Origin of the sequence: Alkalihalobacterium alkalinitrilicum, assembly GCF_002019605.1 — a bacterium.
Lineage (GTDB): Bacteria > Bacillota > Bacilli > Bacillales > Bacillaceae_F > Alkalihalobacterium > Alkalihalobacterium alkalinitrilicum.
Window position 1 is genome coordinate 2,082,857 of the sequence record NZ_KV917368.1, and the last position, 57,671, is coordinate 2,140,527.

General features: G+C 36.6%; 59 protein-coding genes (2 of these 59 running past the window's edge). 7 read left to right on the forward strand and 52 right to left on the reverse strand.

Features of this window, described 5'->3' with window-relative positions; genetic code table 11:
• A protein-coding gene (gene ilvA, locus BK574_RS09650; protein ID WP_075384719.1) for a threonine ammonia-lyase IlvA crosses the window boundary here: on the reverse strand, positions 1-677 show its 5' portion. Its footprint begins 571 nt before the window's first position; 677 of the gene's 1,248 nt are visible here — the first part of the coding sequence; its start codon is at positions 675-677; its stop codon lies beyond the left edge, outside the window.
• Positions 678-953: 276 nt separating this feature from the next.
• On the opposite strand from ilvA, the gene BK574_RS09655 reads away from it, so the two are divergent.
• Entirely contained in the window at positions 954-1,154 is a 201-nt protein-coding gene (locus BK574_RS09655) for a hypothetical protein (protein WP_075384720.1), read from the forward strand.
• A gap of 172 nt (positions 1,155-1,326) precedes the next feature.
• Entirely contained in the window at positions 1,327-1,929 is a 603-nt protein-coding gene (locus BK574_RS09660) for a trimeric intracellular cation channel family protein (RefSeq protein ID WP_075384721.1), read from the forward strand.
• A gap of 52 nt (positions 1,930-1,981) precedes the next feature.
• Here the strand turns inward: BK574_RS09660 and BK574_RS09665 are convergent, their stop codons facing one another.
• The 3 genes from BK574_RS09665 to racA are packed head-to-tail and all read right to left on the reverse strand — an operon-like array spanning position 1,982 to position 3,808.
• Positions 1,982-2,818 carry a sulfurtransferase gene (locus BK574_RS09665; protein ID WP_078428461.1) on the reverse strand — a complete coding sequence of 279 codons (837 nt, stop codon included), beginning with the start codon at positions 2,816-2,818 and terminating at the stop codon, positions 1,982-1,984.
• A 55-nt stretch (positions 2,819-2,873) separates the two neighbouring features.
• Positions 2,874-3,254: a YppE family protein gene (locus tag BK574_RS09670; RefSeq protein WP_158211611.1), complete on the reverse strand. Its 381-nt coding sequence runs from the start codon at positions 3,252-3,254 to the stop codon at positions 2,874-2,876.
• A 38-nt stretch (positions 3,255-3,292) separates the two neighbouring features.
• Positions 3,293-3,808 carry a chromosome-anchoring protein RacA gene (gene racA, locus BK574_RS09675; protein WP_078428463.1) on the reverse strand — a complete coding sequence of 172 codons (516 nt, stop codon included), beginning with the start codon at positions 3,806-3,808 and terminating at the stop codon, positions 3,293-3,295.
• A 198-nt stretch (positions 3,809-4,006) separates the two neighbouring features.
• Here racA and BK574_RS28795 point away from each other — a divergent pair, with 198 nt between their 5' ends.
• A complete protein-coding gene (locus tag BK574_RS28795) occupies positions 4,007-4,132 on the forward strand; it encodes a hypothetical protein (protein ID WP_274379143.1) in 126 nt (41 codons plus the stop codon).
• Positions 4,133-4,242: 110 nt separating this feature from the next.
• Here BK574_RS28795 and BK574_RS09680 read toward each other — a convergent pair whose 3' ends face one another.
• On the reverse strand, positions 4,243-5,208 hold the full coding sequence (locus BK574_RS09680) for a DUF2515 family protein (protein ID WP_078428464.1): 966 nt from the start codon (positions 5,206-5,208) through the stop codon (positions 4,243-4,245).
• A 139-nt stretch (positions 5,209-5,347) separates the two neighbouring features.
• On the opposite strand from BK574_RS09680, the gene recU reads away from it, so the two are divergent.
• Positions 5,348-5,947 (forward strand): Holliday junction resolvase RecU, encoded by a 600-nt coding sequence (recU, locus tag BK574_RS09685; RefSeq protein ID WP_075384726.1) that lies wholly within the window; start codon positions 5,348-5,350, stop codon positions 5,945-5,947.
• Between the two features lie 94 nt (positions 5,948-6,041).
• Positions 6,042-8,612, forward strand: coding sequence for a PBP1A family penicillin-binding protein (locus BK574_RS09690; RefSeq protein WP_078428465.1), 2,571 nt, complete (start codon positions 6,042-6,044; stop codon positions 8,610-8,612).
• A 150-nt stretch (positions 8,613-8,762) separates the two neighbouring features.
• Here the strand turns inward: BK574_RS09690 and tnpC are convergent, their stop codons facing one another.
• The 11 genes from tnpC to BK574_RS09745 all read right to left on the reverse strand — a co-directional run bounded on the left by tnpC (position 8,763) and on the right by BK574_RS09745 (position 20,477).
• Positions 8,763-10,361 carry an IS66 family transposase gene (tnpC, locus tag BK574_RS09695; RefSeq protein WP_078428466.1) on the reverse strand — a complete coding sequence of 533 codons (1,599 nt, stop codon included), beginning with the start codon at positions 10,359-10,361 and terminating at the stop codon, positions 8,763-8,765.
• 90 nt (positions 10,362-10,451) lie between these two features.
• Positions 10,452-10,784, reverse strand: coding sequence for an IS66 family insertion sequence element accessory protein TnpB (gene tnpB, locus BK574_RS09700; protein ID WP_218970568.1), 333 nt, complete (start codon positions 10,782-10,784; stop codon positions 10,452-10,454).
• Between the two features lie 87 nt (positions 10,785-10,871).
• Positions 10,872-11,141 (reverse strand): hypothetical protein, encoded by a 270-nt coding sequence (locus BK574_RS29040; protein WP_338020588.1) that lies wholly within the window; start codon positions 11,139-11,141, stop codon positions 10,872-10,874.
• Entirely contained in the window at positions 11,131-14,712 is a 3,582-nt protein-coding gene (locus BK574_RS09710; protein WP_078428468.1) for a dynamin family protein, read from the reverse strand. Before BK574_RS09710 ends, BK574_RS29040 begins: the two co-directional genes overlap by 11 nt.
• 154 nt (positions 14,713-14,866) lie before the next feature.
• Positions 14,867-15,367 (reverse strand): YpoC family protein, encoded by a 501-nt coding sequence (locus BK574_RS09715; RefSeq protein WP_075384729.1) that lies wholly within the window; start codon positions 15,365-15,367, stop codon positions 14,867-14,869.
• Between the two features lies 1 nt (position 15,368).
• The gene (gene nth / locus BK574_RS09720) at positions 15,369-16,028 is read right to left on the reverse strand and encodes an endonuclease III (RefSeq protein WP_075384730.1); all 660 of its coding nucleotides are present in this window, start codon (positions 16,026-16,028) and stop codon (positions 15,369-15,371) included.
• A gap of 20 nt (positions 16,029-16,048) precedes the next feature.
• On the reverse strand, positions 16,049-16,747 hold the full coding sequence (locus BK574_RS09725) for a DnaD domain-containing protein (protein WP_075384731.1): 699 nt from the start codon (positions 16,745-16,747) through the stop codon (positions 16,049-16,051).
• A 215-nt stretch (positions 16,748-16,962) separates the two neighbouring features.
• Entirely contained in the window at positions 16,963-18,258 is a 1,296-nt protein-coding gene (gene asnS, locus BK574_RS09730; protein WP_078428469.1) for an asparagine--tRNA ligase, read from the reverse strand.
• Between the two features lie 259 nt (positions 18,259-18,517).
• On the reverse strand, positions 18,518-19,702 hold the full coding sequence (locus tag BK574_RS09735) for a pyridoxal phosphate-dependent aminotransferase (protein ID WP_078428470.1): 1,185 nt from the start codon (positions 19,700-19,702) through the stop codon (positions 18,518-18,520).
• 102 nt (positions 19,703-19,804) lie between these two features.
• The gene (locus tag BK574_RS09740) at positions 19,805-20,290 is read right to left on the reverse strand and encodes a cell wall elongation regulator TseB-like domain-containing protein (protein WP_078428471.1); all 486 of its coding nucleotides are present in this window, start codon (positions 20,288-20,290) and stop codon (positions 19,805-19,807) included.
• Between the two features lie 16 nt (positions 20,291-20,306).
• Positions 20,307-20,477 carry a YpmA family protein gene (locus BK574_RS09745; protein WP_075384735.1) on the reverse strand — a complete coding sequence of 57 codons (171 nt, stop codon included), beginning with the start codon at positions 20,475-20,477 and terminating at the stop codon, positions 20,307-20,309.
• 116 nt (positions 20,478-20,593) lie between these two features.
• On the opposite strand from BK574_RS09745, the gene BK574_RS27455 reads away from it, so the two are divergent.
• Complete coding sequence (locus BK574_RS27455; protein WP_158211612.1) at positions 20,594-20,764, forward strand: hypothetical protein; 171 nt, start codon at positions 20,594-20,596, stop codon at positions 20,762-20,764.
• Between the two features lie 78 nt (positions 20,765-20,842).
• Here BK574_RS27455 and BK574_RS09750 read toward each other — a convergent pair whose 3' ends face one another.
• From BK574_RS09750 to BK574_RS09810, 13 genes are all read right to left on the reverse strand, one after another.
• On the reverse strand, positions 20,843-22,150 hold the full coding sequence (locus BK574_RS09750; protein WP_078428472.1) for an amidohydrolase: 1,308 nt from the start codon (positions 22,148-22,150) through the stop codon (positions 20,843-20,845).
• Between the two features lie 44 nt (positions 22,151-22,194).
• Positions 22,195-23,034 (reverse strand): ComEC/Rec2 family competence protein, encoded by an 840-nt coding sequence (locus tag BK574_RS09755; protein ID WP_218970569.1) that lies wholly within the window; start codon positions 23,032-23,034, stop codon positions 22,195-22,197.
• A gap of 162 nt (positions 23,035-23,196) precedes the next feature.
• Complete coding sequence (dinG, locus tag BK574_RS09760; RefSeq protein WP_078428474.1) at positions 23,197-26,022, reverse strand: ATP-dependent DNA helicase DinG; 2,826 nt, start codon at positions 26,020-26,022, stop codon at positions 23,197-23,199.
• A gap of 81 nt (positions 26,023-26,103) precedes the next feature.
• Positions 26,104-27,141: a tetratricopeptide repeat protein gene (locus BK574_RS09765; protein ID WP_078428475.1), complete on the reverse strand. Its 1,038-nt coding sequence runs from the start codon at positions 27,139-27,141 to the stop codon at positions 26,104-26,106.
• Between the two features lie 78 nt (positions 27,142-27,219).
• Complete coding sequence (gene panD, locus BK574_RS09770) at positions 27,220-27,603, reverse strand: aspartate 1-decarboxylase (protein WP_075384740.1); 384 nt, start codon at positions 27,601-27,603, stop codon at positions 27,220-27,222.
• Between the two features lie 42 nt (positions 27,604-27,645).
• Positions 27,646-28,494, reverse strand: coding sequence for a pantoate--beta-alanine ligase (gene panC / locus BK574_RS09775; RefSeq protein WP_078428476.1), 849 nt, complete (start codon positions 28,492-28,494; stop codon positions 27,646-27,648).
• Between the two features lie 4 nt (positions 28,495-28,498).
• A complete protein-coding gene (gene panB / locus BK574_RS09780; RefSeq protein ID WP_078428477.1) occupies positions 28,499-29,335 on the reverse strand; it encodes a 3-methyl-2-oxobutanoate hydroxymethyltransferase in 837 nt (278 codons plus the stop codon).
• Positions 29,336-29,644: 309 nt separating this feature from the next.
• A complete protein-coding gene (locus BK574_RS09785) occupies positions 29,645-30,613 on the reverse strand; it encodes a biotin--[acetyl-CoA-carboxylase] ligase (RefSeq protein ID WP_078430825.1) in 969 nt (322 codons plus the stop codon).
• Positions 30,576-31,778, reverse strand: a complete 1,203-nt coding sequence (locus BK574_RS09790) for a CCA tRNA nucleotidyltransferase (RefSeq protein ID WP_078428478.1) — start codon at positions 31,776-31,778, stop codon at positions 30,576-30,578. The genes BK574_RS09785 and BK574_RS09790 overlap by 38 nt, the downstream gene beginning before the upstream one ends.
• 17 nt (positions 31,779-31,795) lie before the next feature.
• Positions 31,796-32,920 carry an N-acetyl-alpha-D-glucosaminyl L-malate synthase BshA gene (gene bshA, locus BK574_RS09795; RefSeq protein ID WP_078428479.1) on the reverse strand — a complete coding sequence of 375 codons (1,125 nt, stop codon included), beginning with the start codon at positions 32,918-32,920 and terminating at the stop codon, positions 31,796-31,798.
• A gap of 16 nt (positions 32,921-32,936) precedes the next feature.
• Positions 32,937-33,344, reverse strand: a complete 408-nt coding sequence (gene mgsA, locus BK574_RS09800; protein WP_078428480.1) for a methylglyoxal synthase — start codon at positions 33,342-33,344, stop codon at positions 32,937-32,939.
• Between the two features lie 10 nt (positions 33,345-33,354).
• Complete coding sequence (gene dapB / locus BK574_RS09805) at positions 33,355-34,161, reverse strand: 4-hydroxy-tetrahydrodipicolinate reductase (RefSeq protein ID WP_078428481.1); 807 nt, start codon at positions 34,159-34,161, stop codon at positions 33,355-33,357.
• Positions 34,161-34,496 carry a nucleotide pyrophosphohydrolase gene (locus BK574_RS09810; protein WP_078428482.1) on the reverse strand — a complete coding sequence of 112 codons (336 nt, stop codon included), beginning with the start codon at positions 34,494-34,496 and terminating at the stop codon, positions 34,161-34,163. Before BK574_RS09810 ends, dapB begins: the two co-directional genes overlap by 1 nt.
• Positions 34,497-34,813: 317 nt before the next feature.
• Here BK574_RS09810 and BK574_RS09815 point away from each other — a divergent pair, with 317 nt between their 5' ends.
• Positions 34,814-35,686, forward strand: coding sequence for a YitT family protein (locus BK574_RS09815; RefSeq protein WP_075384748.1), 873 nt, complete (start codon positions 34,814-34,816; stop codon positions 35,684-35,686).
• 73 nt (positions 35,687-35,759) lie between these two features.
• Here the strand turns inward: BK574_RS09815 and BK574_RS09820 are convergent, their stop codons facing one another.
• From BK574_RS09820 to BK574_RS09930, 23 genes are all read right to left on the reverse strand, one after another.
• Positions 35,760-36,446 (reverse strand): zinc metallopeptidase, encoded by a 687-nt coding sequence (locus BK574_RS09820; RefSeq protein WP_078428483.1) that lies wholly within the window; start codon positions 36,444-36,446, stop codon positions 35,760-35,762.
• Positions 36,447-36,578: 132 nt separating this feature from the next.
• Complete coding sequence (gene ypjB / locus BK574_RS09825; RefSeq protein WP_238457459.1) at positions 36,579-37,337, reverse strand: sporulation protein YpjB; 759 nt, start codon at positions 37,335-37,337, stop codon at positions 36,579-36,581.
• Between the two features lie 131 nt (positions 37,338-37,468).
• The gene (locus tag BK574_RS09830; protein ID WP_078430826.1) at positions 37,469-38,032 is read right to left on the reverse strand and encodes a DUF1405 domain-containing protein; all 564 of its coding nucleotides are present in this window, start codon (positions 38,030-38,032) and stop codon (positions 37,469-37,471) included.
• Between the two features lie 395 nt (positions 38,033-38,427).
• Complete coding sequence (locus tag BK574_RS09835; protein WP_078428484.1) at positions 38,428-39,204, reverse strand: menaquinol-cytochrome c reductase cytochrome b/c subunit; 777 nt, start codon at positions 39,202-39,204, stop codon at positions 38,428-38,430.
• A 32-nt stretch (positions 39,205-39,236) separates the two neighbouring features.
• Positions 39,237-39,908, reverse strand: a complete 672-nt coding sequence (qcrB, locus tag BK574_RS09840; RefSeq protein ID WP_075384751.1) for a menaquinol-cytochrome c reductase cytochrome b subunit — start codon at positions 39,906-39,908, stop codon at positions 39,237-39,239.
• 14 nt (positions 39,909-39,922) lie between these two features.
• Positions 39,923-40,423 carry a QcrA and Rieske domain-containing protein gene (locus tag BK574_RS09845; protein ID WP_075384752.1) on the reverse strand — a complete coding sequence of 167 codons (501 nt, stop codon included), beginning with the start codon at positions 40,421-40,423 and terminating at the stop codon, positions 39,923-39,925.
• A gap of 140 nt (positions 40,424-40,563) precedes the next feature.
• Positions 40,564-41,022 carry a YpiF family protein gene (locus BK574_RS09850; RefSeq protein ID WP_078428485.1) on the reverse strand — a complete coding sequence of 153 codons (459 nt, stop codon included), beginning with the start codon at positions 41,020-41,022 and terminating at the stop codon, positions 40,564-40,566.
• 141 nt (positions 41,023-41,163) lie between these two features.
• On the reverse strand, positions 41,164-41,691 hold the full coding sequence (locus tag BK574_RS09855; protein WP_078428486.1) for a ReoY family proteolytic degradation factor: 528 nt from the start codon (positions 41,689-41,691) through the stop codon (positions 41,164-41,166).
• 118 nt (positions 41,692-41,809) lie between these two features.
• Positions 41,810-43,072: a tetratricopeptide repeat protein gene (locus BK574_RS09860; protein WP_078428487.1), complete on the reverse strand. Its 1,263-nt coding sequence runs from the start codon at positions 43,070-43,072 to the stop codon at positions 41,810-41,812.
• Positions 43,073-43,195: 123 nt separating this feature from the next.
• A complete protein-coding gene (locus tag BK574_RS09865) occupies positions 43,196-44,110 on the reverse strand; it encodes a hypothetical protein (protein ID WP_078428488.1) in 915 nt (304 codons plus the stop codon).
• 319 nt (positions 44,111-44,429) lie between these two features.
• Positions 44,430-45,710 carry a 3-phosphoshikimate 1-carboxyvinyltransferase gene (aroA, locus tag BK574_RS09870; protein WP_078428489.1) on the reverse strand — a complete coding sequence of 427 codons (1,281 nt, stop codon included), beginning with the start codon at positions 45,708-45,710 and terminating at the stop codon, positions 44,430-44,432.
• Between the two features lie 5 nt (positions 45,711-45,715).
• On the reverse strand, positions 45,716-46,819 hold the full coding sequence (locus BK574_RS09875; protein WP_078428490.1) for a prephenate dehydrogenase: 1,104 nt from the start codon (positions 46,817-46,819) through the stop codon (positions 45,716-45,718).
• A 14-nt stretch (positions 46,820-46,833) separates the two neighbouring features.
• On the reverse strand, positions 46,834-47,940 hold the full coding sequence (gene hisC, locus BK574_RS09880; protein WP_078428491.1) for a histidinol-phosphate transaminase: 1,107 nt from the start codon (positions 47,938-47,940) through the stop codon (positions 46,834-46,836).
• A 190-nt stretch (positions 47,941-48,130) separates the two neighbouring features.
• Positions 48,131-48,934: a tryptophan synthase subunit alpha gene (gene trpA / locus BK574_RS09885; RefSeq protein WP_075384760.1), complete on the reverse strand. Its 804-nt coding sequence runs from the start codon at positions 48,932-48,934 to the stop codon at positions 48,131-48,133.
• Positions 48,931-50,127: a tryptophan synthase subunit beta gene (gene trpB / locus BK574_RS09890; RefSeq protein WP_078428492.1), complete on the reverse strand. Its 1,197-nt coding sequence runs from the start codon at positions 50,125-50,127 to the stop codon at positions 48,931-48,933. Before trpB ends, trpA begins: the two co-directional genes overlap by 4 nt.
• Complete coding sequence (locus tag BK574_RS09895; protein ID WP_238457460.1) at positions 50,105-50,764, reverse strand: phosphoribosylanthranilate isomerase; 660 nt, start codon at positions 50,762-50,764, stop codon at positions 50,105-50,107. Before BK574_RS09895 ends, trpB begins: the two co-directional genes overlap by 23 nt.
• Positions 50,748-51,521, reverse strand: coding sequence for an indole-3-glycerol phosphate synthase TrpC (gene trpC, locus BK574_RS09900; RefSeq protein ID WP_075384763.1), 774 nt, complete (start codon positions 51,519-51,521; stop codon positions 50,748-50,750). The genes BK574_RS09895 and trpC overlap by 17 nt, the downstream gene beginning before the upstream one ends.
• Positions 51,514-52,539: an anthranilate phosphoribosyltransferase gene (trpD, locus tag BK574_RS09905; RefSeq protein WP_078428493.1), complete on the reverse strand. Its 1,026-nt coding sequence runs from the start codon at positions 52,537-52,539 to the stop codon at positions 51,514-51,516. Before trpD ends, trpC begins: the two co-directional genes overlap by 8 nt.
• Entirely contained in the window at positions 52,532-54,046 is a 1,515-nt protein-coding gene (trpE, locus tag BK574_RS09910) for an anthranilate synthase component I (RefSeq protein WP_078428494.1), read from the reverse strand. The genes trpD and trpE overlap by 8 nt, the downstream gene beginning before the upstream one ends.
• A gap of 362 nt (positions 54,047-54,408) precedes the next feature.
• Entirely contained in the window at positions 54,409-54,792 is a 384-nt protein-coding gene (aroH, locus tag BK574_RS09915; protein WP_078428495.1) for a chorismate mutase, read from the reverse strand.
• A gap of 3 nt (positions 54,793-54,795) precedes the next feature.
• Positions 54,796-55,887 (reverse strand): 3-dehydroquinate synthase, encoded by a 1,092-nt coding sequence (gene aroB, locus BK574_RS09920; protein ID WP_078428496.1) that lies wholly within the window; start codon positions 55,885-55,887, stop codon positions 54,796-54,798.
• A complete protein-coding gene (gene aroC, locus BK574_RS09925; RefSeq protein WP_078428497.1) occupies positions 55,887-57,059 on the reverse strand; it encodes a chorismate synthase in 1,173 nt (390 codons plus the stop codon). Before aroC ends, aroB begins: the two co-directional genes overlap by 1 nt.
• Positions 57,060-57,244: 185 nt before the next feature.
• A protein-coding gene (locus BK574_RS09930; RefSeq protein WP_078428498.1) for a CheR family methyltransferase crosses the window boundary here: on the reverse strand, positions 57,245-57,671 show its 3' portion. The gene runs 347 nt beyond the window's last position; the window shows 427 of its 774 coding nt (coding positions 348-774); its start codon lies beyond the right edge, outside the window — the gene reads right to left on this strand; it ends in the stop codon at positions 57,245-57,247.

Consider the following 57,671-nt stretch of genomic DNA (forward strand, 5'->3'; position numbering starts at 1 on the left):
TCTACTACTTTTCCTTCATCGATTGATTTTTTCATTCCTGGTGCGCCCGCAGGCTCGGCTCCGATGATTTTCGTCATTGGACTAATACTCTTGATGTACGTTCCGACCCCAGATATTAGACCTCCCCCACCAATAGAGCTAAATAAATAATCAATCTTTTCTTCGATATCATTCATAATTTCCATACCGACAGTTCCTTGACCAGCTATAATTTTTTCTTGATCAAAAGGATGAATAAACGCCATTTGATGTTCAGTACTATACTTCATAGCTTCATTGAATGAGTCGTCAAAAGTGTCTCCTGTCAACATAACTTCAACAAAGTCTTTTCCGAAGAATTTAACTTGATCAACCTTTTGACGTGGTGTTGTAGAAGGCATAAAAATTTTCCCTTGGATACGTAAAGTACGACAAGAGTATGCGACACCTTGTGCATGATTGCCCGCACTTGCACAAACGACCCCATTTTGAAGTTCTTCTTTTGAGTGGCTTTGAATTTGATAATAAGCTCCTCTTATTTTAAATGAACGAACCACTTGTAAGTCTTCTCTCTTTAAGTAAACATTACATTGATACCGCTCTGAAAGTACTTGATCTTTCTGTAAAGGTGTATGGACAACGACATCCTTTAATGTTTGATTGGCAATAATAATATCTTCTATGTTAATTTTTCCCATTGTGTATTCCCTTTCTGACGACAAAATAATGAAAACTATATATAACAAGACTCAGGAATCTCAACCATTGCGAACTACATTTAAGTTTTTAGATGCGATCTAAGCCGAACGTAAATATCCTTAAACATCTTATCACAAGTTCATCACTTTGAAAAATCTTTTCAGGTCGATTTATATTGCGAAACACTAAGTTGAAAACTATAATGTAAATGTTGGATCATTTGTATTGATAGAAGTTTTCTGTCATAATTAAGTGTAAAAAGGGGTGGATCGAAAATGATGAAAAAGTTAACGATGCTTACAGCGTTCTTATTTACTTTATTTCTAGTACCTGTTTCTACAGTGTTAGCTGCAGGAGGTGGAGAAGCTGCTGAAGGAGCTGCTGAACCGTCTGGTCTGATCATGATTTCTTTAACTGTTCTTTCTTTTGTTACATTGATTTACATGGTTTATTTAAACTTTTCAGACCACAATTAAAAATCTCCTTACATAAAAGGAAAAGGAAATTAGGACGAGCGCGAATTTCGCGTTCGTTTTTTAGCGTATTAGAAAAATTAGATCCAACAATAAGAAAATGCGTCAGCATCGCCATTGTGGCGATACTTTGTGTTTTTCAAAGCATAAATGTGCCACATGATCGGAGGGAATCATGGCTTGGGATATATTAAACATCATAGGGACGATTGCGTTTGCTCTAAGTGGTGTTATTGTCGCTATGGAAGAAGATTATGATTTAATGGGCGTTTATATTTTAGGTTTAGTAACTGCTTTTGGTGGAGGTGCAATTCGAAACTTATTAATAGGAGTTCCTGTTTCGGCATTATGGGATCAAGGTTCCCTGTTTACGATTGCAATTATCGTTATGACAATCGCCTTTTTCATTCCTGCTCTATGGGTCAACCATTGGATTAAGTGGGGGATTTTCTTTGATGCCTTAGGATTGGCTGCGTTTGCGATCCAAGGAGCGATGTATGCAGCGAGTATGGGTCACCCTTTAAGTGCGGTCATTGTCGCTGCTGCATTAACAGGTACTGGTGGAGGAATGATTCGCGATGTTTTAGCTGGACGTAAACCTCTATTTCTTCAAAAAGAAATTTACATTGCATGGACGATGTTAGCTGGATTCGGCATTGGTCTCAACCTTGTTTCGGGGACCGCTGGAATGATATTGTTATTTATTCTCATCGTTACTTTAAGGATGCTATCGGTTTCCTTTCGTTGGCAACTTCCGCACCGTAAATTACAAAATTAATTAGTATCAGGCACCTCCTCACTAGTTCAATGTGAAGGTGCCTGATACTACTTTATCCTTTTTTGATTGTATAATCTTCGTATGTAATCCAATCACTCCAGCTTCCTAAATAAAGCCTTACATTTTCAAAACCTGCTGCTTTTAATGCTAGGACATTAGGACACGCAGTTACCCCTGATCCGCAATAGACGATCATTTCATTCCCTTTATCCATCCCTGTTAAACGGTCTAGTTGGTCATCAACTGTTTTCCACTTTTGATCCGATGTCAATGAATCCTTCCAAAAAAAATGACGAGCAGTTGGAATGTGACCAGCAACTTTATCTATAGGTTCTTCTTCACCAAGATATCTTTTCTCTTCTCGCGAATCTAGTAATAGGATTTTATCACTTTCGGCTGTTAATTTGTCCATTAGTTCCTCTCGATCGATCAATAAAGAGGATTGGATATTTGATTGAAACTCACGAGAAGCCACTTCAGGGATAGAATCGGTTACAGCATACCCTTTTTGTTTCCAGCCACTATAAGTTCCATTTAATACGTACACCTTTTTATGACCAAGGTAGGCTAATAACCACCACAGTCTCGATGCGAATGGTCCTCCTTGATCATCATAAGCTACAACCGTAACATTTTCATCAATACCTGCAGCAGACAACTTGCTAACTAATTCTTCTACATCTGGGAGTGGATGTCTTCCTCCATGCTCCTTTACTTCACTAGATAGGTCCTTTTCTAAATCGAAATATAATGCTCCTCGTATGTGATCTTCTACATAAGCATTAAACCCTGCCTGTGGTGAACCTAGTTGAAATCGACAATCGATAATACGCACATTAGGATCATCTAAATGAGTTGTGAGCCAATCCATTTCTATTATATATTTCATTCAACCACTCCATTCAAAACAAAATGTTAGAATTTTCTTTCATACTAACATACATTTATTCAACTGGGTATTCTATTTGAATGAGAATTGTATCTAATATATAATCAATCGATTTAATCGTATCTATAAAACGTTTAGATTTTGTATCCTTTTGAAAAGCCGCAATAGATGTTTCTAGTAACTGATCATAAGCATTTGTCAGTTGCATAAAATAGACATACTTAGGACTATATTCTTTCACCCATGTTTCTGCTAACGGTTTCCACTTATTCGCTAAAACATAGACACGATCAGCAAAAGGCTTTACGTCTGTATAAAAATCAGCAGTAAAGCCTTCATTGACCGTATAATTTATATATTGATGTTTAGCCTCATTGTTCAACTCTCGTAGTTGCGTAGTAAGCTCTTTTAATACCGATAATTCTTCCTGTGTCATAAACATTCACCTCATGACACATCATACCAAATAGCGAGTTAAAATGAAAAAAATTGCATAAGCGAACGTCTTTTTTGTGGCATTTCCTCTAGAGGCATTGTCATATTTTGTTTCATTACTTCATCTATTTCATCTAATCTTTGTTCGATTGATAGAAGGCTTTTGCTCATGGCTTCAATTTCTTTTCTATGATTGAGAAGTTGATATGTTACAACGTCGTCCGCTTTTGTATCCAACTTTTGTTCAAGTTCCTCAATTCGCATCATCATTTCTTCTAATTTTTGTTCATATTTAAACGTTGGAATCATCTCGCCAGGTTGCTCACTAGATTGTATAATAGTTGTATTTGAAACCATGACATCTTTCATTTTTTTACCTTCATTTAACTGACCTTGAATTTCCTTCAATGTTTCAACATGTGGTGTCTGGAATAAATAATGTCCATGTTCATTCATTTGACAATGAATATTAAAATACTTAACCCATCTTTGTACCGTCGTTGGATTTACCCCCAATAGATCAGAAACTTCCTTTGTTTTCAATACACTTTCCATTAGAAATCCCTCCATCACACTTTTGTTAAATTAACTATTCGAAGGTCTTTCCTTTCTTCCCTTCTCTCTTGACAAAACTAGTTTTTATTCGTCAAAGAAAGTCGTGATATCCCAAAAAAATCTTTCAATTGAAATCGAGTGTATGGTTTTGTCACTTCAGCGAATACTACTAGAGAATAACAACATGGAGGGTTAGAGATGGCTAAAAATAATAAACGAGAAATGAAAAAACAACAAGCGGCACAACCTGATAGTCAACAAAATCAAAATGCACCTGGTTATGGAGATAAAAAGTTAACAGGACCTAATCGACCTGCTGAATAAGACTGACGAATTCGTCAGTCTTTTTATTTGTAACACATAACCAGGGACTTCCGCTTTTTTTTTGTCTAACTTCAGCCCCAAGTTTTTTGAGGTTCATACCTAAATAACTACTACCCAAACGTTTTCATAAATATCTTCTCCACCTTCATGGCGAGATATAACTCCGCTAATTTTTGTTGATACCACTCTGTCAATATGTAATCCCTGTTTGGATGTTCCCATTTCTGAAAAAAGCGCTCCACATCTTGTGTAGATTGAAACCAATCTTGATCAATATGTTTGTGGTGGACAAGCGGTGAATAAACCATACGTAAAATCGGATTACGTTTCGCTGTTCCCCATCTTAAAAATTTTTCATAATCCCGTCTTGAACCAGTTGGCTCAACTTGAGTTGCGAAAGGATGAATTTGTGAACTTTCTTCTGACTTAAAAAGCAACCATGCCAGTTTTTTTCCTAGTTCAATTCGTTGATCCACTTTCTTGAACTGTTGTACACTAAATCCAAATAATTGACCTTCATACGTTGGGTATATCACCGTATTAAAGTGTAGATGTTCAACAATAAAGTAAGGTAACGACCGAAATACATGTTTTGAGAAAAAAGGATGTTCTATTACTGGTTTTTGAATATAATGCTGTTCATTAATAATGAGTGCTGTACAAAGGCGTTCTAAATTTCTAAACTCCCAAAAAAAATGCCATTCGTTAACCATGAATTGACTAACACCAAAATAATTTAACAAATGGAACAGTGAAACATTTTCTTTTTTGGACGTTTCATATATGAGTAATTGTGGAAAAGCATCTGAGAAAATAAGCCAATTGGCACGTTCAAATGTTAGAAATAATGTGTAACTATATGTTTGAGTCATCATGTTTTTGTACCAGTTACTTTTTAAATCCGTCATATTCCAACCTGCGTTCCGTGAAACCATACTAGCTAGGAGTGCCCACCACACTTCCTCGTTTTTTTTATAATAGTTTAGATAAGCTTTTGTACGACTTATATTATCTCGGTTTTCTCTTAACGTTTTTTTTCGAATTCGTTGAACGATACGAATTTCATCATGAAGCATGTTTGACCACCTTTTTCTTCTCTGTTTATAAAATTTATGTTATGATTAAATGATGAAATTTTTTAAGTCTCATTTTATCCAGTTAGTCTAACTTGCTGACAAGAGACATACCCTTTGAACGAAAGGTTGCTGATCCGCATTGGCTATTCGATATCCAAATGGAAAAAAATATTCCGCACCCGTAAACCGTTCAACCCTTACTAAAAGTAATACTTTCAGTAATCGCGGAATGACGCTTGAACAAGATATAGATGATACAAATGCTTTTTATTTAAGTCGTGGAATTGCAGTTATTCACAAAAAACCGACACCTGTGCAAATCGTAAAAGTAGATTATCCGAAAAGAAGTGCTGCTGTTATTAAAGAAGCATACTTTAAACAGCCTTCGACGACCGATTATAATGGAGTTTATCGTGGTCACCATATCGATTTTGAAGCAAAAGAAACCAAGAATAAAACATCGTTTCCATTGCAAAATATTCATTTACATCAAATTGAACATATGAAGCAAGTGATTGCACAAAATGGAATTTGTTTTACCATCTTACGGTTCACTTCGCTAAATGAAGTTTATTTTTTACTGGCCGACCATTTGGTTTCCTTTTATGAGCAACAAGCGTCTGGAAGGAAGTCAATTCCGAAAACGGAAATTGTTAAACATGGCCACTTAATCGAACAAGAATATCACCCGAGAATTAATTATTTAAAAGTTGTCGATCAATTCTATTTTCCGTCATAATGTAACCAAACATTCACAAAAAACGTTAATAGATAAGAGTACAATAAAAGTTAGTTTATTATTCTTTCGTATGAGTTAGAAAGGAAGAACAACAATGAGTGATAATATGAATACACGAACAGGGCGTCGTCGTGCAAAAGAACAAACGAAGGCGACACCTAAGAAAAAAAGAAAAGGTTTATTGAAGAAATTATTCATTGCAGCTGTCGTATTTTTTACTGTACTCGTTTTAGCTGGAGGAATTACAGTATTCGCAATGATCGCTTCTGCACCTCCATTAGACCAAGAACGTCTAATGCTTGCGCAACCTGCTGAATTTTTAGATCAAAGTGACGAATCGTTTACAAGACTTGAAGGAGTAGAAAACCGAATTCGCGTAAGTATTAATGATATTCCAGAACTAGTAGAAAATGCGTTTATCTCCGTTGAAGACATTCGCTTCCGTGAACATTTCGGCGTTGATGTCCGGCGATTATTTGGGGCAGTTGCTGCCAATATTACAGGTGGCTTTGGTGCTGAAGGTGCAAGTACCATTACCCAACAGGTTGTAAAAAATTTATTTTTATCACCTGAAAAAACCATGTCTCGTAAATTACAAGAACAATACTTGGCGGTTAAATTAGAGCAACAATATTCAAAAGATCAAATTTTAGAAATGTATTTAAATGCTATTTATTTTGGCAGTGGTGCATATGGGGTTCAACAAGCTTCAATTACGTATTTCGATAAAGCAAATTTAGAGGACTTAACGATTGAAGATGCAGCCCTTCTGGCTGGTATTCCACAACGTCCTAATCACTTTAATCCTCTAAAAAACCCTGAAGCTGCTGAACAACGAAGAAATACAGTCATCTCATTAATGGAAAGGCACGGTAAGATTACAAGTGATGAAGCTGATCAAGCAAGAGCTGTTTCCGTCATTGAGCAACTAAATCCTGCGGAGCAAGAAGAAAATCCTTATCAAGCGTTTATTGATCAAGTGCTATCAGAAGTTGAGGCCATTGAAGGAATTACAACAAGTGATTTATATACAGCTGGTTTAAAAATATATACGACACTTGATCGCGATGCTCAAACACATGTAGAAAAAGTGCTTCAAACGGATGAATTCATCCAAGGATATCCTGATAATCCAGACTTTCAAGCTGGGGTCACTCTCATCGATACAGCTACGGGGCAAATAAAAGCAATCGGTAGCGGACGACACCCTCATGAAGTCAAACGAGGCTTTAATTTCGCTACAGATATAAAGAAACAACCTGGTTCAACGATCAAACCCGTATTAGATTACGGTCCAGTAATCGAACATTTAAAATGGTCTACAGGTAAAATCATTGTCGATGAACCACATAACTATTCAAACGGTACACCAATTCGTAACCACAATCGAAGTTTTGCTGGACCTGTTACGATGAGAAAAGCATTAGCTGACTCATTAAATATTCCCGCAATTAAAGCGCTCCAAGAAGTAGGCTTAGACAATGCTAAAGAATTTGCACAAACACTTGGTATTCCATTTGAAAATGATCAAATTTACGAACCTTATGGAATCGGTGGATTTACAACAGGGATTTCCACTTTAGATTTAGCTGGTTCCTTTGCTGCGTTTGGGAATGAAGGAGTATTTATTGAGCCCCACACGGTTCGAAAAATTGAGTTTCCAGATGGACGCGTCATTAAAATGAGTCCAGATCCGGTTGTTGCAATGAGTGACTATACTGCATTTATGGTAAGTGACATGCTAAAGTCCGTCGTTACCGCTGGGACAGGTGCTAACGCAAACATACCTAACTTACCACTGGCTGGTAAAACAGGTACGACGAATTTTGATGAAGATGATAGAAAGCGACTCAATATCCCTGATGGCGGTGTTCCAGACGTTTGGTTTGCTGGTTATACGACACGGTATACGGCAGCGGTTTGGACAGGTTATGATCGCAAAGGAGAACAAAATTACATTCATGGAACGACTGAACGAAGACTAGCTCAACATATTTTTAAAGCTATAATGGAAGAAGTATCAAAAAATATTGAAACTCCTGATTTTAATCAACCAGATTCTGTCGTTAGAGTCGGGGTTGAACGAAAAACAGGATTACTTCCTAGCCCTTTTACACCACAAAGTGAAATCGTCTACGAATATTTTGTGAAAGGTACAGAGCCAACAAAAATGTCTGAAGCCTTTCAAAGTATCCCTAATCCTACTGGCTTAAAAGTTGGGTACAATGAAGATACAGATCAAATCTTGATTACTTGGGGTTATCCTAATAATCAAAAAAATTCGGTTACTTTTAATATTCTCCAAAGTGTCGACAATGGTGGATTTGAACCAATTATGACGACGAAAGATATGCAACATATCGTAACAAGTCCAACGCCAGGGTCAACGTATCGCTTCCAAGTCATTGCTGTTGCTGATGAAAACCCTAATTTAAAAAGTGACCCTGTTCAAGGAGAAGTTAGAATACCCGAAATTGAAATCGAAGAGCCAATTGAAGAAGAACCCGAACAACCAGAAGAACCACCTGTAGATGAAGATGAAGAATTGCCAATTGAGTTAATTCCAGAACCTGACCCAGTTCCTGATGATGAGGATGTTGAAGAGGATGATACTGCAGCTAGCGCATCTACAGATGTAAGAGAAGAAGATGAGGAAGACAACTAAAACGAAGCAACTTAGGTCGCAAGAAAAAGAGGCTGAACTACTTTCAGCCTCTTTTTCAGTAAGCCCGAAATATAAAAAAATAGCGCACCTTTCCGGTACGCATGACGAATAGCCGTATATCACGACTTTTTTATCGAATATACGGCATATTTATTTTTTCATACATGATACCTGGATCATTTTGGACCAGGGCATGTACTGATTTAAAATTTCAGGGTTTTGATGGATGCCGATATTCGGTAGATCCGTCAAAAGTTTCTTTATGTATTCGTAGAAATCGACACCGTTACTTTTGGCGGTTTCCGCGATGCTTAAACAGATGGCGTTTGCTTTGGCACCAGCTTCACTAACTGAAAAGAGCCAGTTTTTTCTCCCCAGAACATTGGGGCGGATGGCGTTTTCGGCTGGATTATTATCGATTTCAATGCGACCATCGTTCAAGAAAGCTTTGAGCCCATTCGCTCGGTTTAAAGTATATTCAGCTGCCTTGGCGAGTGCATTTTTTCCGAAGAATGGTGATGTTTCAGCCCAGTTTAGGAATTTCTCCACAATTGGCTTTGAGTATTTTTGGCGTTTTTTTCTACGCTTACTCGGAGACAAATGTTTAAATTTCCTTTCTAATTGATACAACTCATCGCAATACTTCACACCAATTTGGCCATTTTTGCTGTCTGCTTTCATCCAATAACGACGAACATGAGCCCAACAATTTGCGAAAGTAATATCATTAATTTTATCATAGGCTGAGTAACCATCGCAGATGATTGTTCCATTAAAACTTTCTATGAAACTTTCAAGGACAGATCTCGCTCGTGACAAGGAACTTTGAAATAAAGTAATCGTAGGCCCTTGGCTTGGCACACTTCGATATACCCAGTTATAGGCATTTGTTTGGCCAGATTTACCGTCAGAACGATGAATAATTTTCGAATAGGTTTCATCGACATGTAAGACAGATTTAGACATCATCATGGCTTTCATTCGGTCGTAAATGGGCAATAACCAATCGTGTGCAGCACGAATGACCCAGTTAGAAAGGTTTTTATCATTTGTATTTAGTCCGTAACGTTCCCATTCATTAACCTGACGGTAAAGTGGTAAGTATAGCGCAAATTTATCATGGATGACTTCGGCCAATACGCTAGGACTTGCAATACTTCGTTGAATAGCTGGCTTTGGAGCTTTCCCACGTTTAATCTGCGCAGAATGAGATGAATCGCTTTTGCAGTTGCTTATACATTCATAGGCATGTTCAATATGCTTTACTTTTTTCATCCTTGCAGGGATATATACCGCTTCTTCACGAACGATACTACTACCGATTTCAACCATTTGGCTTTGGCAACAATCACAGACAGTGTTTTCTGGGTGATGGTGAATTTCTTTAATTTCCACATCATCACGCAAAGAGTCATTTCTTTTTTTCTTTTGTATTTTTCGAACAACAGTATAAGAAATCATCTGTTGGCTTTGTTCTTCTGTGTGCTCAGAATCGCTAAAAGACGGATCGTCTTCAAACAATGACATTTGCCCATCGGGCATATTATATTTCGATTTTTCTGTTTTAGATCCAAATAAGAGCTTTGTTAAGTGTTGAAGTTGTTGTGATAACGCTTCGTTCTGTTTCAACGATTGATCCAACTTTTTTGATAACTCTTGGTTTTGTTGATTGGAATGAGCCAATTGCTCTTCAAGCAATCGAATTAATTTCTCGGACTGAATTTCATTTCTAGAAGAACCGTTAGCCACATGATTCACCACATTTCGTTCAAATTCGCTCTTTTTATTATAACTAGTTTGAACGGTGGAATAAAGATAAAATTCACTGCTTTACAGCTTTTAGAATACTCCTTTTGATGATGGAAGAATCGCCTTTGGTTGCTCAATAGATAACCCTTCAAGGAGCCAGCGGAGCTCTTTTTGGGAAAGATTTCGTACTTCGTTTTCATTTTTAGGCCATTGAAGCTTTCCGTTATCTAACCGTTTATAAAGCATGGCAAAGCCATCACCGTCAAAATATAAACATTTATAGCGATCTTTACTCCAACCAGAGAATAAGAAAATCGAATCGCTATATGGATCAAGTTCGAAAGAATCTTGAACAAGTGTGGCCAACCCATCGATGCCCTTCCGCATATCGGTTTTTCCACAAATGATATAGATATTTTTCACACTTGTATAATCCTGTTTCATAGATGTTTCAACTCCCTCATCACGGTTTGGATAGTGCGCTCATCTACGCCGTGGAAGAAGGAGATTTCAGCGTCTGCCGTTTTGATCATGCAAATGCTGTTTTGAAAGTGTTGCCGGAGGCATCGGTGTATCAAGATATTTACTTTCTGAGTGAAGTGTAACGGGGACAATTGTTAACTTTTTTTGTGGCATAAGAAAAGCACCTCCTTTATTTGATACTTGTATCGTACCAGGAGGCGCTGCGTCTTTATATGCGTTGTTTGAAGTAGGGCTTACCTTTTTCAATATGATTTCTGTTATTTCATTAGTTATAATATATTTGTTCTTAATAAACAAAACGTTTCAATTCATCTAATTCTTTCATCAAGGATGATTTAACTTCTGCCTCAAACAATGCCTCAAAGCGGCTCAGCTCATTTTCTATTGATTCAACCAATCGAAACTTCAACTCTTTCTCGATGACTTGTAATTTCTGTTCGAATTCTTGTGACATCAATTTCGAAATGTCTGTAATAACTTCTCTTGAACTTTCTACCCCATCTGCAACGATCATTTCTTTAAATTCTTTTACAACACCATTTTCAAAAAAGTCTTTCTTTGACTTTAATAGTGGTAAATACTTTTTAGTATCTAAAGAAATTGCCATATCTCGTAATTCAACTGAAATCGCTTCTAACTCAATTTCGTGTTCACAATAAATGTAAGGTAATTCTTTTTTCAACAAAGTGATTTGTTCACTCAACCACTTTTTTGCTCGTTCTTTCATTTTCTCTTCCATCCGAATGGCTGTTGCTTCAAGCTCTTGTTTCAAGAAATATTCCCCTAAACCTCGCCACTCTTTGATCGCTCCAAATAATTGTTCATGTAGTTCTTTTTTGCTATTACCTGTCAGAACAGCAACATTAATTGCACTTGCAAAGTAATCATTTAAGACGAAGCGCATACGATCACGTAAATAAAGAACAAGCTGATCAAACTCCAATAAAATATCTCTTAACGCAAAGGCAAACGTTGAGTTCTGTACATATTCCATTTGAGTTTCTACCGTTTGTTTTAGCTTTTCATGCTTTTTCTTTTGCTCATTTGCCTCTTCATTCATAAATGAAATACTGTCTTTAAGTTTACTTGTAAACTGCCCGAGTTGATCTGTTATCATTTTAACACTAAGCTGTTTCAACTCTAGGATCGTGTATTCATAAAAAGAACGTTCAAATTTTGCAAAAGTTGTTTCATGATCCAGGTTTTGTTTTTTCGCCTGAAGTCCTTCTTTACTCGATAAATGATATAGTCTCGGACGTTCAATGCCATTACGTCTCAACTGATCATATACGTGTTTCCTTACACCATTTAATTCTCCTTCACTACTCGCTAAGTCAGCAGCATTAATGACAAAGTAAAGCTTATCATGAGCAAAACTTTCATTTACTTTCCCCATCTGTTGAAGGAAATATTGATCAGCTTTTGAGAACGCATGGTTGTAATAGGTTAAATAGAAAATAGCATCAGATTGGCGCATCTGTTGAAATGCAACATTTGTATGACGACCATGAATAGAATTAACACCAGGTGTATCAACAAGCACAATTCCTTTTTTCGTAATAGGGCTGTCAAAGTAAATATTTACTTTTTCAATTAAACATGCTTTACTCTCTTCAGCGACCAATGACTGCATTTCTTCGTGAGTCACTTTAAATTCACTTCCAAGTTTCCATTCTGTTGCAGCCACACTTTTCTGAATGGTTACTAAATACTCGGCATATGTTTTTTGCCAACTCGAAACATATTCTTTCATATTCGGCTTCCAGTTAGCTAATTGATCTATATCAAGTGATACATCTAGTTGCTCACTTACAGCCTTTACTTCGTGGTTTAATGCATCTATCGATTTGACCTTTACTTTAGCCGTTCCATGCGGATAGTCCTTAGTTGATTGTTCAACGGTATTTACAGTTGCTGTTGTTGGATTCGGTGAAACAGGTAATATATCTTCACCTAATAAAGCGTTTGCGAAACTAGACTTACCAGCACTAAATGCACCAAACAACGAAATAATAAATGTTTGATTTTCATAGCGATCCATTCGCTCAATTAAATGGTTACGCTCATGTGATACGATCATTTGATTTTGATAATTACGTAATACGTTCTTAATAGAATGTAGCCAAGTTAATGTCTCTTCTTCAGAAAAATCAAGTTCTGACGTTTCTTCTTCCACTTCCCAGCTCGTATCAATAACACCTTCTTCAGGTAAAATAACATTTGCAAAACCATTTTCCTGATTATCTGGGAACGACTTTTTTGACGCTTTCTGAAGATCTTCATTGTATTCTCGATCTGCTGGGTAGGTTGCTAAATGCTGTTGAACCCTTTTGATTTGGGCATCAAAATTCGCTTTTTCTTTATTTAATTTCTCAATGTATGCCTCAATATCTTTAAACGTCGCTAAACGATTTTCTAGCATTTTTGCTTCGTCTCGATAGGCTTCCTGTAATCCTGCAATTTGTAAATCGATAATTTGTCTAGCCTTTTTACGAATTTCTCTAACAATAATTGAAGTCATTTCGTTGGTAAAAGCAAAAACATAATCACGACTCGCATGGTCCGACTTCACATTCTTGTTTAATAATTCAGCTGTGACTTCAAAAGTGAGTCCATTGATAGCCGATTCTATTTCTTCAACATTTGTTAATTTCGTTCGATCAATCTTTTGGAAATACGCTTGTACATGAAATAATAACTGGGTTTTTACTTTATCTTGCAAATCACGAACAAGTAACGCTAATCGTTCGTCTTGTTCCTCTTGTGTTTTTTTCTTTGAAAATAAAAAACCTACTTTAAATCCTGGTTGGATACTTTCAATCCAGTTACGGGCTAAATCCGTTGTCGTATACGGAAATAAAATAACATTTTTAAACAATGCACCAAGGTCATCTTCAAAAGCTTTAAAAATGGCTTTGTCATATTGACGTACTTCAGTTAGCTTTTTCTTCAAATGCTGTTGTTCATCTAACTGTGATGTTTCATAGCCTTTTTCTTTCATTTCTGTTAGGAGTTGTTCCACCGCTTCTAGTTTACCTTCTTGCAAACGATTTTGTACCGCTTGATATAAACCTTGTTCTAAGCGTAATTGAGAACCATTTAACAACGTATCACTATGAAATAGTAAGGACTTAATTGTTTTTTCAAATTGTTTAAACTGATTTAATGGATGGTCCGGCTTTTTCATCGTTGTAAAAAATAATCCTAAATGACGGATTTCCCAACGGTTGAATACATCCTGAACTGAACCACGAAAAACAGACAATGGTATTTCTTGTTCATTATGCTTATCGACTTGATTAATAATGATATAAATCGGTTTCTTTTCCAGAGATAATTGCTTTAAAAAATAGAGATTCGTTTCAGATTGTACGTGATTATAATCCATCACATAAACAATTGCATCCGTCGTATAAAGCTGATCAACCGTTACTGCTTCATGCGAATCGTCTGTAGAATCAACTCCTGGAGTATCAAGAATACAGCTATGGTCACCTAAAAATGGTAAAGGTGCAGTAATCACCATATTGGAAATTTCATTTCCATTCATTCCCCATTCACGTACCTGCGTCCAAGGAATTTCACCTTTCCACTCTTTTTGTTCACCATCTTTCGTATGTAATGTTAAACCTAACTCACCATTTTTAATCCCAATAATATTAGCACTTGTTGGAATTGGGCTAGTTGGCAAAACTTCTGCTCCCAGTAAAGTATTTAATATCGTCGATTTCCCCGCAGAAAAATGACCACAAAAAGCAACTTCAAACGTTTTCTTATCTTGCTTTTCTGCTAATTTACCAAGACGATATTGTTCTTCCTGCGAGAAAGGGATTATTTCTGTTTTTATCTTCTCTTTTACGACTGTCATTTGTCTCTACACCATCCTTATCCCTTTTACTATAACGAATTTTCTAAAAAATGAGAAGAAGGTTTTTTAATTACAAGATGTCTTACCAAAAACATATACAGATTTACCTACTTATCATGTATATGTTAGGTAAGACCTCTCGTGAGAATTCTTTTTATAATTTCTTACGGTTAACTAACGATTTATAATATAATTTCTCTGTTTCTTCAAATAATGCTTTTAATTGATTGTAAGAATGAAAGTGATCAGGTTCTTTTAAAATAAACGAAAGTCGTTCACAAACGTTTACAGGCTTAAATTTTAGCTCTTTTATATTTTCTTGTAATTCATTTAAATGTGGGACAGGTACTTGGTTGGACCAAAAAATCACTTGAATTAACAATGAAATTTCTTTTATCATTAAAGGTTTTACAGCTATTCGATCTCTTTTCGCATAAAGCTCATTTAGTCGTTCTTTTGTTCGTTTCCATTGATGAAAGATTTCAGCTGTATAAACTTCTGACTGCTGCCATGGTTTACGATTGGGAAGATTTAAAGCTTCTAACATATCATCATAAAACAATAATTCGGTACCATTGTTTTCTACAAAAATAGTTTCCTCTTCATAAAACGGAAATACACGAAAAAATTCAGGAACAGAATAACTTTTTTTCATGTTATCCTTTCGCTCCTTTTGCTTTCATTCGTTTCTTTCCTTCACGACAGATCTCTAATAACGAACAAACTTCACATTGAGGTGACTGAGCTTTACAATGATAACGACCAAAAAAAATGAGTCGATGATGGGTAACCGACCATTGTTCTTCTGGTATTTTTTTCATTAATGTTTCTTCGACTTCTCGAACATTATCTTTCCAGCGACAAATTCCTAGTCGTTTAGACACTCGCTCTACATGGGTATCTACCGCAATGGCTGGTGTATCAAATGCAACTGAAACGACGACATTAGCCGTCTTACGTCCGACCCCAGCTAATTTCATCAGTTCATCACGTTCGGTTGGAATTTCACCATTATATTGTTCTATTAAAGATTGAGACAATTTTTTTATATTTTTCGCTTTACTGCGGAATAAACCAATTCGACGTATATCATTTTCTAATTCTTCTAAAGGAACCGCAACATAATCTTCTGGTGTCTTGTATTTTGCAAAAAGACTTGGGGTAACCTTGTTAATAAGAGCATCTGTTGCTTGTGCCGATAGTACAACGGCAATTAATAATTCAAAAGGATTCGAATGGGTTAATTCACATTCAGCATCAGGGAACATGTCTCCCATCGTTTCAAGTACGTATTGAATATCTTTCTTCGTTAGCATCGTTCATTGACCTCCTAAAACTATTTCTCTAACCAGTTATAGGTAGGGAAAGGTTCGACTTTACGCTTTTCTTGAGCTGGTTGTTTCGGTTGCTGATATTTGCGAAACTTTTCACCGTAAGCTCTTGCTTGTTGTAGCGTTTGAACTCCATTTTTCTTCCATTCAAATAAAATACGATCAATATAACGGAAATTTAATTTTCCAGATACAACCGATTCACGTAGAGCTGCTCGGATTATTTCAGGTGAATGCTGATCTTGATCTAACCACATCGCTAAAGTTTCACATTCAATTGGCGAAAGTGGTCGGCTAAACTCTCTTTCAAATACCGTATATATATTAAATTCTTCTTGCTTTTTCATATCATTTTCTTTTTCTAATTCTTCTTGATTCAAATACTGTAATAGCTTTTCCCACAATGGTTCAATACTATATGATTCAAATAAAACTCCATCTTCGTCTATATGTTCTTCTAGAGAAAGATACCCTTTTTTCAACAACTGGCGAAGGATTCTCGCACATTCTAGTGAAGATGGTCCTCGCTCTGATAAATCTTCTGGTGTCGGAAATGGATGATGTTCTGTTAAGTAATCATATACTTGAAGGAGTAAGACAAACTCTTCTTCGTTTAATCCGATCTTCCGATAATTTTTTAGTAGTAGCTTAGGCACGGATAACTGACCTTCTGTTATCCATTGCATGACAAATCGTTTATTCATAGAAACACCTCATTACCATTATAACACGGAAGCTACTCAACATCATTTGGCATTACTCGACAGTTTTCCCTATCGTGGGAAATTACTACTCATTTATGTACTCACGATATAAAAAGGCCAGACCCCATCGCTATCAAGATAGACTTGGGGGCTGACCTTTTTGCAATCCACTTCCCACAGTTTCCTCTGGGTAATAATTTCCCTTTCGTTTTTCCTTATGGATATAAACGATTTAATAGTCGTGGGAATGGAATTGTCTCACGAACATGCTCTACTCCACAAATCCAAGCGACAGTACGCTCAAGACCTAACCCGAACCCTGAATGCGGAACTGATCCATATTTACGTAACTCAGCATACCACTTATATGACACTGGATCTAAATCATGCTCCTTCATTCTTTCAGCAAGTAGTTCATAATCATGGATACGCTCTGAGCCGCCTATAATTTCTCCATAACCTTCTGGTGCAATCAAATCAGCACAAAGGACGACTTTATCATTCGTTGGATCTGGTTGCATATAGAAAGGCTTTAAGCTTGTTGGGTAATGAGTAATAAATACAGGCTTATCATATGTTTCGGCAATCGCTGTTTCATGCGGTGCTCCGAAATCATCGCCCCACTCAATATCATTAAATCCTTTTTCATGTAAAAGCGTAATCGCATTATCATAAGAAATACGTGGAAACGGTGCTACAATGTTTTCCAATTTACTCGTATCTCTTCCTAACGCTTTTAGTTCAATTGGGCAATTTTTCAACACTGATTGAACAACATATGAAACATACTCTTCTTGGACTTTCAAATTATCTTTAAACTCAAAAAATGCCATTTCTGGCTCAATCATCCAAAACTCAATAAGATGACGACGGGTTTTTGATTTTTCAGCACGGAAGGTTGGCCCAAACGAAAATACTTTACCAAGTGCCATTGCCGCTGCTTCCATGTAAAGCTGTCCACTTTGTGATAGGTAGGCATCTTCTTCAAAATATTTTGTCGCAAATAGTTCCGTTGTTCCTTCAGGAGCACTTCCTGTTAAAATTGGTGGGTCTACCTTAACAAATCCTTCTTTATTGAAAAATTCATAGGTTGATCGAATGATTTCATTTCTAACTTTCATATTTGCATGTTGTTTTTTCGAACGTAACCAGAGATGGCGATGATCCATTAAAAATTCCGTTCCATGTTCTTTTGGAGTAATAGGGTAATCGACAGCTTCATGAATGACATCTACATTTGTTACCGTTAATTCATAGCCTGATGGTGCTCGTTCATCTTCACGAACAATACCATTTACATAAAGAGATGATTCTTGCGTTATATTTTTCGCCTTTGCGAAGATTTCTTCTCCAACTTCTGCTTTCACTACAACACCTTGAATAAACCCTGTTCCATCTCGTAATTGCAAGAACGCAATTTTTCCACTTGAACGTTTATTAGCAAGCCAAGCACCTAATTTGACCTCTTGTCCAACAAATTGGCCAACTTGTGAAATCGTCGTCTTATTCACTATTTTCCCTCCAAGAATATAGGTATCTTTTCTATGTATAAATTAATATATACCACAAACCATTATACAAGCTTTTACCAATCGTTATCAAGTTTTCCTACAATAATACCCGCAGAGTAGTGTTTGTTTAGTTTATTAGTAGAAGTAAGTAAACTATCTTGCATCAAAGATGAAGGTATACTGTCAAAAATTCACGATCAAATTCTCCAAAACAAAAGGTTGACTCCGCATGAAAGCGAGTCAACCTTTTCATTAATCGTTATTTACTTTTCTTTTCGATAAAACGAGCAATTCTTTCAAGAGCTTCTTGAATGGCTTCAAGAGATGTCGCGTACGATAAACGAACATTTTCTGGAGCACCAAAGCCTGATCCTGGAACAAGCGCTACTTTTTCTTTGTCTAATAAAGCTGTTACCCAATCATCAACGTTATCGAAACCGCAAATGCTTGCTGCTTCTTTCGCGTTAGGAAATAAATAAAAAGCACCTTTTGGCTTTACGCAAGAAAGACCTGGAATTGCAATTAATTGATCATACACTTTATGAAGACGCTCTTCAAAAGCTTGACGCATCTTTTCAACTGAACCATCATCTTCTGTATATGCTGCAATCGTACCGTATTGTGCGTTAGCTGTAGGATTAGATGTACTATGACTTGCAAGGTTTGTCATCGCTTTAATTACTTCAGAATTACCAGCTGCATAACCAATTCTCCAACCTGTCATCGAATGTGATTTAGAAACACCATTGATGATCACAGTTTGTTCTTTTAACTCATTAGAAAGCTGAGCAATTGATATATGTACAGCACCATCATACACAAGCTTTTCATAAATCTCATCAGAGACGATCAAAATATCATGCTTTAAACAAACATCACCAAGAGCTTTCATTTCGTCTTCACTATACATTGAACCTGTTGGATTACTTGGTGAGTTTAAGATAAACGCTTTTGTTTTATCATTAATTGCCGCTTCTAATTGATCGACCGTTACTTTAAATTCATTACTTTCTTTTCCTTCAATATAAACAGGGTTTCCACCAGCAAGTTTCACTTGCTCAGGGTAACTAACCCAATAAGGCGTTGGGATAATAACCTCATCTCCCTCATCAAGAATTGCCTGAAAAAGTGTATAAAGAGCATGTTTTGCTCCAGAACATACAATAATCTCATTTGCTGAATATGTAATGTTTTGATCATCTTTAAATTTGCCGATAATGGCATCTTTTAATTTCGAAAGTCCACCAGACGGCGTATATTTTGTATGTCCTTCTTCCATTGACTTTACAGCCGCATCTATAATATATTGTGGCGTGTTAAAGTCGGGTTCACCTGCTCCTAAGCCAATCACATCATGTCCTTGTTCTCGCAGTGCCTTTGCTTTTGCTGTAATCGCCAAAGTTGATGATGGTGTTAATGTAGATACTCTTTTAGCTAACCTCATTTTGTCCTCCTCTTTCCTCTTCTACTTTAGAATGCACACTATAACTATAATCATTGTGAAAACATGAATCAACCGTTATCTGAAAAATTCAATGATTTCGATTTAAACATCCTTCTTTAAACTATATCGTTTGACAAATGTACCGTCTTCAAACGTAATGTAATAAAAAGAATACCGATCATTTTCATCAATATAGGTTATCTCATAAATCGGTAATCTGTTTTCCATTCCCAGACGCGTGGAAATAAGCTTTTTAGGTGCTAATTCCCTTATAGCAAACTGCATAACTTCTTCTTTACTTAATCCATCATCAGCATTTTTTACAATAATACGCTCATCTTCATTACCAACCCATGCAATTACAGGCTTGTCCTCTGTATTTAGACCTTGTATAACAATATACGACTCCGTCCCATGATAAAATGAAACACCTTCAACCGTTTCAACATCTGTATCATTTAACACACGTTGAACAGCAAGTTGTTCATGCTCATCGATCGGCGAGCGCATCATTTTATAAAAGTAAACTGATAAGCCAGTGGTGGTAAGTAAAAGTAAGCATACAATTGTTATTACCCACTTTTTCATAAACTAATCACCAATCTTAAGTTCGATAAATGGTAAACACCATTTTATTTGTTTCTTCCTTATCTAGTGCTAATCCAAACATCAGATCATCTTCTTTTAATATTCGATTTAAAGCATCAACGATTTTATATACATCAGGTGACTTTTCAATTTTCACTGTAGATAAAACTACTGTCTTTTGTTCCATATTCTATTCCTCCAAAAAATAATTAACTTCTTCCTATTCGAGCAACGATTACTAACATACACATTGTAAGAAGAGGTCATACTATCATTAAGCTCCCAACAAAGGAGGAGTGGCAAGTGAAAAACAATCAAATACAATGGCCTAACGTTAACCTTTCAACTTCCGAAAGGTTTCAGCTTGAGAAAGATTGGATCTCTCTTTCATCTTCTATACGTCCAAGCAAAGTAAAAACGATCGGTTGCAGTTTAAGACAAACACAATTTCCATTACGGTTTAATCGCAGTTAATCTATGTTCAGTTTAACAAAAAATAACTCCTACTCACACCTCATTAATCCTGTATCTTTAAAAGATACAGGATTTATTTCACGATATTGTCATCATTTGATAATGCTTGTTACATTCATAGAAGATTTTCTCCTCATCCAAAAACAAGCATTGTCGGTCTTTCACAAGTTGTTTCCCTTTTACGTAAACATCTAATACATCTGCCCCACTAGCAGAATAAACAACATGCGAAAGTGCATTCAATTTGGGTTGCAAATGTGCAGCACTCGAATCGAGTATGACGAAATCAGCATCTAATCCTTTTTTTATTGAACCAATTTTTTGATCTAATCCTAACGCTTTAGCACCATTTGCCGTAATGAGTTTTATTCCTTCATCTACTGTTACTGCCGTTGGATCTTCATTTACTCCTTTTTGCAATAACACAGCCATCCTCATTTCTTGAATGAGATCCAAATTATTATTCGATGCAACGCTATCTGTTCCTACAGATACTGTTATTCCTTTTTGCAGCATCTTTTGTATCGGTGCGACTCCTGAGCCGAGCTTTAAATTACTCATCGGGTTATGCGATATAGCGACTTGATTTTGGGATAGAATATCTAATTCTTCGTCATTTATATGTACAGCATGCGCAACCAATGCCTCACCATTAAAGAATCCAGTGTTTAATAAATGTTCTACAGGGCGTTTCCCATACTTTAGAACATTTTCCTCAACTTCTTGTGATGTCTCAGACATATGGGTATGAACAGGGATATTTAACTCCCTGGCAGCACTAGCGATTTCAGCAATAAAATTAGGCGGACATAAGTAAGGGGAATGTGGCGATAACATCGCAGTTAGCCTACCATCCCCTTTGCCATGCCAAGTTTGTGCGATTGAAATCGCTTCATCGAGCTTAGCTTTTTGTTCTTCTCTACTGCATAAGCCGATAATACCTCGTGTAATTACGGCCCTCATTCCCGCGTTATCTACAGCGTTTGCAATATCATCAAGGAATAAATGATACATATCTAGAAACGTCGTTGTGCCCGACTTTAGCATCTCAACCATAGCGAGCTTAGAACTAGCGATAACCGCTTCTCGCGTTAATTTCTGTTCCATCGGCCACATTTTTTCTTGTAACCACCGTTTCAATGGTAAATCATCTGAATGCCCTCTCAATAATGTCATTGGCGTATGACCATGTGTATTAATCAGTCCTGGTATAACCCATTTTCCATTTAAATTATGAAATTGAATTCCTTCAGATGTAATATGATGAGGAGATCCTTCACCAATTTCATTAATGATTTCGTCCTTCACATGTATATAGCCTGGGGAATAAACATCATTTTCCTCATTTGCGGTAATAATGACTCCGTTATAAAGAACTTTGTCCATACTTCTGAAAATCCCTTCTGTTGAAAATAGTTCATTGTAAAATTTTATCTATTCGATACTGCGATATGAAAATCCTGCCCACTTGCCTGAACTGTCCAGATTTCATAATTTTCTGGTGTACATTTAATAGAAACTGTTCCTATTTTATTCGTTTGATAAACATCAATCCACGTCTCTTGGAGTCGTTCTAGCACATATTCACTCGGACGTTTCCCTTCAAGTGAAAAGAGAATGGCAACTTGCGGGTCCACTTTTTCAAGAAACTGTTGTGACGTTCCATATGCGCTTCCAAAATCACCGACTTTTAATATCGTTGATTTCAACTCATACTTTGACATAAGAAGTTCTTCAACTTCAGAGTTGGCTATTCCCATATACAATGTACGGTGGTCTCCATATGAAAACAAAAGAACTAAACCTTCATCTATTTCTTCGCTCCCACCCGCAAATAAAACTTCTGCCTCTAGATTAGAGAGGATTTCATGTTTTTCTCCTTCGCCCCACCCTTTTAATTTTTCTGTACCACGAACCAAACTTTCTTTAATGTTTTCCTTAACATTGGCTGGAACAATGATGGTTGAAATTTGATAATGGTCGGCAAGCCACTCGATATTGCCGCTATACTCTTCCTTATAATTAGTAACGATCAAAGAATCGATTTCTTCCACGTGGTACATATGTAACTTTCTCGCTAATTCAATTTGGGAAGAGGGGGCACCTGTATTAATTAGTACCGTTCCACCTTGTCCAGATTGAATGAGTGTAGCTTCACCACTAGGAAGATTAAAATATGTAAAAGCAATCTCATCTTTGTCTAGTGAAAATTCCACCTCCAATTGTTCTGTCATATTCACTACTGAAACCGTTGTGCAACCTCCTAACAAAAACATGCAAAAAAAGAAGCATGCCAGCCTTCCCACAAGAATCTGCATACGCCAAACCCTCCGTATATAATCCAATCAACTCTTTTAGTTTGTAACAATCAGTATAAACTTATGTTACTAAAACTAATTGTATGCTTGGCGTACGCGTAAAATGAATTTTGCTTATTGGTCATACCATTCTTTTAGTTCTAACAATAATTCTTCTGTATTTGCTTTTATTACTGGGATATCAGGTATAGAATGAATGAACATTTTTCCATATCGAGCTGAATATATTCTTTGATCCATAACAACAACCACGCCACGGTCTTTTTCCGAGCGAATTAGTCTACCTACCCCTTGCTTAAACCTTAATATCGCTTGCGGTAATGCTAAACTCATAAAAGGATTTTTTCCTTCTTCTTTCATTTGTTCAGACCGAGCTTGTAAAACGGGATCATCAGGTGGTGAAAAAGGCAGACGAACGATCACCAAACAACTTAAATCTTCACCAGGAATATCAATCCCCTCCCAAAAACTGCTCGTTCCAAACAAAATTGCTTGTTCGCTTTGTTTGAATGTTTTAATTAATTTAGTTCTACTCCCACTATTTATCCCTTGTCCAATTAAATAAAATTCTTCTTCATCCATTTTTTCTTTTATTATTTGATACGTTTGTTTTAGCATAACAAATGACGTAAACAATATAAGCATACGACCATTTGTAACATGCGCCAACTGGATTACTTTGTCAGCTATATCCTGTACAAATTGTTCTGGTTGTTCGCTAATACTAAATGTATCTGTTGGGATAAATAATCTGGACTGGTTAGTATAGTCAAAAGGTGATGGAATAATATGTGTTTCTGGACCAAAATCAGCTAAACCTAACCGTTCGATAAAGTAAGCAAAAGACCCTTTTACCGATAAAGTCGCTGAAGTTAAAACCACTGAATCTTTTTTTGCAAAAAATTCATCAGCTAAAGTTTCACTTAATTGAACTTGTTTTTTGAATAAGTAAGTTGCATTCTTAGCTCCCTTCTCTTCAATTTCAATCCAATAAACTGCATATGGATCATATTCTAGAAGAAGTTGTTCTAGGTAATGCCTTACTTCGTGAAACTGGTTAATCAATCGTTGAAAATCAGTTACCGTCCCTTTGTCATCGAAAGAAAGGTCATTATTAACTTCATTAAGTGGTTGAACAAAAACTTCTAATTGTTCCGTTAGCTCTTTAAAAAATGTATAAACACGCAGTGAGCATTCTAATATACTTTGCCAAAAGGATCCTTGTTCATTGGGAGCACGATACCGATATGATAAACGGCCGATTTCATTAGATGAAGCCTGTTTCTTTTTCAAAACGTAACTATGTAACATCCTTAATAATTCATCAATTTCCACTTTACTCGAATCAATTTTTCCTTCAAGTGATTTTTTATCAACTATTGGTTTTTGTCCATATTTTTCAAGTAATTTAAAAATTTGCTGAAGAAAACCTCTATTATTAGCATTTCCTAGACGACTAAATAAAAATGCCAGTTTGTGAAAATCAATAGAAACACCTAAATGGTTAGTGGCAACTTCTTCAAAATGATGAGCTTCGTCAACCACAACATGAGAAAAACTAGGAATAATGGAATGTTCCTGAACAATATCTGTAAAAAGAAGTGCATGATTCGTAATAACGATATCAGCTTTTTGTGCTGATCTTTTCGCATGTTGGTAAAAGCATCTAGAAAACCAGGGACATAAAGGTCCTGTACTTGAATTCGAGTCACTTTGAACCTCAAACCAGAAGGCGCGACCACCTGAAGGCAAGTTTAATTCTTCCAAATCACCTGTTCGTGTTTCTGTTAACCAAATTAGTATTTGCCCTTTAGATAATAAAGTATCATAATTATCATCGTCATGATGTTGAAGACGTTGTTCAAACTTCCTTAAACATAAATAATGATTTCTCCCTTTCAAAATGGATGCTTTAAAAGTAAATGGTAATAGTTTTTTTAATGTTGGGATATCACGATCTAACAATTGCTGTTGTAAAGGTATTGTATGGGTACTAACGACAATTCTTTTTTTATGTAACTTAGCAAAGTATAACGATGGAATTAAATAACCTAATGATTTTCCTGTACCTGTTCCCGCCTCTATAAGTAAATGGCTTCTACTCTCATAGGCTTTAGTTACGGTGTCAATCATCTTTAATTGACCTTCCCGAACAGAATAATTCGGAAAGATTTTTTGCATTTCAAGCGAGTTTGTATATATATGATTTATAAATTCTGAAAGTGGTTGAATTGTTAAGGACTGCTCATCTTCGGTTTCAACTGCTTTTTTTCGTAGTGCAAGTTGCCGATAAATATCAAACTGAAGCTCTTCTTCTAGTTGATAACTCATTTGCTTTTTTTGAATAATCGGCTCTAATAAAACGTGAAAATCACTTTTCAAACGGTTCATAATTTCTTTGAGTTTTTGTAAAGTAATAATGGGTAAGTTCTCAAGTTTTTCGAGCATTTTTAATAATAATAAAGCTGTAACCTCAGCATCACTGTCCGCTTGGTGAGGACGCTCATGATCAAAATTAAAACTTTCAGCAAGCTGTTGCAATTTATAACTTTCTTCATTTGGCAAAAGAAGTCTGGACAATTCAACAGTATCAATTGAAGGGCCACGAAACGGGTGGTAACCCACCTCATCGAGCTGGGCTTGCAAAAAAGATAAATCAAATTGAACATTGTGAGCAACGAAAAAGGACCCTTCTAACATTTGCAATAGTTCAGGGATTACCTGTTCAAAAGTAGGTGCAAGTGCGACCATTTCGTCCGTTATTCCTGTCAATGATTCAATAAAAGCAGGTATTTTCATTTGCGGATTAACAAACGATGTAAAACGCTCGATAATTTCCCCATCTTGCACTAACACTGCACCTATTTGGATTATTTTATCTTGCTCAGCGGAATGACCCGTTGTTTCTATATCTACAACGACGAAGCGTGTTTCTTTCACGAGTTTCACCTCTCGACTATTCTATTTGGAAGTGAAGAAAAAGTCCTTAAATTGTTGACTTTCCTCCTCTTTAACTTAAAATTATAACATTTGTTCTAATAAAGGATGGCAAATATTTAATTGGTTACAATAGCTTCTTACTTTATTGAATTTCGTATGCTCCCCCCACGTCTGCAATAACCATAAGTAGGAGATCCAACAATTGGGGTCGTATGGATTCTCTCGGATAAGATGCATAAAAAGTTTATCTGCACTTTGACGCATATCAAGTAATCCATAATTCCAAGCTAAACCATGATATATTTCAACATCATCAAACCCCAGCATTAATAACCTTTTATAGCAATGAATGGCTCCAGCATAATATCCCATCCATTCCATTTCGTAAGCCAGCGTTTGTAACATACTTTTCGTTTCAACAAGTTGCAAACCAGAAATCCATGTTTGACATGCTTGATCATAACATTCGAGTTCTAAATAACATCGGCCTAAAAAGTAATAGGCTTCTCCATCTTCAGGAACTAACTCGATTGCTTCTTTAAAATAAGAGTATGCCAATTTCGGTTGTTGTTGTAAAAAGTGACACATTCCTAGATTATACACTACATCTGAATTGTTGGTAAGAGTTAACGATTTCTCGAAATAAGGAATTGCATCATCATACTTGCCTTGTTGAGCCATAAGGCAACCTAGACCAACATAAGCAAAGTGTTGAGCTAAAATTGTTTCTTTACTATGAATTAAAAAAAGAAACCACTCTTTTGCTTTATCGTAATTTTGAATATATAAGTAGGAATAAGCGAGGTACAACTTTACAATCGGTTGGCGGTTTGTTTGTATTTCAACAAGAAATTCCTTAATTGCTTGATCGAATAAGTTCAATTCAAAATACGATGTTCCTTTTGATGCATACTTTGTAAACTCATCTTTAAAATTTTTAATTTCATTTTTCAAACTATATAATTCCTCATCCATTTGAACCCACTTATCTAAAACAGCTTCATTTAACTTTCCTAATTCATTAATATATTCATTACGTTCATTTTCCCCGATTTTCTGCCAATTATTTTTTAATTGTTTCATCATCAGTTCCCACTGTTTGATTTCTATTTTTTGCATGAAAAAATCCCCCCTCTAAGATGCTGTTATCCATCAGTTTTCATCTAAAGAGAAGGGATTATGTTAGTAATAGTTGCCTTACAATACAGTAGCCGCAGGCTCGGTACCAATCATTTCAACAATTTCATTTTTTTCATTCATAATTGCAACTTTCGGATCATGAGTTGCCACTTTCTCTTCAGCAACGAGTGCATATGCAATGACGATGATAACATCATCTTCTTGAACAAGACGAGCTGCTGCACCATTTAAACAAAAAACTCGACTTCCTCTAGGTCCAGCAATAACGTATGTTTCAAATCGCTCACCATTATTGTTATTCACAATTTGTACTTTTTCATTTTCAACAATATTGACTTGGTCTAAAATATCTTCATCAATTGTAATGCTTCCAACATAATTTAAATTGGCCTCAGTCACTCGGGCGCGGTGGATTTTTGATTTCATCATTGTACGAAACATTCGTTTTCCTCCTTATTCTCCCCACTCGGTAAGAAATCTTTTTTATTTTATATCTATTACGATATTATCAATTAACCTGGCTTTTGAATATTGTTGAGCAATGGCAATTATCACTTTTCCTTCCAATTGCTTTTGGTGTTTAAGTTCAGGATAGCTCAACAACTCAATATAATCGATGTTTCCTGATCTATTTTGCTCCAAGTACTTTATTAATTTATCCTTAATGATTTCAGCTTGTCGTTCTCCATTTATAATAAGTTCTTCAGCTAATTGTAAACTTTTGTATATGGATGGTGCGACTTGTCTTTCATTTTCTGTTAAATTTACATTTCTTGAACTTTTCGCAAGTCCATCTTCTTCACGAAGTGTTGGACATCCGACAAGTGTCATTTGTAAATTAAAATCACGAATTAATTTTTCAATTACCGCCACTTGTTGAGCGTCTTTCATTCCAAAGTAAGCTCGATCAGGTGTCACCATATTAAATAATTTCAAAACCACGGTCGCTACGCCATCAAAATGACCTGGACGACTTTTGCCACAAAGAACATCAACGCCTTCATGGACGATAACTTTCATTGCTGGCTCCTTCGGGTACATTTCCGTTACGTTTGGATAAAACAAAAGGTCTACACCAGCATTTTTAGCTAGTTGACTGTCTCTTTCGAAATTTCTAGGATATCTGTCGAAATCTTCATTAGGTCCAAATTGAAGTGGGTTAACAAAAATGCTCATTACAACAAAATCACATTCTTTTTGCGCTTGCTCTACAAGACTTAAATGACCTTCATGTAAAAAACCCATCGTTGGGACAAACCCGACAGCGCTTTCATTCTTTTTAACTTCTTTTATAATGGTTTGTAATTCTTGGATTGTCTCAATAATTTTCATTATATTATTTCACGCCTCCATAAAGATGCGATAAATGTTCTTCATTCATTGTGAACGTATGTTTCTCTTCTGGAAATTGTTTATTTTTCACGTCAGTAACATAGTTTCCAACAGCTTGCTGAATGACTGGTGAAATTTCAGCATATTTTTTCACAAACTTAGGAACAAATTCACCACCATAGCCAATTACATCATGATAAACTAGCACCTGACCATCTGTATTTGCACCTGCACCAATACCAATCACAGGGATGGAAAGGATTTTACTAATGTATTCCCCTAATTGTTTTGGCACACATTCAAGTACGAGAACGATCGCTCCTGCTTCTTCTATTTTTTTTGCGTCTTCAATTAGTTCATTTGCACTTTCCTTATCTTTTGCTTGAACTTTATATCCGCCAAGTACTCCTACTGACTGTGGAGTTAGCCCTAAGTGAGCAACGACAGGGACACCTGCTTTTGTTAATTGTCCAACCGTTGTAATCACTTCACCGTTACCTTCAACTTTGACTGCGTTTGCTCCACCTTCTTGTAAGAGTCGCTTCGCATTATGCATCGTTTCACTTAATGAACTATGGTACGTAAGAAACGGCATATCAGCGACAACAAAGGTTTGCCTCGCTCCACGCTTCACGGCTTTTGTGTGCAAAATGATGTCCTCTAGTGTAACAGGCACTGTTGAGTCATAACCTAGTACGACCATGCCTAGTGAGTCACCAACTAAAATCATATCGACTCCAGCTTGCTCGACTAACTTTGCAGATGGCGCGTCGTAAGCAGTAATCATTGCAATTTTCTCACTTACCTGTTTCATCTTCTTAAAATCTGTTACTGTTTTCATCATTTCTCCTCCTTTTTTTAGAGGAAAGTGAATAAACCGAAAATCTAAGAAGCAAAAAATCCTTCTTTCCTATACTTGGAAAGAAGGATTCATAAGTAATATGAATTCAAACTGTATTTTCACAGTTGATCGGTTTAATTCATCCCTCTGTCCCAGTCCTATGGATCAAGGCAGACTACATTAGATTGTCATAAGTGTTTGTTATAAAAACTTACACTCAAAAGTAGTGATATCCATTAGGTGCAGTTCAAATGGATACTGCCCATATGAAGAGTATAACAAATTGTAACAGTTTTGTGACAACTTTTTTTATTTTATTTCAATATCAGCTGAATAAATTTGATGAATGACTTTATCATCGTCTTCTAATAATAAGACACCGTCATTGGTTATGCCTTTAGCTACTCCCTCAATTACTCCTTGAACCGTTCTAGCAATAATTCGTTTTCCGAGATTAATCGCATGACTTTCCCATAATGGTTTAATCACATCAAAACCTTCTTGAAGATATTGATCATATAACACTTCTAGTTCATAGAAAACATTACTCATTAGCTTTGCTCGACTAATCTCTTCCCCTTTAGCAATCGCGAGAGACGTTGCTATTTCACGTAGTTCAGATGAAAATTGTTCCTGCTTATGATTAACATTTATTCCGATACCAATAATGACAGAATGAACATAATCTGGTTCTGATTGCATTTCAGTTAGTATTCCTACAATCTTTTTTCCATTAAGTAAAATATCATTTGGCCACTTTATACTACATTGTAACCCTGTCGTCTTTTCAATACCTTTTACTACTGCAACCGCAGCTAATAATGTTAATTGTGGTGCTTTTTGCGGAGAAACCTTTGGGCGTAAAATTATACTCATAGAAATACTTGTCCCAATCGGTGAATGCCAAACTCGTCCTAATCTCCCTTTTCCCGAAGTCTGTTCATCCGCGATCACGACATGTCCTTCCAGTGCTCCTTCTTGTGCGAGACGATGGGCAACTTCTTGAGTCGATGGAAGTGATTCAAAATGAGTAAGCTCTTGTCCAATTTTCCCCGTCTTTAGATGGACTTTAATCTCATGTGGGGAAATAGTATTAGGCCTTGTTTTAATACGATAACCTTTTCTCGGGACTGCTTCTACTTCATAACCACTTTTCCTAAGTTCCTCAATATGTTTCCAAATGGCAGTTCTAGAGCACCCTAAATGGTTACTAATTTTTTCCCCAGAGACAAAGCCAGTTTCATTTTCTGACAGCATCTCCAACAGCTTCTCCTTCATCATTGCTATCCCCCTCTTTCATTAACCAAGCTAAAATTTCACTTTGATTGTTTTGTACTTTATAGGTGAGCACAGCTTTTTCTGCATTTTCTAGAAAACGTTCAATCCACGGACCTTGTTTTCTTTGAAAAGTTTGTAAAAGGGACTGACCATTTATCGATAAGTCTTCGCGACTTTGAATAGGTAGTTCTACATACCATTGGTGAATCTCTTCTTCTGTATAGAAATGTTTAGCATCTAATAAAAATCCGACTATTCGTACAAGTTTCAAGCTACGTTCTAAACCGAGATCATAAATGAGCTCATTTGACCATCCATTTCGTTTATACGTTTGAAGTGCTTGATATAAATGGATGACTTGTTGATTAAATTGTTTCGACTTCCTAAGTAACTTAAGATATTTTACTGGATCTTCATTACTATCAACTAATAAAAATACGGTCCAAACTTCTTCAATCGACTGCAATGTACTTAATTTTAAAGTAGATAACTTTCTAAGAACCCTTTCCTTATTTGCAAAAATCGGAATAAACCGTGCTAATTCCACTCCTAATAAATAATGAAGCCCAAGAGAAAACATGGGAGCTGTCAACAATTTTTCAAACTCGGAAACAACTCTTTCTACTGCTACTTCTCCGATCTGATCGCGGCATTGCATAATCGAATGTAGCGTCTTCACTTCAATTTTAAAATTCAACTGACTACTAAAGCGGCAGGCCCTAAGCATCCGTAGTGGATCTTCAGTAAAGCGATCGTTTCCATTACCTACCGCACGAATTAATTTATCCTCAAGATCTTTACGGAAATCGAAAGGATCTACTAACTCCATCTCATCCGTCATTGCCATCGCATTCATAGTAAAGTCCCGTTTTTGCAAATCCTCTATTAACGAACGTTCTTTTGTAGCTACCGATCGAAAAGTGGTTACTTCAAAGGAGCACCCTTCTAAACGCACAATAATTGTACCGTGTTCCTTTCCGATTGGGACCGTTGAATTAAAAAGCTCTTCAATTTGATCAACAGATGCTGTGGTCGTAATATCGATATCATGCACTGGACGTTGTAAGAGATAGTCTCTTACCGGTCCCCCGACAAAATAAGCTTCATGTCCACTATGTTTTAATATTTGAATAACTTTTGATCCGATGATAAATAACGGTTCCATTCTTTAGCCCCTCTTTATCACTTAAGCGTCGAATTGTAAATTCGTTCATATTGATCCACAATATCTTTTGAATTAAAGTGATTTAACACGCGCTGGTAAGCGTTTAGTGACATTTTTTCATGGAGTTGTTCATCTGTTAGCAATGTAATCGCTTTATCACTAATTGTTGATATATCGCCTACTTCACATATGTAACCCGTTTCTTCATGTTCAATGACTTCTGGAATTCCACCAATATTTGTGCCAATAACAGGAACCCCACAAGCCATAGCTTCTAATGCTACTAATCCAAAACTTTCCTTTTCGGATAATAATAGTAGCAAGTCCGAGATCGCAAGAATTTCTGCTACATCCTTTTGACTGCCTAAAAACAAGACATCATCTTCAATTCCTAATTGTTTTACGAGTTGACATGCAACCGTTGACTCTGGTCCGTCACCAATTAATAACAGCTTTGAAGGTAGGTGTTCGTTTATTTTTGCAAAACTTAATATAACATCCTTTACACGTTTCACAGGTCTGAAGTTTGAAATATGAACAATTACTTTTTCTTCTTCTGCTATACGATATTGCTCTTTAAGATTTGATTGTGTCCGTTTATAGTACACACGCTCATCTATAAAATTATAAATTGTTTCAATATCTTTATCCACATGTAACAATTCTCGAGTTTCCTTGACCAAATCATGTGAAACGGCTGTGACTGTATCCGATTGTTCAATACCAAAACGAATAACTTCACTAAGTGAAGGATCATAACCCAATACCGTAATATCAGTGCCGTGCAATGTTGTAACGATCTTTAAATGTTCCCCTACCATCTGTTTTGCTAAATAAGCACAAATCGCATGAGGAACAGCATAGTGAACGTGTAGTAAATCTAATTTTTGTCTTCTTGCAACTTCAGCAATCTTACTAGCTAATGACAAATCATAAGGTGGATGTTTAAAGACCGAATATTGGTTAACTTCTACTTCATGAAAGAAAATATTAGGATCAATTTTATCAAGGCGAAATGGCACGCTCGAAGTAATAAAATGAACTTCATGTCCGCGTTCTGCTAGAAGTTTTCCTAATTCAGTTGCAATAACTCCAGAACCTCCAACCGAAGGATAACAACTAATACCAATTTTTAACTTCATACTTATCCTCACTTCTCTATGACTTCAGGCTGTAATTTTCCTTTCTCCACTCTAGTTCACCACGGTCAATACCTTTAACTAACACTTCTGCTGTAGCCATATTGGTCGCTAAAGGTATGCAATGAACATCACAAAGACGTAAGAGTGCACTAACATCAGGTTCGTGAGGTTGAGCTGTTAATGGATCTCTAAAGAAGATAACAAGGTCCATTTTATCTTCAGCAATCATTGCCCCAATTTGTTGATCTCCCCCAAATGGCCCAGATAAAAATCGAGTAATTGTTAATGAAGTAGCTTCCATTATCCGTTTACCTGTTGTACCTGTCGAATATAATACATGTTGTTTAAATATATGTTCATAGGCTGTAACAAAATTGACCATATCTGCTTTTTTTTCGTCATGAGCGATAAATGCAATTCTCATTGAAATTCCCCTATTCAATAATATTTTCTAAACCGTAAATTAGCGTGTCTATGTTCATAACCGTGTCAACTGATAACTGTATACCTGGCATAAATGAAGTTCGATTTATTGAATCATGTCGAAGCGTTAGCGTTTGTCCTTGACCACCAAAAATTACTTCTTGATGAGCGACTAATCCTGGTAATCGGACACTATGTATATGCATACCATCGAAATTCGCTCCACGAGCGCCTGCTAACTCTTCTTTCTCTTCTAGATGACCTTGAATTTTGGACGAACGTACTTCTTGAATCAATTGAGCTGTTTTTATTGCTGTTCCTGAAGGAGCATCGAGCTTCCGGTCGTGATGTTTCTCGATGATTTCCACATCAGGCAAATATTTTGCTGCTGATTGTGCAAATTTCATCATCAAGATCGCTCCTATTGCAAAATTAGGAGCGATAATAGCACCTAGCTTCTTATCTTCAGCTAGTTTACGTAACTCTATAATATCTTGGTCACTAAAACCAGTCGTTCCTACTACTGGCCTAACTCCATGGTCAAAGGCAATTTCCATATGTTTACGACCAAACTTTGGTGCTGTTAAGTCGATAAGTACTTGTGGTTCATGCTCAGCTAAACACACTGCCAAATCTTCATAAACTGGAATATCAAGACTAGGCTGTCCTTCAATCTCACCTAACATTTTCCCATTATTTTTTGAGTCAACAACGGCAACAAGTTGAAAATGATCTGTTGAAGTCACCATTTTTACAGCCTCACTACCCATGTTTCCACGTGGTCCTGCAATTACGATTTTAATATTTTGTTCTGGCATTATGATTCCTCCTCAATTCTTGTCCAGCGATCAGCATCTCTAGTATTAAATTTTTCCATCACTATGTCTAATGCTTTATCTAAGTTAATATTTAAAGAATTAGCAAAACAAATAAGCACGAAAAAAAGATCGCCCATTTCTTGTTCCATCGAGCGTTCATCTTCTGAATCTTTTTTCGGCTTTTCTCCGTAATAATGATTCACTTCGCGCGCTAACTCTCCTAATTCTTCTGTCATCCTTGCTAGCATTGCTAGCGGACTAAAATAACCTTCCTTAAATTGACTTATGTATGCATCAACTTCTTGCTGCCTTTCTTTTAAGCTACGTTCTTCCATTCTCCACACCTCTTATAATCATGTTAGCTAATTCAGAAGCATTTGACAAATTTTTATTCCATCTTAGCTTATTTTACACCATCTTTAATTCAAAGTACGATTTTATAATAACTTGTTGTTATACTTTGTAACTTCAAAATGGTCAACCTTTAGAAATTAGCTAAAAACTACTTTTCATTAACTTAACATTGGGATATTATAATATTTAATGCAACAATAATCTCAAAATTATTAGTGTGAGTTCAAAAAATACATCGTACATCTTTTTTCGAGTTTGATTTTTTGAATAAACTCTACATAGACAAAGGACGTATAAAATGACTTATCGAATTAAGTTGAAAAACGTATTCTTTATCCTACTTGGATCAGCCATCCTCTCATTTGGACTCGTCTATTTTAATATGGAAAATAATTTAGCAGATGGTGGTTTTACAGGAATTACTCTAATTTTATTTTTTATGTTTAACTTTGACCCAGCTCTCACCAATCTTTTACTCAATATTCCCTTGTTTTTTGTCGGTTGGTATATATTAGGTAGACATACCTTCATATATACCTTGATCGGGACGTTAAGTGTTTCACTCTTCTTATATATATTTCAACGTTATCCAGTTATATCATTACCACTTCACGATGACCTAACTTTAGCTGCCCTGTTTGCGGGTGTCTTTATCGGCGTAGGTCTTGGAATTGTTTTTCGCTACGGCGGAACAACAGGTGGGGTCGATATTATTGCAAAATTAGGTTTTAAATATATCGGTTGGAGTATGGGAAAGACGATGTTCATCTTTGATGCAATGGTAATCTCTTCTTCTTTACTATATTTAAATTATCGAGAAGCGATGTATACATTATTAGCTGTTTTTATCGCCGCAAAAGTGATCGACTTCATACAGCAAGGTGCTTATTCCGCAAAAGCATCCTTTATTATTTCCGACCGAGTACCTGAAATCGCTAGTGCCATTTTAAAAGAAATGGACAGAGGCGCTACTGTACTTAAAGGAAAGGGTAGTTTTACTGGGTCTGAAAAAGAAGTCTTATACTGTGTAGTCGGCAGAAATGAGCTCATCAGACTTAAAGGTTTAGTTGAAAGAATTGATCCTCATGCATTTGTAACTGTCAATGACGTACAAGATGTCATCGGTGAGGGTTTTACGCTCGACGAAAACAAAAAGCCTTTAGAATCCTAGTTTCTGGTTCAATATCCAATAAAAAAAACGACTCAAAAGGTACGAATTACCTTTTAGTCGTTTTTTTACCGTATTAATCGTCACCATTCATACCGATATACATAAGTACAAATCGAACGAGCTCCATCACAGCAACTAATGCAGCCGCTACGTACGTTAAAGCTGCAGCATCTAATACTTTTCTTGTTTCACGTTCTTCATTATTACGGATTATTCCTGAAGAAACCATTTGGTGCATTGCCCGACTACTTGCATTGAACTCTACTGGTAGCGTAACCAGTTGGAATAATACAGCAGCAGCCATGAAAATAATACCCAGTAAAACTAATCCAGACATTCCCATAATAAAACCTGCAATAAGAATTATAAAAGATGTATTAGAGCCAAAGTTTGCTACAGGAACTAATGCATGACGAAAACGTAAAAATGCATATGCTTCAGCGTCTTGAATTGCATGACCTACTTCGTGCGCAGCAACAGCGGCACCTGCAACTGAATTTTCGTAATAGTTCTTCTCAGAGAGACGAACTACCTTTGCCCGCGGGTCATAATGATCTGTAAGTTCACCACGAACTGGCTCAACTGAAACATCGTATAGCCCATTATCATCCAAAATTTTTCGTGCTACCTGTGCACCACTCATACCTGATGAAGCTGCAACTTGAGAGTACTTTTTATAAGCAGACTTCACTTTTCTTTGCGCCCAGATCGGAATGATCAAAAGGATCGCAAAATAAACTAAAAACGTTCCTAAACCCATTTCGTAAACTCACCTCTCATTGTAAACGTATTTATAATAATTCTATTTTAAGTATCAAAAAAAGTCAATTTAGAAACAATCAATTTTATGGCGAGTTAATGACATTTCCACACTATTAATGTTAATTAGTCGTCAATCTCTTACTTTAACACGACGTTTTTCTGCACGGTATTTTTTCCAACCGACATACGATAATGAAATAATGATCGTTCCTCCTATGGTTAACATAACCCAAATCAAGGACGGGTCCGCACTATCCTCTTTCACTTGTTGATACAAATTTTCTAGTTCACTCTCCAGCATAAACAATTGTTTTTGCATACTAGTGTCCTGAATCATATCATTCCCGTATCGGTCCAAAAATTGCACAAGTGATTCAATCTTTTGGACTTGCACTCCTTCCACACTAATAATTAAAGCGGGTCGAACCATTTGATAGGAACGCAAAAATTCATTGATTTTATGTCTAAAAGCTTGGACATCTTTTTGTTCCATTGATCCCTTTAGTTCATTCATCGCTTTCATCATCGTTTGTTCAGTACTTAACCATAATGGATGATGTGGACTTGCTAAAGCATCAACAACTAGCCTGAATTCGGTAGCTAATCTTACTCGTTCTATTTGCGTCATAGAAACTGCAGTAACAGATTCCATTGCTCGTTCAAAGGATTTTGTTACAATTTGAAGATCACTCATCGTTAATGATGTTTGTGTATGATCTAATGCTAAAAATTGCTTGGAAAAATAATCTAACAATTGCCTAGCCTCTTCATGCTTTTCTTGTTTTACTAATTGTAAAACTTTATCCGACGTCTCATTCAAAGTACTCCAATATTCCTTATGTTCTGAAGCATTACTATATGTCGGCATACATAAAACAAAAATTAACATGCATATAAGTAAAAACGAGCGCATTTCGGTCCCTCCTTCATCTACTCTAATCTATGAGTAGGTGGACAAGAGTAGACCAATTAAGGACAAGTTTTTTAGCAAATCATTATGAACAACTATTTATATGGCGTTTACCGTAGCGTTAGCTTGAATCGCTCATCTCTTACACCAAACCAAAAAACAATCATTAAAGAAAAGATGCTCAGCCAAAACGTGAAATAGCCGATGTGATGTATGTATGGTTGAAGACTCCATGAAACATAAGGGTGCATATGATACACATAATCAATGATATCATTATGTAATGTCCAAAAAGCAACGAGCACAAGGTGCCACCCCTTTATTCGATAATAAGGTAAGAAAAAAATAGCTTGCAACGCCATTCCTAAATGAGATGCGATAAGCATATAATTTTGCCACCCTAATTGAGAACCTGTTACACCTGCACCAATATTCATCGCGACGGCCCATAATCCATACTTAATTAGTGTAACAGCTGCTAATGCCTCTAGGAGGGGAACATTTCTCCCCGCAATAAAAGCAACTAATACAAATAAGAAAAAAAGACTTGCTGTTGGACTATCAGGGACAAATAACAAAAAATGAGTTGGTGTAGCTGCCAGTTGATCTTTATACCAATAGTAACCGTAAATCGTCCCAAAGAAATTAATAATAAATAAAAAGTATAACATCATTCGGTTACGAAATATTTTTAAGAAAGAAACCACATAATACACTCCTTATTTAGCAGTACTGATAAATATTAAGAAGGCAAAGAAGAAGTTTTCAACTAATATATTTATCCCGCAACAACTCGCAGTAATACCCTCACTTCAAGACTTCGAGGTATCAAAGAAGGATAAGTGGGGGATAAACTGCCAGTAACAACTAAAAGAACACAGACTAAATGCGCCACGTCCTGTGGCAACGTCTTTGTGACCCACATCGTGTGGGCCTCAACTAACCAGAAGTAAGGGAAGAGGACTACCCTCACTAATGGAGTTCCACTTTATTGATCTTACACAAAATTAACAGTTATTTGCCTTGTAAAAAAAGCTGACTAAAAAGTCAGCTTTCATCAAAATTACTATTATTCGTCCGCCTGTCCATCGTTTTCGATGTACTTAGCAAGGATTTCAAGTTCTTCATCCGTACCATCGAACAATCCCGGTGGCATTGCTCCACGTCCGTTGATTACGATATCTTTAATTTCATCAACAGTTAAGCCTGTTTCTATTAAAGCGTAACCAGCAGATCCACCTTCCAATTGGTTACCATGACAGCCGATACACGATTGTGAGGCATAAATTTCGTAACCTTGAGCTGTATCATCGATTTCATGTTCAATGATTGCACCTTGTTGAGCAGCTGCTTCCCAGTCATGTTGGTCGACAGATTCCCAAGTTAAATAGATTGTTGCAATAACCGCTAAAAGCATTAAGCCAGTAGCAACAGGACGTTTAGATGGTTTTCTTTCTTTTCCAGTGTCTAACCATGGAGCTAATAATAAAGCACCAAACGCTAAACCAGGAATGACGATTGCACCAATAACTGTAAAGTTACCAGCAGCATATTCATATTTTAATAATTGATATAAGAATAAGAAATACCAGTCAGGAAGCGGAATATAACCTGCGTCCGTTGGATCAGCCATACGTTCTAATGGAGACGGATGGGCAACAGTTAAACATAAATAACCGATTAAAAATACCGCACCTACCATCCATTCCTTTAGAAGGAAGTTTGGCCAAAACGCTTCCGTTTTCCCTGGGTATTCAGAGTAGTCTTTCGGAATGTTGGGCTTTCTGTGTTGCATATCTTTAACACGAGAGTCACCAACAAACTTCATCCCTTTACCACGATGCATCGATTTCCCTCCTTTTTAAATTGACTTTATTTTTACAACGGTCCAGAAATACCTTGTTTACGAATCATGAAGAAGTGAGCTCCTAGTAACCCTAAAAGAGCACCTGGTAAGAAGAAGACATGGATTGCAAAGAATCGCGTTAACGTTGCTGCACCAATAATTTCTCCCCCAGCAAGTAAAGTTTTCGCAAATCCACCAATAATTGGTGTTGCTTCAGCAATTTGCAAACCTACAACAGTTGCAAAATATGCTTTCATATCCCAAGGTAGTAAATAACCTGTGAAACCAAGTCCTAACATGACGAAGAAAATAAGTACTCCGACAACCCAGTTTAATTCACGAGGTTTCTTATATGATCCTGTAAAGAATACACGTAACGTATGTAAGAACATCATTACGATTACTAAACTAGCTCCCCAGTGATGCATTCCACGAACGATTACACCGAAAGCTACTTCATTTTGTAAGTATGCAACGGAATGATAAGCATTAATAATATCTGGTACATAATACATTGTTAAAAACATACCAGATAAAATTTGGATGACTGTGACGAAAAATGTTAACCCACCAAAGCAATAAACAAATGCTGAAAAGTGATGGGCAGGGTTAACATGCTCAGGCACTTCGTGATCCGCGATATCACGCCACATTGGTGTAATATCGAGACGCTCATCAACCCAGTCATAAATTTTTTGTAACATGAGTTACGCCCCTCCTATCCTCTTCGAATTGGTCTACCTAAATAAATCGTACCGTCTCTAACTTCTAAGTCATACACATCAAGTGGTCGTGTTGGCGGTGTTCCAGCAACGTTCGTACCATCTAACTCAAATCGACCGAAATGGCATGGGCAGAAGAATTGGTTTTGATAATCTGGATTTGTGTTCCAGTCAACCGTACAGCCTAAATGCGTACAAACTGGTGATAACGCAACGATTTCATCACCTTGTCTGAAGATCCATGCGTTTCTTGTTACTTCTGAAGTATACCAAGCATCAACCTGTTCAAACGTAAAGTTAAATCTTTGTGGTTCATTTGTAATTTCATCTACTTGTGCAACTGCAACAAAATCCCCTTCAGCTCCAACTTTTAAAGCAGGGTCTAACGCAAAACGAGCCATAGGCATAATCATACCTGCAGCCATAAAACCGCCAACACCTGTAAGCGTATACGTTAAAAATTGACGTCTTGATACTTTATGATCTTTCTCACTCACTCTCTTTCCCCCCCTACGTTGTAAGTTAAGTCCAACCGGACATAATTTAACACATATAATACTAGGACATACTCATGATAGCTAACTACTCTTTCAATGTCAATCTTTTCAGAAGTCAAAATCTGTCGGAATTTACAATATCACCGATTCTGCCACTTGTTTGTCAAAAAGGGAATCAGCTGTTTAATTTGGCCTTCTACAACCTCTACCTTATGCTTGTGATCCATATGTTCTAAAGGAATAGAAGGGAGCCAGATTAAGGTTTCTGTTAATTCTTGCTTGGCTTGTTCCCATTCAAAATCAGAGGTAATAAAAATAATATGGCTAATATCATTTTCTTTAAGTGCTTTTTCCCAACTTTTTAACCGTTCAAACTTACCATCACTTTCACTTTTCAAATATGTAAACGGCGGAAACTCAATCACTCTACCTTGGAATTGACGTTCTAATTCACTAGAAATAATCGAAATAAACTCACCCATCGCTACCGTAGATTTAATTTCATTTTCCCAGTTAATCGGGATTAAAGGTACGATAGCCGTATCCACATACTCTTTTGCTTGTAAATAAGTATCCATTTCTCGTGCTAACCACTTCATTCTCTACTCTCTCCTAACAACTCAAAAAGTATTTATTACCATCTTATCTTATCGAAAAATCAATAAAAATAAAACAAGCTGACTTATAGAATTTTGCTAGCTACTACAAGCAAGCAAAACGTTATAAATCAGCTTCACCATTTATTTCTTTTTATTTATTAATTGATTAAATGTTTCTTCGTCTTTATTATCTAAGGCTTCATTCATTTCTTCATACCATTGTTTTTCTCTAAATGAAGCTAACGCTTTATCAAGGAAGATTTCCGCTAATAGTGCATCAGCTGTCGCCATTTGATTTTCTGGAATATATGGATTATCTTCAAGAACTGCTACATAATGTGGGTTCGTTTTTGCATTTGAAAAGTTCAACTGAATATAAACTTCCTCTGTATTATTCAATCGAATATCGTGAAACGCTTTTTCCGCATCCATCGTTACATGTTTGTGCTTATGAAAACAAAATGGTACATGATCGACATCAGTTGTAGAAATAATTAATGCTTTCGGACAAAATTCAGCTCTTTCAACAAAATGGACTTTCTCCATTAAATTTTCATCACTTATTAAGTAATTTAAAAGCCATGCACATTCTCTTCGTTTCAACTGGTAAGCATTAAGAAACCAACGTAAAAACTCTTTTTTCTCATATACTGAAATTGTGCTGCTCATCCTGATTCCCTCCCCGAAAGGCTAATACCTTATTTCACATTTACACGACAACAGAAAGGATAGTATGTATTTCTTATTCTCCATCTGACCATATGAATCCTTTAATAAAATACATATATTAGAGATCTTCTTCTATATAATTGATTAGTTCTTTAATATTTAATCGTGATTCATCCAATGTGATTGCCTTTTTGAACAATGTCAAACTTTCATTACGTTCACCGTTCTCCATCAAGAATTTACCATATTCCTCTAGAAAGTCAACATCTTCTGTAAAATCTTCTTTTACAGCTTCAAAACATTCTTTTGCTTTATCCATTTCATCATTTTCATAACGAGCGACCGCTTCATACCATGTTAAAGCTGGGTCTCCTTCACCGATATCTTTTAAGTGTTCAACCAAGTCAATTAGGTCTTCATAGCGCCCTTCATGTTTCAAAAATCCTGCCAATGTTCGGACAGCTTCAAAATGGCTAGGGTTAATCGCAATGACCTCTCTTAAATATTCTTCCCCTTTATCTCGATTATTCATTTTAAAGCTTAACTTTCCACCATGTACGTATAATTCTTCGTTAAATTGATCAACCGCAAGCCCCTCATTGATAACCTTGATCGCATCTTCGTAGCGGTGGAGAGCTTCAAAACATTTTGCTAAGTAAGGATACACACTGCTGAACTCTGAGTCAAGTTCCTTTAAAGTGGTAAACTGGTCAATTGCAAGTTCATATTTCTCAATTTGATACGCTGTATATCCATAATTAAAAATAGCATGAATATCTAATTGTTGATCTAGGCCCTCAGCATAAAATTTTAATGCTTCTTCATATTCACCTGTACCACTATAGGCTTCAGCTAAACGTAAAGCAATATTCATCTCTTCTAGCTTCACGTTCGCATAATAAGCCTTTTTTAAATGAGGTAGACTCTTTTGAAAATCTCCTCTATCTAAGTAAAAATCACCAAGCCCAAAAGACACAATCGGTTCATCTGGAGCTTTCTCAATAGCCTTTAACAACTTCTGTTCAGCAACTTCATCTAGTCCTTGCATTTGATATAAATCAGCTAACAATAATAGCGATCTTACATAAACCGGATCATCGTCATTAACCTCAAGAAGCATTTCGATCGCTTCGTCCTCTTGGCCTAAATCAATTAACAACTCTGCATAAAATGTATAGAGTTCACCTTCATCAGGATATAGTAGTAATAAATCATTGATAATTTTTTTTACTTTTTCTAGATGCCCCAACGAATAATATGCTTCTGCTAATTCAAATTTAGTCTCATGGTTACTCGTATTCTCAAGTTCTGCTAATTGTGCGAGTCCTTGATCTACTTGACCACTTTCTATTTTTTTTACGGCTTCAATAATTTTTCCCATAAAAATCCTCCAGCGAGTTTTGTTGTTTACTTTTAAACTAAATAAAAATACCATCATAACCTTATTATGATGGTAGCATAAGTAATGTACGTTTAACTATCATTTCGCATTATTGACAAATCATTAATAATCCATAACTTCTTTATAAGCTTCGCTAATCGGTAAAAAATGTCTCGGTACATTAATTCTGACTTCCCTACCAAAACCTGGTTTATAATAAATAGATTCACCCGCTTTAATGACCTTTCCACGTAGGACGACAACGGCAGGTTCAATTGGGACCATCGAATCTTTGTTTACTTCATCATTTTGGTACAAAATGTAATCGACATCACTTCCTACGATGAGCTCACTTTTTCTTGGATAAAGTCCTGCTTTTTTTGACAAAACTTTCGGAAATGGTTCATGCTCGTCAGGAAACGATAAATGGGTGGGAATTCTATATTGATTAGATAGTTCTCCCCATACTTGAACGAGTTTTTCCTCTTTTTTTCGTGTAACAGGGGTTTCTGTCCAATTTGGGATAATTAATAGTTGATAATTAATCATGGCTTCTTTCATTCGTTCCCACGACACTTTGTATAAGTCTTCTATAGAGTTAATGTTTAGACGTATTATCGGAACTTTTTCACGCCTGCACTTTCGAATAAGTAATGGCGTTAAACCCGTAAGTGTAGTTTGAATACCAATCATAAAATCAATAGGGCTATTGATAAGCTGATGACGCGCAAGTCGTAACTTCTTATTTAACTCATCTACGTTTTCCACCAAAGGATACGTTACGATCGTCGTACACCCTTTTTCAATTAAACGCTTAAATCTCACTTTATAAGCTTCTTTATGATTGAAGTTAATCAAGTTAAAATCATTCATAATGTGACCAGCAGCCAATGTAAACCCGTTCATGTTCAATCGTGTAAACTTCAATTTATCCATTTTCTCATTTACATAAGAAACAGAATCATTTTCAATATAGTAGGATTTCTTTTGAATTTCACGATCTACTTTTCTTTTTACATCTGCAAGAATGTATTTCATGACTATCCCACCTTCCTATATAGACAAGCTATGAGGAAGAAGCTAAAAAAATGACCTTTTTCTTTTTTACGGCCGTATTCATTCTATATTGTTTTATTCGCTCTTAATTTGATGAATACCGAACAAAAAAAAAGACCTGTTCGAAAACGTAAACGCTTTCAAACAGGGTTAGCAAGATGCTAAAAAGTCTATTAGTATGGATAGGAGTGGAGAGAAACCATACGCTAATTTTTATTATATAGAAAAATATAACAAAGTCAATAAGTAAATTCAAAAAATTAAAAATATTTTTGAAGCAGGGGATCTCCCCTGCTTTTCATTATTGTAAGCTGTTAATATGTTCAAAAAAATTAGGATATGATACGGCAATTGCCTCACTTTTTTCAACAGTAACACTACTGTTAGCAATACACCCTGCAATCGCCATTGCCATACCGATTCGATGATCTCCATGACTATTAACGGTATTTCCGTTGAGTTGGATAGGACCTTCTATAACCATTCCATCATCTGTTGCTTCTATCTTTGCGCCTAATTTTTTTAATTCACTAACAACCGTATCAATTCGATTCGTTTCTTTTACTTTTAGTTCTTCAGCATCACGAATAACTGTTTTCCCTTGCGCTTGTGTTGCTAATACTGCAATGACTGGAATTTCATCGATTAATCTCGGAATAATATCTCCACCAATTTCACACCCTTTAAGCTCAGATGTGGAAATTACAATGTCAGCAACAGGTTCACCGTTCGTTTCCTTTTCATTCATCAATTCAAGACTAGCACCCATTTTTCGAAGGACATCAATAATTCCTGTCCGCGTCGGATTAATTCCAACATTTTTAAGTACAATATGACTATTTGGAACAATGGCACCTGCCACTAAAAAAAACGCCGCAGAAGAAATATCTCCAGGTACAATAACATGTTGTCCTGTTAACTCTTGTCCACCTTTTACCGATACTGTTAGCCCATCTCTTTCCACCTCAACACCGAAAGCTTGAAGCATCCGTTCTGTATGATCACGGGATAATTCTGGCTCAGTCACACTCGTTACACCTTCACTCTGTAAACCAGCGAGTAAAATGGAAGATTTGACTTGAGCACTTGCCACTTTAGAAGAATATGCAATCCCCCTTGTCGTGCCACCACGGATCGATAAAGGAGTCAAATTGCCATTATTACGACCATCAATCAATGCACCCATTTCTCGTAATGGATTTGTTACTCTTGACATCGGCCGTTTACCAATAGAAGCATCACCAATCACGACAGAATGAAAAGGACGTGTAGCTAAAATCCCTAGCATCAATCTCGTCGTTGTTCCTGAATTACCTACATCGAGAATTTCAGTAGGTTCCGTTAACCCGCTCCAACCATTACCGTCAACTTTAACCTTGTCACCTTGGGCATCAATATGAACACCTAACTTCTGAAAGCAGGCAATGGTGCTTAAACAATCTTCACCTGGAAGGAAACCTTCTATTGTTGTCGTTCCATTTGCGATCGCTCCAAACATAACAGCACGGTGAGAAATGGATTTATCTCCTGGTACTTTAATGGTTCCATTTAGGCCAGCAGTTACTTTTTCTACTTTATTCACTTCTCTCACTCCATTACATTAGTTTCATACAGATGATATTTTAAGCTCGTCTCTGCTTTTTCTCGATCCTCGTTAGAACGAAAACTGAGTCTAAGGACTCCCATAATATCTTCTCTCGTTTCGATAATACGAATGTTAGTTATACTTATATTTTCTTTCGCTAATATACCTGTAACATCCGAAATCACCCCAGGATGATCGGGAATATCTACATATAAATCATAAAACGCTGGGATTGCACCTTTTTTATGAATTGGTAAACCATCACGAAATTTTTTCGCATGGTCGAAATACTCATGGATCTTCTCATCTTCTCCTTGTTCAATGAGCACACGAACATAATTCATCTCTTCTTGCCATTTATCTAATAAGTCCATTAAGCTATCTTTATTATGAATGAGAATATCACGCCACATCACAGGACTGCCAGATGCAATTCTGGTAATATCTCGAAACCCTCCAGCAGCTAGTCTTGATACTAACGGATCTTCTTCTTCAATTTTCGCCACTTGATGGACAAGACTAGCGGCAACGATGTGCGGAAAGTGGCTAATCGCACCAGCAAGTCGATCATGCTGTTCAGGAGACATCTCAATAAATCTAGCCCTCGTTCCTTTTAGCCAATTTTGCAACTGAATGACTTTTGTCATATTCGTATCGGCTACCGGGGTTAGAATATAGAAAGCATTTTCAAATAAATGAGCTCTTGCCGCTTCCACACCACTTTTATGCGAGCCTGCCATTGGATGACCACCAATAAAGGTTACGTCTTTCTCTATAAGACATGTTGCACTTTGAAAAATTCTTTTTTTAGTACTCCCAACATCTGTTATTATCGCACCAGGTTTCAATTCATAGTTGGATAAATCCTCTAATAACTGCTCTGTTTTCGTAACGGGGGTTGCTAGTATGATTAAATCTGCATTTTTCACACCATCTCGAATTGTATCTACTGCATCATCAATAACTTTTAATGAAAACCCCATTTTCACTTGCTGTTCATTTATATCGTATCCGACAATATGAACATCGTGCTCTCTTTTTATCGCTAATGCAATAGAACCTCCTATTAATCCTAGACCGATTACAAATACTTTACGTTTCTCCACGTCTAAATCTCCTTCTAGCCTATAGAGTTCACTTTTCTTTCTTCAAGCCAAACTGAAAGCTCATGAATAATCCCTGCATTTTCTTCCTGACTTCCCACTGTAATTCTTGCACATGTCGGGAATCCGAGCGCATTTCCTGATCGAACAATATACCCTTTTTTCAAGAGAAAATCAAAAATTTCATCACCATTAATACCGAAATCAATTAAAAGAAAGTTGGTTTGAGTAGGGTAATATTTCAAGTTATATTTCTCACAAAATTGAATATATTGTTTGATACCCTCTACATTTTTTTCATAACAATCCTTTATGAATTGTTGATCGTCTAATGCTGCAATCGCAGCAGCATGCGCGAATGTTGTTGTGTTAAACGGCGGACGTACAGGCTCAATTAAAGAAATCACCTCGGCGTTAGCTACACCAAAGCCAATTCGTAGAGCTGCCATGCCATACGCTTTGGAGAACGTACGTAAAACAATTAAATTCTTATATTGGTCAAGTAATGGTATCGTCTCAGGGAAATCTGAAGCTGTCACATATTCATAATAAGCCTCATCTGAAACAACGAGAACTCCTTTAGGAACACGAGCTAAAAACGATTTAAAGGCTTCTTCATTTACATATGTACCAGACGGATTATTCGGATTACACACCCAAACAATTCTTGTATTTTCATCAATAGCTTCAAGCATCGCATCTAGATCATGAACACCATCAATAGATGGAACTTCGCGAACTTCAGCGCCTTCAATTACGGCATTTAATTTATATTGTGAAAAAGTAGGGTCAGCCGTTACCGTATTAGTGTTTGGAGTCAAAAATGTTCGACAAAGTAATTGAATGACTTCATCAGAACCGTTTCCGAATACAAGTTGTTCAGGTTGTACACATAAAAAATCAGCCACTTTATTTCGAAGTTCTGCTGCATAACCATCAGGATAAATAGCGGTATTTCCTGCAAGGCTAGAAATTGCTTCTGCTACTTTTTTTGAAGCACCAAAGGGGTTTTCATTTGACGCGAGTTTTACCACTCGCTCTAAGCCTAACTCTCGTTTTACTTCCTCAATCGGTTTTCCTGGCTTATAGGCAGGGAGTCCAATCACTTGTTGTTTTGCTTTCAATTGTTAGCACCTCTTTCTATGTAATTGTAAAATCCTACAGGTTGGGGCTGACCCAGGTAGTAAAGTGTAGGCCCCCTCGTTTAACCAATGGCGTACGAGGAGGGCAGACACTTATGAGTCAGCCTCTACTTATCTTATTAGTATAAATAATACTTTAATGGTTTACAGTGAAAAATCTTATACTCCTATGTTACGATGAAATGAGTGAAAGGACAAACGTTTTTATATGCAAAAGTCCATCTTTTCTTAATTTTTCATCATTAAGTTGTGACTCTACACTTTCTATCTCACGGATGATCGCACTACCGACTATGACTCCATCACAATGAGGTTGAAGTTGTTGTACTTGTTCATTATTGGATACACCAAATCCAACAACAACTGGAACCGTACTATTTTTTCTTACCTCCTCAAGAAATTCATATACTTTTGGGTGAAATTCATTTCTAACCCCTGTTACTCCTAAGGAAGATACACAGTAAATGAAACCTTGTGCATTTTTCGCAATCCTTTCAATACGCTGTTTTGAGGTCGGAGCTACTAACGAAATAAATTGCAATTCGTTTTTCTTACATAATTGTGCGAGTTCTTCACTTTCTTCAAATGGTATATCAGGTACTAATAGACCATCAACCTGACATTCTTTCGCCTTTTCCATAAACTCCTCTTCACCGAATTGAAGAACAGGATTATAATACGTAAACGCAATAACTGGGATTTCTAATCCTTTTTCACGCATGATCGGCACGAGTTCTAAAGCTTTTTTAAGTGACATTTGCTGAGCTAGCGCTCGCTTTGCTGCTCGTTGGATAACTGGCCCGTCTGCAAGAGGATCCGAATAAGGAATACCTAGTTCAATTGCATGTGCTCCTGCTTCTTGAAGTGTTAATGCTATTTCAATAGTAATTTCTGGGGTTGGATCTCCAGCCATAATAAACGGTATAAAAAGTGGTTGATCTTGTTTACGAACGTATTGTTGAAATCGGACCGTCATCCTTGATCACCTCGCTCTACTTTCATTAATGTATGAACATCTTTATCTCCTCGACCAGATAAACAAACGAGAATTACAGAATCACTCGATAATTGTTTTGCACGTTCAAACGCTTTCGCCAACGCATGAGCACTTTCAATCGCAGGAATGATCCCTTCAGATAAAGATAATTTTTTCAAAGCCTGAAGTGCTTCATCATCCGTCACAGCCTCATAAGATGCTCGTTCAATACTCGCTAAATATGCGTGTTCTGGCCCAACTCCTGGATAATCAAGCCCTGCGGATATCGAATATGGTTCAATTATCTGACCATTTTCATCTTGGAGCAAGTACGTAAGCGAGCCGTGAATAACACCTCTCGTTCCTTTCGTTATTGTTGCAGCATGTTGATTAGTCGTTACCCCTTTGCCTGCAGCTTCTACGCCAATGAGCTTTACATCATCATTAAGAAACGGGTAGAACATTCCTATCGCATTACTTCCGCCTCCTACACATGCGACTATCTCATCTGGCAAACGTCCTTCAACTGCTAGCATTTGCTTTTTCGATTCATCACCTATAATTCTTTGAAATTCTCGTACCATTTTCGGATAAGGATGTGGCCCAACAACTGAGCCAATTAAATAGAAAGTATCTTCAGCATTCCCAACCCAATAACGGATCGCTTCATTAGTTGCATCTTTTAGCGTTTTACTTCCTGACAAAGCTGGAATGACTTCAGCACCAAGTAACTCCATTCGAAACACATTCAACTTCTGCCTTTCGATATCTTCTTCCCCCATAAACACTTTACATTCTAATCCAAAACGTGCTGCAATCGTTGCTGTCGCAACACCATGTTGACCCGCGCCAGTTTCTGCAACAATTTTCTTTTTTCCCATTCGTTTTGCAAGAAGCGCTTGCCCAATCGCATTATTTAATTTGTGTGCCCCTGTGTGAAGTAAGTCTTCTCGCTTCAAATAAATTTTTGCTCCACCTAATTCTTTTGAAATATTTTCAGCGTATGTTAAAGGAGTTTCTCGTCCTGCGTACTCTTGTAAATGATGATGATACTCTTCAAAAAATGATGGATCTTGTAAAGCCTCATCTAGTGCTCTCTCTAACTCTTCTATTGCATTCATTAACGTTTCAGGAACAAATTTGCCACCGAATGGACCAAATCTTCCTCGTTCATCTGGATATTTTGCGATCATTTTGTTTAATCCTTTCTTCGATCTGGTTGATCATTGCTTTATCTTTTAGTCCGTTCACTTCGATCCCACTGGAAATATCAATACCTTCTGGTTGATACTTTAATAGCTGTTCAATATTACTAGGGTTAATGCCTCCAGCAATAAAAACTGGCTTTGCTAGAATTTTCCCTTGTTCGATATACTTAGGTATATGACTCCAATCAAAGGTTACTCCTGTCCCCCCCCATTGACCTTTTACTTTACTATCAATTATAAAAGCTTCAACAAAAGGTGCATAGTCTTTCATTTCATTCCATGCATTTTCTTTATGATGAATGACTTTCCATATGGGTTTTTCGACCCTTCGATGTAATTGTCGAACATGATCAGGAGTCTCCGATCCATGACATTGGATGATATCGATCGGAACCGATAATATAATTTCCTCTATTTCCATGATCGTTGCATTGACAAACAACGCAACGATTTTTTTTCCTCGTTTATGTTTCACATGCTTTAACCAGTTGCTAACGCTTTCCGTACTAACTTTTCGCTTACTTTCCGCAAACACGAAACCGATATAGTCGGCTTTCGAACTAGAGACAATTCCAACATCTTGCAATGAATGGTTTCCGCAATATTTAAGCTTTGTTTGCAACCTTCTCTCCTCCAAATAAAGCATCTATTCCTTCGGCTGGAGTATTCGCCCTCATTAAAGACTCACCAACTAAAATACCGTTCGCACCCGCTCTATAGACACGGTCCACATCATCTGAGCTATGGATACCACTTTCACTTATGAATAAACTGTCTTTTGGTATGATTGAACTTAGTAATTCTGTTTGTTCTAGTGAAGTCTCAAATGTCTTTAAGTTCCGATTGTTGACACCGAGTATTTTCGGAGTAAAGACTGAAAGAACTTCTTCTAATTCTTCGTTAGAGTGAACTTCTACAAGGCACTCTAGCCCTTTATCATAAGCAATAGTATATAACTCTTGCAATTTTTGTGTCTCAAAAATCCCTGCAATTAAAAGAATTGCATCGGCACCAATTCGAACACTTTCTTCAATTTGTATTGGACTTATTATAAAATCTTTTCGTAAAATCGGAATTTTCACTTCTTCTTTTATCGCCGTTAAATAGCTTCGATGCCCCTGAAAATATGTTCGATCAGTTAAAACTGAAATTGCATCAGCTCCTGCAGTTTCATACGCCTTTCCAATTTCAACTGGTTGAAAGTTTTCTTTAATTATCCCTTTTGAAGGTGAGGCTTTTTTTACTTCCGCAATTAAACCTATTTTTCGATTGGGTTTAGAAAGATGCTTAAATAGCGATTGTCGTTCTACCGAGATCGCAGGCGGCAATGTTATTTGATCTAACTCTTCTATTTTTGTTTCAATTATTTTTTTAAGCATCGATTATTTCCAACCTTTCTTCTTGTAAGTTAATAAATTGTTCATAGACTGTTTTGTTTGCAATTGCTTTTGTTACTTCTTTAACACCTTCTTCAATAGAAGACACTTTATTAGCTATATAAAGAGCTGCCCCTGCATTGAAAGCGACAATATTCCGAGCCGTTTCATTATTACCACCTTGGAAAACATTTAAGATGATCTCAGCACTTTCCTTAGGTGAGTTCACTTGAATGTCCGTTAACGGTCCTCTTGGTAACGAGACATCTTCTGGTGTTAGAACATATTGCGAGATTTCTCCTTCTTTTAATTCCGTTACAAATGTATTGGTACTAATCGAAATTTCATCTAACCCTTCAGCACCTGTAACGAGCATCGCTCTTTTTACCCCTAGCTCTCTTAACGTTTTAGCCATAATAGCACCGTGCTTTTCATCAAAGACACCAATTAATTGAGCTTCTGCATTTGCAGGATTAGTTAATGGACCTAATAAGTTAAAAATTGAACGAAATCCTAATTCCTTCCTAGGGATGGCAACATTTTTCATCGCGACATGATAGAGTGGTGCAAATAAAAAACTCATTTTCTTTTCTTTCAGAACGACTGCCGCTTCTTCAGGACTCGTTTGAATTTGAATATTTAACTGTTCTAACACATCAGCACTACCACTTTTGGATGAAACGGAGCGGTTTCCGTGCTTTGCAACCGTGACTCCAAGTGAAGAGAGGACAATAGCTGTAGCTGTTGAAATATTAAACGTTTTCGCATGATCTCCTCCTGTACCGCAAGTGTCAATTACTCCTTTTTCATTATGCGGAATTGATATGGAGTGCTGTTTCATTGACTTAGCAAACCCGACCATTTCATCTAATGTCTCTCCACGAAACCTGAGAACCGTTAGTAAACTAGCAATCTGACTATGTGTTGCAGCACCTGACATGATTTCATCCATAGCAGATGTTGCTTCTTTTTCTGTCAATTGTTCACCTTGAATACATTTTTGCAAGATTTCTTTAAACATTGCCAATTGCCTCCTCCGCATTTTGCTTAACCATCGTTTCTGCTAATTGAACAGCATGTAAAAGTGCTTTCGCTTTATTCTTCGTTTCTTCATATTCATTTTCCGGTATCGAGTCAGCTACAATCCCAGCGCCAGCTTGCACATAAGCTTTTTTATTTTTTATCACCAACGTACGAATAGCAATGCACGAGTCAATGTTTCCATCAAATCCGAAGTAACCTATTGCTCCAGCATAAATGCCTCGTTCCGTCGGTTCGATTTCTTTTAAAATTTCCATTGCTCTAATCTTTGGCGCCCCTGAAACCGTCCCTGCAGGAAACGAAGAAGAAAAGGCTTCTAAAGGATGCGTACCTTCTTGGAGGCGTCCCGTTACTTTCGAGATAATATGCATGACGTGCGAGAAATTACCAACTTCTAATAATACAGGAGTTTCAACCGAACCGTATTTAGCCACTCGACCGATATCATTTCTTGCAAGATCAACAAGCATATAATGTTCGGCGCGTTCTTTTTCATCTGCCAATAAGTCTTGGGCTAAAGCATGATCTTCTACTTGTGTTTTTCCACGCGGTCTTGTTCCAGCAATCGGATGAATTTCCATATGTCCATCTTGAATTTGAACGAGCCGTTCAGGTGAACTACCGATAATTTCGGTATCACCGATTTTTATATAAAATAAATAAGGAGACGGATTTACCATACTTAACACTCGATAAATATCCAAACCAGAAACGTTGATATCTACTTCAAACCGTTGAGATAGTACAGCTTGAAAGACGTCACCTGCACGAATATATTCTTTAATTCGTTCAACATCAGAAATAAATTTTGTTTTTGTGTAGTTAGATTGAACATTTTCAAACGTTACGTCAACTTTATATGTTGGCGGTGGTAAAAATCGTTTATCTTTTGAACTTTCCATCATTTGATTGACTACCCTTTTCAGAGTTTTTGCTGTTTCATTAAAGATGTCTTTATTTTCCGCATCACTACTACCAGATCTAGGAAGGGAAATTAAGTACATTTCTTTTTTGTGATGATCATAGGCAATTACAAGTTCACAAAACATAAAATGAACTGTTTCCTTTTTGTCATCTTCTCTCGCAAGGACTCGTTCAAATTGTTCGACGGCGTCATAGGATACATGACCGACCATCCCACTATGAAACGGAACGGGTAGTTTTATTGGTTTAACATCTACATATTTCGTAGCGTAATCAAATGCATCTTGAAAAGATGATGCTGTATGAATGGTTGTTTCTTGTTCTTTGATAAGGAAGTTGTTTCCTTTATTACTTAAAAATAACTTTGGATATAAGCCAATAAAAGAAAATCTAGACCATGGTGACTGTTCATCTTTACTTTCAAGTAAATAAACAGCATCTTTTTCTAATTGACGAAATATTTGAATGGGGGTTAACGTATCGGCAAATAAGTGACCAATGATGGGTACTGTTCTGAATTTTTTTGCATCTTCTAGGTAAGATGCTAATGAGGTATTTAACATTGTTTTCACTCCTTAATATCATGAGTGAAAATGAATGCGAGAAAGTGGAGAATATCAATTTTTTTTGCAATATTCATTCAATAAAAACTGTTAGAACATTACAACAACATCACCAAAAAAGGTGAAAATTGATATCTTCTATAAAGTTTAACCATTTGCTAAGAGTTAAACTTTATAAAAGCACAAAAACCCTTAAACTGACAGTTTAAGGGTATCATTAATAAACGTATTCCCTCTGCTCAGCTCTACTCAACTATTCATTCTCATCTCTGCTCTTCTTAAACTATACTAAACCTACATGTAACTTTATTTAAATTAATTGTATTTCATCTAATCTCATTCTCATCTAATCTACTTTAATTTTACCTTGAGTCATCTTTATTTGTCAATTGTAAATCAGGCCGAAGTGTAACAGCTTGCTCTAAATAAATATGCTCAACTTCAGCTTGAGGTACGTCTGTTTCTGCTGTTATCATGACACGGATACACATTGGTAAACTGTTTGGCACTGGAATTTCTAGGGCACACATGATCGGAACAAACTTCCAACCCTCGAACCGACGTAATGCTTTAGCTGGGAATGTGGCATTCAAATCGTGAGTTACGGTCACTATAATTTGAGCAACATCCTCTGGTTCAATATGATTTTTAGTAATCAGAGCTTCCAATAATTTCTCTGTTGCATCCAAAATAACGTTTTCTTCATTAACTTCGACAGTTGTTGCGCCTCGAATTCCTCTAATCATTTTCTACTCCCCCTTTATTTCCTTTAAGAGCAGCTCTTTGATCGGCTCTTCATCAACACTTACAACCTCTACTCTCCCAAGTTCTTTCATTAGCACCATTCGAATGATACCTTTATGGGCTTTTTTATCTTTTTTCATTGTATGTAAAAGTTGACTTACATCTAATTGACTCGGAATATCTGTTTTAAACCCTAATTTCGTTAGCCAGTTTTTGATTTCATCTACTGGCAACGGAATATTATAGTAGCGTTCACTCACCCTCATTGCAAAAATCATTCCAATGGCTACTGCTTCACCATGAGTAATTTTTCCATAACCTAATCCTGTTTCAATCGCATGGCCCAACGTATGGCCGAAATTGAGTATGGCACGAATCCCAGTTTCCTTTTCGTCTTCACTAACGACAGCCGCCTTCACACGAATAGAACGTAAGAGAAGTTGTTCAGCTAAGCTTCCTTTTATGTTAGTGAAATCAACGATATTATCTTTGAACCATTGAAAAAGAGAGGCATCCCAAATTAACGAATGTTTAATCGCCTCGGCAAAACCTGATCTCCATTCATGCAACGGTAGACTTTGAAGTGCTTCTGGGTCATATAATACAGCTTCAGGTTGATGAAAAGCCCCAATCATATTTTTACCCAGGGAATGATTGATTCCCACTTTTCCACCAACACTACTATCATGAGCTAGTAAAGTGGTCGGTATTTGAATAAATGGGATCCCACGCATATAGGTTGCAGCCACAAAACCCGCAAGATCTCCAATAACCCCACCGCCCAGTGCGATGATGAGAGAATTACGGTCTAAACCTATTTCTAAGGCATATGTTTGTATCTCATAGTACTGTTGAAATGATTTCGACTGTTCACCAGCTGGTACTACATATTCATAAACTTCAGACAGCTGATCTACTACATGTTTTTTTACATCTTGTAAATATAACGGAGCCACATGGTCATCCGTTATAATCAAAACCGAAGATGATTTTTGCTGTAATGAATTAGGCAGATATTCATTCCATTTGAAACGAATACCTTCACCAATCCATACAGAATATTGTTTAGAGGATGTATTAATGTGTAATTGTTCCATTAAAACAACCTCGCACGCTCTTCATGACGCTCAATATTTTCCTTAATTTCATCTACTCGATCACTACCGAACTTTTCAAGAAGTGCATTAGCGATTTCCCATGCCACAACAGCTTCAGCAACAACTGATGCAGCAGGAACGGCACAGCTATCAGAACGTTCTATACTTGCAGCAAAAGGCTCTTTCGTATCTATATCGACACTTTGAAGAGGTTTATATAGGGTCGGGATTGGCTTCATAACACCACGAACGACAATAGGCATTCCATTTGTCATTCCACCTTCTAATCCTCCAAGGTTATTTGTTTTCCTTGTATAACCATTATCTTCATCCCATAATATTTCATCATGAACTTGACTTCCTGGTTTGCGAGCTGCTTCAAAGCCAACTCCAATCTCTACACCTTTAAAAGCATTAATACTCATAATAGCTGCAGCTAAATTCCCATCAAGCTTACGATCATATTGAACATGGCTTCCAAGACCAATCGGAACTCCTTCAACGACTACTTCAACAATTCCACCGATAGAATCTCCATCTTTTTTAGCATCATCAATTGCAGTCATCATTTTTTGCGTCGCTGCATCATCTAAGCACCGTACAGGAGATGCTTCAGAGCGTGCTTGTAGATCCGCCATCGATGTATAAGCCGTATTATCTGCTTTCACGCCACCAATTTCAAGGACGTGACCACCGACCTCGATACCAAACGTTTTAAGAATTTTTTTAGCTACGGCACCAGCTGCTACACGAACCGTTGTTTCACGAGCTGATGAGCGTTCTAATATATTTCTCATATCGCGATGTCCATATTTAATAGCACCATTTAAATCAGCATGTCCTGGCCTTGGCCGTGTCACTTTCCGTTTCATCTCTTGCTCTTCTTCTTCAGTTAACGGATCAGCCCCCATGATTTTGGTCCAGTTTTTCCAATCATTATTTTCAACTACGAGTGTAATAGGGGCTCCCGTCGTTTTACCATGACGAACCCCACTCAATATATCAACGACATCTTTTTCAATTTGCATGCGACGGCCTCTTCCGTGTCCACCTTGTCTACGTGCTAAATCGACATTGATATCTTCACTTACTAAATCAAGGTGAGCGGGTACACCTTCTATTATCGTCGTTAATTGTGGTCCATGCGATTCTCCTGCTGTAAGGTATCTCATTGTACTCCTCCTCCAACGTCTTCTCTCTTTAACGCTTTTATGCACTAAATTATATCATAACTTTATTTTTTTGTCTTTTTAAATTTTTCTCTTTATTAATCAAATCTACGAGTAGAAAATATTAGATATTTCAGTTTATCAGAAAATTTTTAAAAAAGAAAGATGCATTCTTTTGACTATGCTACTCATTTCTTACGGTAAAAGAACGTATCCTCCGTTTCAAAACCATAAATATGTGGGTTAAAAATTTGTTCTGTGCTACCAACAAATAAGACACCACCAGGTTTTAAAGCAGCACTAAACTTTTGATAAAGTTCATGTTTTGCCTCTTCTGTAAAATAGATCATGACATTTCGGCAAACAATTAAATCAAAATTAGAATCAAAACGATCGGCTAAAAGGTTTCCTTGCTTAAATTTAATCGTCTTTTTAATTTCATCTTTTATCGTATACCCGACAGTATCTTTTTTAAAAGCGGACTGTAACACCTCTTTTGGAACTTCTTTTACTGAACGCTCGGTATAAAACCCAACTTTTGCTCTTTCTAAGATCGCTCGATCAATATCTGTCGCTAAAATTGAGACTTGAGTAGTTGGCATAAGTTGACTGAGG

Excerpts from the sequence above, each read along its gene's own strand:
- qcrB (WP_075384751.1), bottom strand. The coding sequence starts at position 39,908 with ATGTTACAAAAAATTTATGACTGGGTTGATGAGCGTCTCGATATTACA.
- BK574_RS09865 (WP_078428488.1), bottom strand. The coding sequence starts at position 44,110 with ATGAAATACATTCTTGCAGATGTAAAAAGAAAAGTAGATCGTGAAATT.
- aroH (WP_078428495.1), bottom strand. The coding sequence starts at position 54,792 with ATGATTAGAGGAATTCGAGGCGCAACAACTGTCGAAGTTAATGAAGAA.
- BK574_RS09785 (WP_078430825.1), bottom strand. The coding sequence starts at position 30,613 with ATGAAGGAGAAGCTGTTGGAGATGCTGTCAGAAAATGAAACTGGCTTT.
- nth (WP_075384730.1), bottom strand. The coding sequence starts at position 16,028 with ATGCTAACGAAGAAAGATATTCAATACGTACTTGAAACGATGGGAGAC.
- aroC (WP_078428497.1), bottom strand. The coding sequence starts at position 57,059 with ATGAGATACCTTACAGCAGGAGAATCGCATGGACCACAATTAACGACG.
- BK574_RS09830 (WP_078430826.1), bottom strand. The coding sequence starts at position 38,032 with ATGATGTTATACTTTTTATTTATTATTAATTTCTTTGGGACGATTTAC.
- BK574_RS09820 (WP_078428483.1), bottom strand. The coding sequence starts at position 36,446 with ATGGGTTTAGGAACGTTTTTAGTTTATTTTGCGATCCTTTTGATCATT.
- BK574_RS09810 (WP_078428482.1), bottom strand. The coding sequence starts at position 34,496 with ATGGAAGAACGTAGCTTAAAAGAAAGGCAGCAAGAAGTTGATGCATAC.
- racA (WP_078428463.1), bottom strand. The coding sequence starts at position 3,808 with ATGGAAAGTGTATTGAAAACAAAGGAAGTTTCTGATCTATTGGGGGTA.
- BK574_RS09670 (WP_158211611.1), bottom strand. The coding sequence starts at position 3,254 with ATGACACAGGAAGAATTATCGGTATTAAAAGAGCTTACTACGCAACTA.
- BK574_RS09855 (WP_078428486.1), bottom strand. The coding sequence starts at position 41,691 with ATGAGCAGCACAATTTCAGTATATGAGAAAAAAGAGTTTTTACGTTGG.
- BK574_RS09740 (WP_078428471.1), bottom strand. The coding sequence starts at position 20,290 with ATGAAAAAGTGGGTAATAACAATTGTATGCTTACTTTTACTTACCACC.
- BK574_RS09680 (WP_078428464.1), bottom strand. The coding sequence starts at position 5,208 with ATGCTTCATGATGAAATTCGTATCGTTCAACGAATTCGAAAAAAAACG.
- BK574_RS09815 (WP_075384748.1), top strand. The coding sequence starts at position 34,814 with ATGACTTATCGAATTAAGTTGAAAAACGTATTCTTTATCCTACTTGGA.
- ypjB (WP_238457459.1), bottom strand. The coding sequence starts at position 37,337 with ATGTTAATTTTTGTTTTATGTATGCCGACATATAGTAATGCTTCAGAA.
- BK574_RS09660 (WP_075384721.1), top strand. The coding sequence starts at position 1,327 with ATGGCTTGGGATATATTAAACATCATAGGGACGATTGCGTTTGCTCTA.
- trpD (WP_078428493.1), bottom strand. The coding sequence starts at position 52,539 with ATGTTTAAAGAAATCTTGCAAAAATGTATTCAAGGTGAACAATTGACA.
- BK574_RS09655 (WP_075384720.1), top strand. The coding sequence starts at position 954 with ATGATGAAAAAGTTAACGATGCTTACAGCGTTCTTATTTACTTTATTT.
- BK574_RS09725 (WP_075384731.1), bottom strand. The coding sequence starts at position 16,747 with ATGAATAAACGATTTGTCATGCAATGGATAACAGAAGGTCAGTTATCC.
- trpB (WP_078428492.1), bottom strand. The coding sequence starts at position 50,127 with ATGATCGCAAAATATCCAGATGAACGAGGAAGATTTGGTCCATTCGGT.
- BK574_RS28795 (WP_274379143.1), top strand. The coding sequence starts at position 4,007 with ATGGCTAAAAATAATAAACGAGAAATGAAAAAACAACAAGCGGCACAA.
- BK574_RS09690 (WP_078428465.1), top strand. The coding sequence starts at position 6,042 with ATGAGTGATAATATGAATACACGAACAGGGCGTCGTCGTGCAAAAGAA.
- BK574_RS09735 (WP_078428470.1), bottom strand. The coding sequence starts at position 19,702 with ATGAGGTTAGCTAAAAGAGTATCTACATTAACACCATCATCAACTTTG.
- BK574_RS09835 (WP_078428484.1), bottom strand. The coding sequence starts at position 39,204 with ATGCATCGTGGTAAAGGGATGAAGTTTGTTGGTGACTCTCGTGTTAAA.
- panB (WP_078428477.1), bottom strand. The coding sequence starts at position 29,335 with ATGAAAACAGTAACAGATTTTAAGAAGATGAAACAGGTAAGTGAGAAA.
- aroB (WP_078428496.1), bottom strand. The coding sequence starts at position 55,887 with ATGGAACAATTACACATTAATACATCCTCTAAACAATATTCTGTATGG.
- BK574_RS09665 (WP_078428461.1), bottom strand. The coding sequence starts at position 2,818 with ATGAAATATATAATAGAAATGGATTGGCTCACAACTCATTTAGATGAT.
- bshA (WP_078428479.1), bottom strand. The coding sequence starts at position 32,920 with ATGAAGTTAAAAATTGGTATTAGTTGTTATCCTTCGGTTGGAGGTTCT.
- BK574_RS09850 (WP_078428485.1), bottom strand. The coding sequence starts at position 41,022 with ATGAAGTGGTTAGCACGAGAAATGGATACTTATTTACAAGCAAAAGAG.
- BK574_RS09715 (WP_075384729.1), bottom strand. The coding sequence starts at position 15,367 with ATGAAAAAAAGTTATTCTGTTCCTGAATTTTTTCGTGTATTTCCGTTT.
- BK574_RS09790 (WP_078428478.1), bottom strand. The coding sequence starts at position 31,778 with ATGGAACCGTTATTTATCATCGGATCAAAAGTTATTCAAATATTAAAA.
- trpE (WP_078428494.1), bottom strand. The coding sequence starts at position 54,046 with ATGTTAAATACCTCATTAGCATCTTACCTAGAAGATGCAAAAAAATTC.
- BK574_RS09745 (WP_075384735.1), bottom strand. The coding sequence starts at position 20,477 with ATGGAACAAAAGACAGTAGTTTTATCTACAGTGAAAATTGAAAAGTCA.
- trpC (WP_075384763.1), bottom strand. The coding sequence starts at position 51,521 with ATGCTTAAAAAAATAATTGAAACAAAAATAGAAGAGTTAGATCAAATA.
- BK574_RS09710 (WP_078428468.1), bottom strand. The coding sequence starts at position 14,712 with ATGACAGTCGTAAAAGAGAAGATAAAAACAGAAATAATCCCTTTCTCG.
- dapB (WP_078428481.1), bottom strand. The coding sequence starts at position 34,161 with ATGCCAGAACAAAATATTAAAATCGTAATTGCAGGACCACGTGGAAAC.
- BK574_RS09765 (WP_078428475.1), bottom strand. The coding sequence starts at position 27,141 with ATGCAAAAAATAGAAATCAAACAGTGGGAACTGATGATGAAACAATTA.
- panC (WP_078428476.1), bottom strand. The coding sequence starts at position 28,494 with ATGAAAATTATTGAGACAATCCAAGAATTACAAACCATTATAAAAGAA.
- panD (WP_075384740.1), bottom strand. The coding sequence starts at position 27,603 with ATGTTTCGTACAATGATGAAATCAAAAATCCACCGCGCCCGAGTGACT.
- mgsA (WP_078428480.1), bottom strand. The coding sequence starts at position 33,344 with ATGAGAATTGCATTTATCGCTCATGACGAAAAAAAAGCAGATATGGTC.
- BK574_RS09860 (WP_078428487.1), bottom strand. The coding sequence starts at position 43,072 with ATGGGAAAAATTATTGAAGCCGTAAAAAAAATAGAAAGTGGTCAAGTA.
- BK574_RS09750 (WP_078428472.1), bottom strand. The coding sequence starts at position 22,150 with ATGGACAAAGTTCTTTATAACGGAGTCATTATTACCGCAAATGAGGAA.
- trpA (WP_075384760.1), bottom strand. The coding sequence starts at position 48,934 with ATGACGGTCCGATTTCAACAATACGTTCGTAAACAAGATCAACCACTT.